The 57,671-nt window shown below is 37.7% G+C and carries 39 protein-coding genes, 2 pseudogenes and 1 riboswitch (2 of these 42 running past the window's edge); of the genes and pseudogenes, 22 read left to right on the top strand and 19 right to left on the bottom strand.

The window, feature by feature from the left end:
* The 4 genes from QWU_RS00265 to QWU_RS00250 form a co-directional block, all read right to left on the bottom strand.
* Positions 1-478 carry the 5' portion of an iron ABC transporter ATP-binding protein gene (locus tag QWU_RS00265; protein WP_017195919.1) on the bottom strand. The gene continues 281 nt to the left of window position 1, outside the view, so only the first 478 of its 759 coding nucleotides appear in the window; it begins with the start codon at positions 476-478; the stop codon falls past the left edge of the window.
* Positions 475-1,425 (bottom strand): iron chelate uptake ABC transporter family permease subunit, encoded by a 951-nt coding sequence (locus QWU_RS00260; protein WP_006590402.1) that lies wholly within the window; start codon positions 1,423-1,425, stop codon positions 475-477. The genes QWU_RS00265 and QWU_RS00260 overlap by 4 nt, the downstream gene beginning before the upstream one ends.
* Entirely contained in the window at positions 1,418-2,374 is a 957-nt protein-coding gene (locus tag QWU_RS00255) for an ABC transporter permease (RefSeq protein WP_006590401.1), read from the bottom strand. The genes QWU_RS00260 and QWU_RS00255 overlap by 8 nt, the downstream gene beginning before the upstream one ends.
* A 96-nt stretch (positions 2,375-2,470) precedes the next feature.
* On the bottom strand, positions 2,471-3,406 hold the full coding sequence (locus QWU_RS00250; protein WP_026017256.1) for a siderophore ABC transporter substrate-binding protein: 936 nt from the start codon (positions 3,404-3,406) through the stop codon (positions 2,471-2,473).
* A 202-nt stretch (positions 3,407-3,608) separates the two neighbouring features.
* On the opposite strand from QWU_RS00250, the gene QWU_RS09870 reads away from it, so the two are divergent.
* The 11 genes from QWU_RS09870 to QWU_RS09860 all read left to right on the top strand — a co-directional run bounded on the left by QWU_RS09870 (position 3,609) and on the right by QWU_RS09860 (position 26,742).
* Positions 3,609-5,912 carry a hypothetical protein gene (locus QWU_RS09870; protein ID WP_035461962.1) on the top strand — a complete coding sequence of 768 codons (2,304 nt, stop codon included), beginning with the start codon at positions 3,609-3,611 and terminating at the stop codon, positions 5,910-5,912.
* A gap of 182 nt (positions 5,913-6,094) precedes the next feature.
* Positions 6,095-9,508, top strand: a complete 3,414-nt coding sequence (locus QWU_RS08780; RefSeq protein ID WP_245256355.1) for an autotransporter family protein — start codon at positions 6,095-6,097, stop codon at positions 9,506-9,508.
* Between the two features lie 652 nt (positions 9,509-10,160).
* Positions 10,161-13,232, top strand: a complete 3,072-nt coding sequence (locus QWU_RS00240) for an autotransporter outer membrane beta-barrel domain-containing protein (RefSeq protein WP_006590398.1) — start codon at positions 10,161-10,163, stop codon at positions 13,230-13,232.
* 1,020 nt (positions 13,233-14,252) lie between these two features.
* A complete protein-coding gene (locus tag QWU_RS00230) occupies positions 14,253-16,907 on the top strand; it encodes an autotransporter outer membrane beta-barrel domain-containing protein (RefSeq protein ID WP_050980791.1) in 2,655 nt (884 codons plus the stop codon).
* A gap of 797 nt (positions 16,908-17,704) precedes the next feature.
* Positions 17,705-17,836, top strand: a complete 132-nt coding sequence (locus QWU_RS10450) for a hypothetical protein (RefSeq protein ID WP_274532056.1) — start codon at positions 17,705-17,707, stop codon at positions 17,834-17,836.
* 372 nt (positions 17,837-18,208) lie between these two features.
* Positions 18,209-20,830, top strand: coding sequence for an autotransporter outer membrane beta-barrel domain-containing protein (locus tag QWU_RS00205; RefSeq protein WP_006590395.1), 2,622 nt, complete (start codon positions 18,209-18,211; stop codon positions 20,828-20,830).
* A gap of 173 nt (positions 20,831-21,003) precedes the next feature.
* Complete coding sequence (locus tag QWU_RS08775) at positions 21,004-24,315, top strand: autotransporter (RefSeq protein ID WP_050980778.1); 3,312 nt, start codon at positions 21,004-21,006, stop codon at positions 24,313-24,315.
* Positions 24,264-25,034 (top strand): autotransporter domain-containing protein, encoded by a 771-nt coding sequence (locus tag QWU_RS10205; protein ID WP_050980777.1) that lies wholly within the window; start codon positions 24,264-24,266, stop codon positions 25,032-25,034. Before QWU_RS08775 ends, QWU_RS10205 begins: the two co-directional genes overlap by 52 nt.
* 350 nt (positions 25,035-25,384) lie before the next feature.
* Positions 25,385-25,936, top strand: a complete 552-nt coding sequence (locus QWU_RS09535) for a hypothetical protein (protein WP_006590392.1) — start codon at positions 25,385-25,387, stop codon at positions 25,934-25,936.
* A 26-nt stretch (positions 25,937-25,962) separates the two neighbouring features.
* Positions 25,963-26,436: a hypothetical protein gene (locus tag QWU_RS09530; RefSeq protein WP_144062912.1), complete on the top strand. Its 474-nt coding sequence runs from the start codon at positions 25,963-25,965 to the stop codon at positions 26,434-26,436.
* Positions 26,437-26,565: 129 nt separating this feature from the next.
* Positions 26,566-26,742, top strand: coding sequence for a hypothetical protein (locus QWU_RS09860; protein WP_155816200.1), 177 nt, complete (start codon positions 26,566-26,568; stop codon positions 26,740-26,742).
* A gap of 696 nt (positions 26,743-27,438) precedes the next feature.
* Here QWU_RS09860 and QWU_RS00175 read toward each other — a convergent pair.
* Genes QWU_RS00175 through QWU_RS00165 form a run of 3 tightly spaced genes read right to left on the bottom strand, consistent with a single transcriptional unit; the run spans position 27,439 to position 30,205 of the window.
* Positions 27,439-28,410 (bottom strand): WD40 repeat domain-containing protein, encoded by a 972-nt coding sequence (locus QWU_RS00175; RefSeq protein WP_006590389.1) that lies wholly within the window; start codon positions 28,408-28,410, stop codon positions 27,439-27,441.
* A 10-nt stretch (positions 28,411-28,420) separates the two neighbouring features.
* Entirely contained in the window at positions 28,421-29,449 is a 1,029-nt protein-coding gene (locus QWU_RS00170) for a CobW family GTP-binding protein (protein WP_006590388.1), read from the bottom strand.
* Positions 29,450-29,461: 12 nt separating this feature from the next.
* Positions 29,462-30,205, bottom strand: a complete 744-nt coding sequence (locus tag QWU_RS00165; protein WP_006590387.1) for a creatininase family protein — start codon at positions 30,203-30,205, stop codon at positions 29,462-29,464.
* 386 nt (positions 30,206-30,591) lie between these two features.
* Between QWU_RS00165 and QWU_RS00160 the strand changes: the two genes are divergently transcribed.
* Entirely contained in the window at positions 30,592-30,942 is a 351-nt protein-coding gene (locus QWU_RS00160; protein ID WP_006590386.1) for a hypothetical protein, read from the top strand.
* Between the two features lie 413 nt (positions 30,943-31,355).
* On the opposite strand, the pseudogene QWU_RS08765 reads toward QWU_RS00160, so the two are convergent.
* Positions 31,356-32,707 (bottom strand): annotated as a pseudogene (locus QWU_RS08765) (NAD(P)H-dependent oxidoreductase).
* A gap of 165 nt (positions 32,708-32,872) precedes the next feature.
* On the opposite strand from QWU_RS08765, the gene QWU_RS00150 reads away from it, so the two are divergent.
* On the top strand, positions 32,873-33,352 hold the full coding sequence (locus QWU_RS00150) for a MaoC family dehydratase (RefSeq protein ID WP_006590384.1): 480 nt from the start codon (positions 32,873-32,875) through the stop codon (positions 33,350-33,352).
* Between the two features lie 205 nt (positions 33,353-33,557).
* On the opposite strand, the gene QWU_RS00145 is transcribed toward QWU_RS00150, so the two are convergent.
* From QWU_RS00145 to QWU_RS00135, 3 genes are read right to left on the bottom strand one after another with little or no spacing between them, the layout of a single operon-like run.
* Complete coding sequence (locus QWU_RS00145; RefSeq protein ID WP_006590383.1) at positions 33,558-34,217, bottom strand: methionine ABC transporter permease; 660 nt, start codon at positions 34,215-34,217, stop codon at positions 33,558-33,560.
* Positions 34,210-35,244 (bottom strand): methionine ABC transporter ATP-binding protein, encoded by a 1,035-nt coding sequence (locus QWU_RS00140; protein WP_006590382.1) that lies wholly within the window; start codon positions 35,242-35,244, stop codon positions 34,210-34,212. Before QWU_RS00140 ends, QWU_RS00145 begins: the two co-directional genes overlap by 8 nt.
* Positions 35,245-35,267: 23 nt before the next feature.
* Positions 35,268-36,086 carry a MetQ/NlpA family ABC transporter substrate-binding protein gene (locus QWU_RS00135; protein WP_006590381.1) on the bottom strand — a complete coding sequence of 273 codons (819 nt, stop codon included), beginning with the start codon at positions 36,084-36,086 and terminating at the stop codon, positions 35,268-35,270.
* Between the two features lie 510 nt (positions 36,087-36,596).
* On the opposite strand from QWU_RS00135, the gene QWU_RS00130 reads away from it, so the two are divergent.
* A complete protein-coding gene (locus QWU_RS00130) occupies positions 36,597-37,223 on the top strand; it encodes an SH3 domain-containing protein (protein ID WP_006590380.1) in 627 nt (208 codons plus the stop codon).
* Between the two features lie 86 nt (positions 37,224-37,309).
* Here QWU_RS00130 and QWU_RS00125 read toward each other — a convergent pair whose 3' ends face one another.
* Complete coding sequence (locus QWU_RS00125; protein WP_006590379.1) at positions 37,310-38,341, bottom strand: aspartate-semialdehyde dehydrogenase; 1,032 nt, start codon at positions 38,339-38,341, stop codon at positions 37,310-37,312.
* A gap of 358 nt (positions 38,342-38,699) precedes the next feature.
* Entirely contained in the window at positions 38,700-38,858 is a 159-nt protein-coding gene (locus QWU_RS09850; RefSeq protein ID WP_155816215.1) for a hypothetical protein, read from the bottom strand.
* A gap of 882 nt (positions 38,859-39,740) precedes the next feature.
* Here QWU_RS09850 and QWU_RS00115 point away from each other — a divergent pair.
* A complete protein-coding gene (locus tag QWU_RS00115) occupies positions 39,741-40,982 on the top strand; it encodes an MFS transporter (protein ID WP_006590377.1) in 1,242 nt (413 codons plus the stop codon).
* Positions 40,983-41,606: 624 nt separating this feature from the next.
* Here the strand turns inward: QWU_RS00115 and QWU_RS00110 are convergent.
* Both QWU_RS00110 and QWU_RS00105 read right to left on the bottom strand, forming a co-directional pair.
* Positions 41,607-41,807 (bottom strand): Trm112 family protein, encoded by a 201-nt coding sequence (locus QWU_RS00110; protein ID WP_006590376.1) that lies wholly within the window; start codon positions 41,805-41,807, stop codon positions 41,607-41,609.
* Between the two features lie 18 nt (positions 41,808-41,825).
* Positions 41,826-42,482: an LON peptidase substrate-binding domain-containing protein gene (locus tag QWU_RS00105; RefSeq protein WP_006590375.1), complete on the bottom strand. Its 657-nt coding sequence runs from the start codon at positions 42,480-42,482 to the stop codon at positions 41,826-41,828.
* 483 nt (positions 42,483-42,965) lie between these two features.
* Positions 42,966-43,065: riboswitch (glycine riboswitch) on the top strand.
* Positions 43,066-43,202: 137 nt separating this feature from the next.
* Between QWU_RS00105 and gcvT the strand changes: the two genes are divergently transcribed.
* From gcvT to gcvP, 3 genes are read left to right on the top strand one after another with little or no spacing between them, the layout of a single operon-like run.
* Positions 43,203-44,321: a glycine cleavage system aminomethyltransferase GcvT gene (gene gcvT / locus QWU_RS00100; protein WP_006590374.1), complete on the top strand. Its 1,119-nt coding sequence runs from the start codon at positions 43,203-43,205 to the stop codon at positions 44,319-44,321.
* Positions 44,322-44,326: 5 nt separating this feature from the next.
* Complete coding sequence (gcvH, locus tag QWU_RS00095) at positions 44,327-44,695, top strand: glycine cleavage system protein GcvH (protein ID WP_006590373.1); 369 nt, start codon at positions 44,327-44,329, stop codon at positions 44,693-44,695.
* A 5-nt stretch (positions 44,696-44,700) separates the two neighbouring features.
* Positions 44,701-47,496 (top strand): aminomethyl-transferring glycine dehydrogenase, encoded by a 2,796-nt coding sequence (gcvP, locus tag QWU_RS00090; protein ID WP_006590372.1) that lies wholly within the window; start codon positions 44,701-44,703, stop codon positions 47,494-47,496.
* A gap of 262 nt (positions 47,497-47,758) precedes the next feature.
* Here the strand turns inward: gcvP and alr are convergent, their stop codons facing one another.
* Positions 47,759-48,877 carry an alanine racemase gene (gene alr, locus QWU_RS00085; protein WP_017195908.1) on the bottom strand — a complete coding sequence of 373 codons (1,119 nt, stop codon included), beginning with the start codon at positions 48,875-48,877 and terminating at the stop codon, positions 47,759-47,761.
* 727 nt (positions 48,878-49,604) lie between these two features.
* On the opposite strand from alr, the gene QWU_RS00080 reads away from it, so the two are divergent.
* The gene (locus tag QWU_RS00080) at positions 49,605-50,435 is read left to right on the top strand and encodes a ferredoxin--NADP reductase (RefSeq protein ID WP_006590370.1); all 831 of its coding nucleotides are present in this window, start codon (positions 49,605-49,607) and stop codon (positions 50,433-50,435) included.
* Here the strand turns inward: QWU_RS00080 and eda are convergent.
* A complete protein-coding gene (gene eda, locus QWU_RS00075; protein WP_006590369.1) occupies positions 50,405-51,070 on the bottom strand; it encodes a bifunctional 4-hydroxy-2-oxoglutarate aldolase/2-dehydro-3-deoxy-phosphogluconate aldolase in 666 nt (221 codons plus the stop codon). The two genes, QWU_RS00080 and eda, sit on opposite strands and share 31 nt — an antisense overlap.
* A 110-nt stretch (positions 51,071-51,180) precedes the next feature.
* On the opposite strand from eda, the gene trhO reads away from it, so the two are divergent.
* The 3 genes from trhO to QWU_RS00060 all read left to right on the top strand — a co-directional run bounded on the left by trhO (position 51,181) and on the right by QWU_RS00060 (position 54,962).
* The gene (gene trhO, locus QWU_RS00070; protein ID WP_035451596.1) at positions 51,181-52,098 is read left to right on the top strand and encodes an oxygen-dependent tRNA uridine(34) hydroxylase TrhO; all 918 of its coding nucleotides are present in this window, start codon (positions 51,181-51,183) and stop codon (positions 52,096-52,098) included.
* Between the two features lie 1,103 nt (positions 52,099-53,201).
* The gene (locus tag QWU_RS00065; protein ID WP_017195907.1) at positions 53,202-54,335 is read left to right on the top strand and encodes a type III PLP-dependent enzyme; all 1,134 of its coding nucleotides are present in this window, start codon (positions 53,202-53,204) and stop codon (positions 54,333-54,335) included.
* A 42-nt stretch (positions 54,336-54,377) separates the two neighbouring features.
* Positions 54,378-54,962, top strand: coding sequence for a GNAT family N-acetyltransferase (locus tag QWU_RS00060; RefSeq protein ID WP_017195906.1), 585 nt, complete (start codon positions 54,378-54,380; stop codon positions 54,960-54,962).
* Between the two features lie 374 nt (positions 54,963-55,336).
* Here QWU_RS00060 and QWU_RS00055 read toward each other — a convergent pair whose 3' ends face one another.
* Together QWU_RS00055 and QWU_RS08755 are read right to left on the bottom strand one after the other, a co-directional pair.
* Complete coding sequence (locus tag QWU_RS00055; RefSeq protein WP_006590365.1) at positions 55,337-56,908, bottom strand: DHA2 family efflux MFS transporter permease subunit; 1,572 nt, start codon at positions 56,906-56,908, stop codon at positions 55,337-55,339.
* A gap of 21 nt (positions 56,909-56,929) precedes the next feature.
* A pseudogene (locus QWU_RS08755) lies at positions 56,930-57,671 on the bottom strand (HlyD family secretion protein) (it continues 355 nt past the right edge of the window).

Below are 57,671 nucleotides of genomic sequence, written 5' to 3'. Positions count from 1 at the left end.
CTAACAAGAGATAGTCGGTATCTTGACAAATAACCATGGCAATAAAAGCACGTTGGCGCTGTCCACCAGAAAGTTCATCCAAAAAGCAGTCTTTTAAGTCTTGTAAACCGAGATAGTGCAGGGCACTGTCAATAAATTGTTTGTCTTCATGTGTATTCCAGCCTTTTGAGTAGGGGTAGCGCCCGAAACTTACTAAATCGTACACGGTAAGACGAAAAGATAAAGGATTATCTTGACGCAAAATTGAGAGTTTTTGCGCTAAAATAGTGTGAGGAACTTTATCGACATCAAGGTTGTCGATATGGATTGTTCCTTTATGATGCGGCAAAAGACGTCTAATCAACATCAAAAGCGTTGATTTACCAGAACCATTGGGACCAATGAGAGAAATAATTCCTCCTTTTGGGAGCTTAAGGCATAAATTATCGATAATCAATCTAGCTCCATAAGCTTTGGAAAGGTGATTGATCTCAATCATTTTAGTTTTCCCTTCATCAGCAAAGTTAAAAAGACAATACCGCCACAAAATTCAATAATAAAACTTAAACGCCCTACCATATGGAAAATTTGTTCTAAAATGAATTGTCCACCAACCAGACATATAATCGCTAGTAATATCGCAATAGGTACGACAACTGCGTGTTTTGCTTGTGGGGAAAGTTCATAAGCAAGATTGGCAACGAGTAACCCAAAAAAAGTAACAGGTCCTACTAGTGCAGTAGAAATTGAAACAAAAATAGAAACAAAAATCAGAATAGCTGTAGCGCTTTTGCGATAATCTACCCCTAGATTAAGCGCGTTTTCGCGTCCCAGGGCAAGAATATCAAGTAGATAACGTAAGCGCCAAGCAATTAGACTCACGACGAAAACAGTAATTGTAGCAAAGCTTACGAGTGACGTGTTGAATTTATTAAAATTTGCGAACATGATATCCGTTAAATTCATCATTTGATCTGGGTTGAGTTGCAATTGCATAAACATGCGTAAGCTGAAAAAAAATCCCCCCAAAATAATACCAATCAAGAGTGTTACATGAAGTCCTTTTAGGGTTCCTGAAAAGAGCCAGCGAAAAAGGCTTATGGAAAAGAAAATGAGAATAAGAGCTTCAAGAACTAACTGCCCTTCTTCATTTAACAGGGGCAATGAAAGGGAACCAAAAAAATACATTATGGTAGTTTTTATGAAAATATAAAGCTGATCAAATCCCATAAGTGAAGGGGTGAGGAGGCGATTATTGACAATTGTTTGAAAAAAAATAGTAGCAACCGTAATCGTATAGGCAATGAGAAGAAGAGAAATAAGTTTTGTGAGTCGAAATGTCCACGTATAGATGTTGATATTCCATGTCATGTAAAGACTGATGAAGCTACATGCCATTACGATAAGTGTTGTCAGTACAAGTGTTGTTGCTTTTTTTCTATCCAAGACGCTTTCTCCAGCGCAACAGTAGTATCATAAAAATAAAACTGCCGATAATACCCATTGTTGTGCTGATGGGAATTTCAAGGGACGGGTGCATGATTCGTCCTAAAAGATCACAGATCAAGACAAGTCCTGCACCGCTGATTGCTACCCAAGGAGCCGTGTAGCGCATATTATCTCCCATGAAATTTGAAACAAGGTTTGGAATAATCAGTCCTACAAAAGGAATTCGGCCGACTGTACAAACAACAACGGCAGTGATTGATGCGATAATAAAAAGACCAAAGAGCATCATAGTACGATAATTTAGTCCAAGGTTATTGGTTAAATCTTCTCCAAGACCTGCTACGGTAAAACGGTCAGCAGTCAAATAGGCAAGAATACAGAGAGGAAGAGAAAGCCATAAAAGTTCATATTTTCCCTCAAGAATCATCGCAAAACTGCCAAATAAATAGCTTTGTAGAGAGGGAAGCAACATTTCATAATCAGCAATGGCATTGGTTAAGGAACCGATAACATAGCCTAGCATAATTCCTATAAGGGGTACAATGAGGCCAGATTTTAAAGGAATTTTACGCAGTAAAAACATAAAGAGTAGTGTGCCAGACATGGCAAAAATCGCTGCAACTACCATTTTTCCTAAAACAGGAATATTGGGCAGGAAAATCATGACAAAAACAATACCAAGGGAGGCTGATTCAACGGTTCCTGTGGTGGATGGCTCGACAAAATGGTTGCGCGCAAGCAATTGCATAATCATACCTGAGAGTGCAAGGGCCGCACCTACCAAAAGCACCGCAATCGTACGAGGAAGGCGCGTTTGCCAAAAAATAAGCCATGCATAGGGATTGTTTGATAAGAGGTCAGAAGGTTTTATATCAGAATAACCAACAAAAATGCTGAGAATAGAGAGCAAAACAAGAATTGTTATGGTTATCCAATAATTTTTCACGTTAAGTTATTTTCCAACAGAAAAAAGCGAAGGTTATTGATAAACAACCCTCGCTTTTAAATTTTATTTTTACAACAAGCAAGCTGTTTCGTGTGCTTATTTGCTTTTTGTAAAGGCTTCATTGATTTGTTGTGCTGCTTCGTTAAGCCCTGTTAAACCACCAGCTGCACGATACCAACTCCAAGAATCTAAATAAATAATCTGCTTTTTTTGGCCGGCCGTTGTGCGGTGAACAAGCTCATTGTTAAGTAGTTGTGCAGCAGATTGTCCTTCCCGTCCGATTGCTGCATCCCGATCAATAACCAATAACCAATCAGGATTGGTTTCGAGAATGAATTCAGGAGAAATGAGCTGCCCATGTTTTTGTACTGTGAGTTTATCGGTTGCGGGAGCAATACCAAAGGCGGAATGGAGAATATCAAACCGCGATTTTGAACCCAAAGCACTGATTTTGCCACCAGAAGTCATCAGTACAAGCCCTGTGCCTTTCCCTTGGGTGTTTTCACGGACTTTTGCTAAATTTTCCTTAAGTACTGTAATCTCTGCTTCAGCTTCTTTTTCTTTGCCAAAAATTTTCCCAAGGATAGACACATTTCGTTCGATATCCGCAAGAGAATTTTCATTTCCTACAGTTAGATCAATAGTTGGAGCAATTTTGGATAAATCTTTATATTTAGCTTGAGTTCTTGAGGAAATAATAATTAGATCAGGCTGAAGAGTGGCAATTTTTTCATAATCAGGTTCAAAAAGGGTACCAATTTTTTCATATTGTGCATCATTAAACTGCTGCAAATATGAAGGCTTTTTCCCTTCAGGAATACCGATAACGGCTTTGATCCCAAGTCGATTCATATTATCAAGTGAGGCAATATCAAACACAATAACTTTTTGTGGAGCAGTGGGAACAGAAGTTGTGCCTGAAACATGATCAATAGTTATATTTTCTTTAACATCTATACCTGCCCATGAATAAGTTGTAAAACTTATTGCGATTAGCAGAACAGAAGTTACCCATTTTAGATATTTTATCATCATCATTTTATCCTTTTATTTTATAAAATATTAAGGGTTTACGTACTTAAAAACTTATATTTAGACATTTTTGTGTACAAAGCGATATTATAATAAATTACACTATGTTGTAAAATAGACTAATGTATGTTACAGAACGTGTACTTATCTCATTTTCACTTAATTCTAGTGTTTTTGCAACATTATTTAGAAAGTTTGACATATGACCAATGTATTTAAAAAGCGTACACGTTTGTGCGCACTGACGACAAGTGCTCTCTTCTTTTTACAAGCTGTTAATGTTTCTGTGGGGGCACAGGTACGTAATGATATTCAGGGTAATGATATTCAGGGTAATGATATTCAGGGTAATGATATTCAGGGTAGTGGTATTCGGGGTAATGATATTCGGGGTAGTGGTATTCGGGGTAATGGTATCCAAGATAATAGTATTCAAGATAATAGTATTCAAGATAATGGTATTCGAGATAATGGTATTCGAGATAATGGTATTAATAGCATTCCTTCCGGTGGTGCTCCTAGGGCGGAGTCCGTCAGTAAGTGTAAGATAGGTACTGCTCAAGATAATCATCATAGTAATTATAATCTTGAGCATAAACCTATTGTCTGCAGTGGTGGAGTGTACACTGCAAAAAACAGTAAAATTGAAGTAACAAAATATAGTGAAAATCCCATATCTACAAAAGGAAAAGCAGGGGAAGACTATAGGAGGACGGATATTAAACTACAGAAAATGTATTTGTGGGGAGTCCGTCCTTCTAATGATAGCGGTTTTGAGTCTCCTATCCAACGTCTTTTGGGAAGTGGTGATGAAAACAAGGGGTCCGGTGAAGCAGCAGGAAAGGGGAGTGCTGTATTTGTGACAAAAGCAGGTTCAAGGGTTAGATTAGACGAATCAAATATTAAGACTTTTGCTGTCGGACTTCATGCTGAACAAGGTGGATGGATTACCATGAAGGGGGGAAAAATCAGAAATGTTGATATTGGTGCTTTTGCTGATAGTTTTTCGTCTATTTTTTTGGGTCATGTTGAAGTTGATGTAAGTTACTATAATAATACTAGTGAGGATGATACCACTAAAATTGGTTTATTTGCTGATAACCATTCCGGTATTATGATGAAGTCTGGGTCAATTATTTTTCCCAAAATGGGTGGAATAGGAGTTGTGTCGAGAGATGGATCTGCTATTAATTTAGACAAAGTTAAAATTAAATCTAAACCTGGTGGTAATGGGACAAGTAATACAGGGAGTTTTGTCTTCTTGTCAGATACAAAAGGTTTTATTTCCTTTGATAATGGGAAATTAGATATTTCTAATGTTCCTCTTTTCTGGATTCGTGATGAAGTTTCTAGTGTTTCCAAGAATAATATTAACTCGTTAGCTGGTGTTCCGATACCAGAACCTAGTAATGAAATACCTCCTATCCCTAATTCAAATACTGATTTCCACGTTTCAGGTGGTATTCCCTTTGTTGATAATGTTTCTCTTTTTCATGAGGAGAATGGAGCGCATTCCCTTGATAAAGTTATTGAAGCTCATGAAACTTATGGAGCTTATGGAGCTTATCAAGCTAAAAATGAAGCTTTTGATGATGTTGTCTCCACTATAAAAGCTATTACAGAGGGGGATAGTTTCTTTAGTAAAGATTCTTTAGGGGTTAGTGCTAGTATTAGATCTTCAAGGATTCGTTTGACGGGAGATACTTATGGTATCCACTTTAGTAAGAAGCAAGAAGAGGAAGAAGAAAGTAGAGGAAATGTAGGAAAAAAAGCCAATTTGCGTGCGGTTCTTTTAAAGAAATCCTCTTTTAAAGTTCCAGATGGTGTGGCAGTTTTGGGTCTTGATTTAAATGGTTCTGTTATCTTAAAAGACGAATCTGTTCTTTCTGGAAGAGTACTATTGGAAGCTGAATCTTCTTCTAATATGTCGATTTTTGCTTATAACTCTTTAATTGGTGGTCCTGCTCGTGTTGATGAAAGTTCTAATGCAAAGATTTTTTTACAGGGATCGGAATGGCATTTAATAAAAGATAAAAATCAGAGGCTTGATGGCTCTAAATGTTTAGATTCATGTATTTCGTCTATAACACTTAGAAATAGTAATATTCGGTTTATGTCTTTGGGATCTGGAAACAATGCAGCCTCTCAAGGTGGAGATCAAGCAGACCAAGCAAAGCAAGTAAACGGTGGAGATCAAGCAAAGCAAGTAAAGCAAGTAAAGCAAGTAAACCAAGGTTATCAAATACTTCGTATAGGGAAAGGGGATGGTGTAGTTTTTAGCACTAAGGGTGATGCTAAAGTTCATTTCAATGCGAATTTGATGCCTAGCGAAGCGGAGAATTCTCAAATATCCGATAGGTTATTAATTCATGGTGATGTTGATGGGAAAACAAAAGTGTCTGTACATGACACTTCAAATAGTAATGAAAAAAAGAACAGGATACACTTTATAGCACATCACTTATTCAAGTTTTTGGAGAGGCAAAAAGCGACAGTTTTACTTTAGAAGGTGGTTATATTACACGAGAAGGGACGCCTTATAAGTATGTTCTTCGTGGTTATGGTCCGTCTATCCCTGCAAAAATGAATTATTTTGATAAGACATTGGTGAGGAATAGTGGAGATGTTTGGGATTTTCGTTTAGAAAGCCAAAATATACCCTATGAGGATAACGGACATTTTTTATATGTGTCTAAAGCTCGTGCGCTTACCATTCCAGTGTCTGAAGAAACTGAAGAAACCGAAGAAACCGAAGAAAGTGAGCCTTCTGTAACATTAGTTCCTTCTTTTGAATCCCCTGAAGAGGATAGTGAAAATTCTGAAACTACAGAATCTCTTACCGTAACAGGTACTGGAGCAGTATTGGATAGGCAAGGATATGATGTAGTAGATGAAGAGGGTAATACAATAATATCTGATAGTGATTCTAATGAAATTGATATTGTAACAATTCCATCTACTGGAATTCCATCTGGTCCGTCTATCGTAACTGTTACACCTACTTCATCTAATGAAGGTTCTAAATCTAATGAAGGTTCTAAATCTAATGAAGGTTCTAAAAATGTAGAATCCACGGTGTCTAAACAGAAAGAATCTTCAGCAGTAGGACGTCTTTTGCCTGGTTCTGGAAATTCTCAATTACCTCAGAATGTTACTTTTACAGTACCGAATGAACCTGTAGCTATAGTTTCATTGAAGTCTACTGCCTCTACAAAGCCTACAAAGCCTTTGACTTCTGAGGGGCTTAGTACAGGTAAAAAAGATGGTTCTAATTGTAGTATTTCGAATGGAAATGGTGATAAGAAATCGCTAGTTTCTTATTCATGCGATAATGGTAAATCATATACGGTTAAAGGAGTTACACTGACAGCGAGTAATCAAGCTCAGCATTCTATGTATGCAAAAAGTCAGGATACGGTCATTAACCTAGAAGGTGCTACAATTAGCGGAGCAGGTTCTTCTGGTAATGAAAATGATGTTGATTTTACTGGATCTCAGTTTGCGAGTGCTGTGCTTGCAGAAGAAGGTGCGAAAGTTATTCTAGATAAGAAATCAAACATTACATCTTCTGTGATTGGGTTGGAAGCGCAAAAAGGTGGGGAGGTGAAAATGATTGAAGGAATGGTCAATGCTCGTTATGTGGGAGCTTTGGCTGGCACTGGAGCATCTGTTAATTTAAGTAATACGAAAATTAATATGGTAGGGGGAGGGGTTGCCGCTGGCTTAGCGAGTAAAGGCGGTGAGATAACTATGGATTCTGGGACAATTTCTCTGAAAAATGGGATAGCAGTTCGGGCAGAAACAGGGGCGCATATTAAATTAGATAAGGTTGTCATTACGGCTAAAAAAGGTACAGGAGAGTCGAATTCTATAGATAGGTTTGGACGTGCTGCTATTTTGGTGAGTGATAATGCTTCTGTTGAGTTTGCAAATGGTAATGTTGTCACTGATGCCAATGCTTTGTGGGTTAAAGGAACGAGTAATGTTGTTGAAACCGGTTCTTCTAGGAAAAAGAGATCTTCTGATATTCTTCCTGCTATGAATTATGCTAAACCTTCTATGAATTATGCTAAAATTGAATCTTCAACTGTTAGGGTGGAAGGTGATAAATCCTATGGTATATATTTTGATGGGAGAGAGCAACAAGAGGTTGGTCAACAGAATAAAAATAAGGTTCCAGTGAAGGTTGTTGCCAAGTCGACTGAAAGAGGACATTCTGCTGAGAAAGCCGATGTTGTTAAGCGAAGTGCTAAATCTTTACAAGAAAGAACACCTATAGATATAACAACGGGTATGGTTTCATTGAAAAAAACTGATTTCGAAGTTATAAAGAGTGTTGCTATTTATGGAAATCATTCTAGTGGAGGTGTTTCCTTAGAAAATAAAACAAAACTTTCTGGTGACTTATTGTTGAGAGCTGAGAATAATTCTAATATATCGCTTTCGGTTAATGACTCGGTTATTGTAGGAGGTTCAAGTATTGAAAAAAATTCTTATGTCAATTTAGATCTGACTAATGGATCAGAGTGGTTTATAAAAAGAGGTGAACATAAGAATTGGGGTACTACAGATTCAGAGTGTGTAGATTCTTGTGCTTCCTCTGTACGTCTTGTAGATAGTGCTATTGAGTTTGTTGCTCCAGAATCTGGAAATCTGTATCAGACTCTCCGTATTGGAAATGGGAGCGGCAAGGTTTATGAGGTTCACGGTAACGTTTCAATACGTCTCAATGCGCGTTTAAACCCTAGTGATCGGAGTGAAGAGCAAGTAACTGATAGGGTTGTAATTCATGGTGATGTTTCTGGAAAAACAAAAATACATGTACAAGGAGTTTCCGGTGATGTAGGAGAAAAAGGTAGGAGTGATAAAAGGATTCCTCATAGTGTTCCAGTTATTCAGGTTTATGGAAAGGCAGAAAAAGATTCTTTCTTGCTGAATGGTGGTTATGTTGCACTGTTGAATTCACCTTACAAATATGCTCTTCGTTCTTATAGCCCAAAAGAAACTTCGAAACAGGAGCATGTTCAGCAAAAATTTGTTAAGGATGGAGGAGAATTCTGGAACTTTCGTTTAGAAAATCAGTATGTTAAACCTACCACTCCTATGGTTGGATTTGTTCTTTCTGAAAGATTTGTCAGATCTGTTGTTCCACAAGTTCCAACTTATCTACTCTTGCCTAATAGCATATTCCATGCTGGTTTGATGGATATCAGCAATCAAAACAAGCAGTTGGAAACACTGCGAGTTAGGTTTAATGGAATGTTAGAAGGTCGCCAAAGTCCTGCGTTATATTTGCGTGGCTATGGTGGAAATTACCGTTACACTTCAGATTTGTCTGCACTTGAATATGGTTACAAAGGTGACCTTGATTATAATGGTGTAGAGGCAGGGCTTTTATTACAAACAATTGAAAATGTTGATAATACTGTGTCCTTTGGAGTTATGGGATCTTATGGAAAACTTTCGTTACAGCCTTTGAATGTTGAACAAAGTCAAGAAAGTGCGTTTGATAAATGGACTGCTACGGCATATGGTAGTATGCAGCATGATGCTGGATTCTATATAGATGGTCTTGTGTCTTATGGTTTGTTTAAAGGTGATGTTCTTACCCTTGCACGAGGTAAGACAGCCACATTAAAAGGCAATCCTTTAAGTGTTTCTTTGACTGGTGGCCAGACAATTGCAACAGGATATGAAGGTTTTGTATTTGATCCGCAAGTTCAGGTTATTTATCAACATCTGCAGTTTGATAAAGCCCATGATATTGATGGTTTTGATATTGAAATGGGAAAACTTGATCAGTGGGTAGCACGTGTTGGTGGACGTTTGAGTAAGACTCCTAAGAACTCTGAAGCAGTGAATGTTGTTACATTTTATAGTAAGCTTTATCTTGCCCATGGTTTTGGAGGCAAAAAAGCTGTGTATTTCAAAGATGCTTTCCAGTTAGGTGCTTTTGGTTCTTCTTTAGAGGCTGGTTTAGGCTTTAATGCCAAATTGTCTGCACAGTTTTCTCTTCATGGGGATCTTGTCTATCAGCATAAACTCAATAAGGCTGGTTTTTCTGGAACAAGTTTTTCTGGAGGAGTCCGTTATCAGTTTTAAGATAATTTATAGTACGGACATTTTAGACAAAGGCAGCACTGTGTGCTGCCTTTTTTCTTTTTGTGTTGTTTTCTTTTGAGAGGAACGAAAAAGCCATAATTGGTTTCACATATGAGAGCATCTTTATGGTGAAGCGAACTTTCTTAAAATTTTGCGTATCATGATATGATACGGTCACTCATTCTAAGACTCTTTGATAGTTTTCGTGCTTAGTATTAGTGTACAGTATGCTTTTCTATATACATCTGATTTATCTGCTGTGCCCCTTTGTATTTTCTAAATTTTTCGCTTTTAGAATTTTTATTGGTTTTCATAGCCCTTTTTATGCATATTTTTGTCAAATTTCTAAAATTCACAATGATAGATTGATTATCCTGTTAATTACACTCTATAGTTTTATTTTTTCTTTACACGAAATACAGAATGCATTATACACGTATAGATTGCGTATAATGATTGTTCTCTTATAGGTAGTTGTTGTCTTCCGTGTAGACCTTCAGCCAAACTTATTGGAGCAATTCATTACACAGTTCAAATAAGCGGTAGATCCGTTCTTTTGGTTACACCTTTTTGTGTTTTGAGGTGCTCGTCGGCATGTTTTTATCAGTGCTTTTGTTTTCAATGAGAGGGGAAAGAAAGTTTCGAGGGAACTATGATTAAAATATTTAGAAATCGTATGTGTTTATATACTGTCACAACAGCTGTCTTTTCTTTATTACAAAATGGAGTAGCAGTTGGTGCAAATTCAGAGAAATATACTATCAAAGTTATTCCTATAGTGCCTTCTTATCTAGATGGCTCTCCTGTTATATCTCCTGGGTCGAGTGGAACTATAAATCTCGCTTCTGCTATTTCCCCTCTTAGTGGGAATAATAACTCTAAGCCTCTTAGTGGGAATAACTCTAAGCCTCTTAGTGGGATAGGTGGGGATAAGGATGGTAGCTATACTTATAAGTATGATACCGCTAAGAATCAGGTGACGCTATATGATGGTACATATTATATATGCAATGATTGCGGAAACGGTCAAATTGATAATAAATCTTATAATTCTACCAATAATTCTACCAACGAATGGGAACCTACTAGCTTTACTGCTATAACGGTGAAGGGAATAGGTACAGAAGTTAAGGGTAAGGATGTAACGGTTAGTGGTAATGTTTCTGATGAAAATTTTCTAATTGGTATGCATGCATCAGAGAATGGCAAGATCGTTTTGGAAGCTCCGACTGTCAAAGGTACAACTATAGCTCTTCGTGCGACTAATGGAGTGATTGAGGTAAAGAATGGGAAGATTGAAGAAAATCATGAGGGTGTTGATGCAGCAGAGAGTTCGTTTGTTCTTTTAGAAGATACAGATATTAAAACTGCTAATGGGAATGCAAGTCTTTTAAGTTATGATCGTTCAGAGATTTGGATGTCTGGTGGATCCATTGATTTTATGAACAGCCATGGGATTTCTTCGAGGCTAGGTGGAAAGATAAATCTCGAGAATGTTAAAATTACTGGGAAGGGTAAAGAAAAAAATTCGGGTAATCATGCAGTTGTACATACGGACTTAGAGGGGGATGTGAATTTAAAGGGTACTACTATTAGTGCTACGGATATCCATGGCATATTATTAGAAAATGCAGTCAATATCTCCAATTCTATTCCTTTTCAGAAAGTTAAAGATTTATCGGATGAGGATTCCGAGTCGAAAGTTTCTGTAACTGAAGTTAATATTAAATCTTCTTCTGTTAATGTAAATGGTCATGGATCTTACGGTATCTATTTTAAAGGAAATAAGCCGTTGACAGAATCTAATCTTCACGAAGAAGATTCATCAGAAGAAGACAAAAAACGCTCTAGAATGGAATTTGTTGATTTGAATAAGACAAAATTTTCTGTTGAAGATAATGCTATTCAAAGCACTAACATCATTAAAGGTATTGTTAGTTTAACAGAAAGTACGTTGAGTTCAAAGAATTTATTCTTAAAAGCTGAGAAGGGGGCTTCTTTAACAGTTTTGGCTACGCATTCTACCCTTGAGGGGGGAGCTCATATTGATGACATTTCTACTGCTAAACTTTATTTGGGCGATAATTCTGAATGGATTTTAAGAAAATCAGGAGAGAGAGAACAGAGTGGATTGAGTTTGATAAATGATTCATCTGTTTCACACGTTACTCTTATGAATGAGAGTTCTATTAAGTTTACAAAATTAAAGCCTGCAGCTGATCAGAGCTACAGTTATCAAAAACTTAGCATTGGAAATGGCATTGGTGTTGCTTATAAGGCGCAAGATGGTGCGCATATTTATTTTAATACATATCTGAATGAGGGAGGGCCCCTTGATAAACAACAGACAGATCGTGTTTTAATTCATGGTGATGTTGAGGGAAAAACTATGGTTCATGTGCGTGCTGTTTCAGGAAGTCCAGGAGGAGTTACGGGTAGTGGTGGAAATAACCAAGGAATTTCAATTATTCAGGTCTCTGGTAAGGCAGAGAAGGATTCTTTTCAGTTAGACGGTGGTTATGTCGCGTTAGATAATGCACCTTATCAGTATCGACTTTATGCTTATGGTCCAAGTTCTGAATTAGGGCAGGGGGAAGCTTCTCAAAGACAAGTTAAAGGTGAAGGGGATTTTTGGGATTTTCGTCTTGAAAATGGATATGTTAAGCCTGAGCCTGAGCCTGAGCCAAAGCCGGCTCCTGATCCATTACCGGGGCCCACACCTTCTCCAGAACCAGAGCCTCTTCCTAAGCCGGGTGTTAAGGCTGTTGTTCCACAAGTTCCAACTTATTTGCTTTTGCCAAATGCTTTGTTCCATACAGATTTGATTAATATTGATAATAAAAACAAGTGGTTGGAGTCATTACGCGTTGTTTCCGGTGGGATGTTAGAAATGCGTGAAACCCCCGCTTTCTTTATGCGTGGTTATGGTGGTAATCACCGTTATACGTCAAATCTTTCTATGCTTGAATATGGGTATGGAGGTGAACTTGACTATAATGCCATTGATGCAGGTGTTTTGCTACAAAAGATTGAAAATATATATGGTTCTAGTTCTTTTGGAGTGATAGGATCTTATGAAAGGCTTTCTTTACAGCCTCTAAACGTTGAACAGAGTCGAAAAAGTACTTTTGATAAATGGGTCGTTACGGCGTATGGTGGTATGCAGTGGGATGCGGGTTTTTATGTTGATGGCCTTTTATCTTATGGTTTGTTTAAAGGTGATGTTCTCACTCTTGCGCGGGATAAGACAGCAACGTTAAAAGGGAATTCTCTAAGCGCTTCATTGACTTCTGGTAAGCCGTTTATGATAGGCGATGAAGGTCTTATTTTGGATCCCCAAATTCAGGTCGTTTACCAGCGTCTCCAATTTAATAAGGCCCATGATATAGATGATTTTGATATTGAGATAGGAAATATTGATCAGTGGGTAACACGTGTTGGTGGACGTTTAACAAAGATGCTTACTGTAGGAGAAGAAGCGCGTGTCATTTCTTTTTACGGAAAGGTGCATGTCGCACATGGTTTTGGAGGGAAACAATTTGCGCATTTTAAAGATGCTTTTCAATTGGGCGCTTTTGGTTCTGCACTAGAGACGGGATTAGGTTTTAATGCTCAATTGTCTCCGAAATTTGTACTTCATGGTGATCTGGTTTATCAGCACAAGCTAACGAAAGCTGGTTTTTCTGGTACTAGTTTTTCTGGTGGACTGCGTTATAATTTCTAGTTTTATTAGTTTTTAGCTAATCCTTTAAAAAGTCACAAGCATAGCTTGTGACTTTATCATTTTGAACTCTTACCTTTTTAAGGAATAGGTATTTTTCGTGTTTTAAATGCGTTTTTGTGTTCAATAATTAATCGTTGAAATTGTCACATTTCTCTTTTTAATCTTTTTTGAATAAATACAACAAAATCAAATGCTTGTATATTATAAATGGAATGGACATATGGATAAAAATCATTTTATAAAAGGCTAAAGATATCTCTTAAAACCGTTGCAAAGCAAGGTATTTGTAAACATTTTGAGTTAGAAAATTAAATGGTAATGCTGTTTGTATTTTTTAGTATGAAAATGGTATTGTTTAATTCATTTTATATTATAGATCGGTGATGTTGCGAGATGAAATTGAGAAAAATGATAGATCCTTTAAAAAAGTGCGCAAATGCACGGCACAATGCTTTGCTGTTTTTGTGAGGGATATAATTCTATTTCAGAAAAAGCAGTAAGGAAAATAAGAGAAAATGCGTTGTTACTCTTTGAATAGAGCGAATAGGGCGTTTAAATGTTTTTGAAGATTGTAAAGTAGGCATTAAAAAGGAAGCAGTAAAGATGGAAATTGGTTTTTTACCTTTATGACTTTTACTTTTCCTAAATGAAGCTGTAATCCTATTATCAGAGATAATTTAGATAAGTATACATAATATTTTTGCTTCTTTGATGATAAATACCGTAATTATTTATTAATTCTCTTATTTATTTCAATTACGTATTTTTTAGGGTTGATTATTTTTCTTTGGTAAGAATGGAAGCACGCATTAGTTGTTTTTGTGCAACAGCTTTTTATAGTGCACTTTTTTATTGTCTTTTATTTTTAGAAAATTTTTAATTCTGTGTTTACATAAAATACAAAACATATTAATAACCTACGCAATATTCTGATGAAGCGTATTAAACATTGTTTTTGATTAAGGCAATGTGGTTGGGTGTGTCTTTTATTTGATGGGGGAAAGAAATTATGGTGGAATTATGGTTACAATATTTACAAAACATCTTTCTTTATGTGCTTTGACTACGGCTATTCTTTTTTTTGTACAAAGTGTTAATGCTAAAGATCAAGTTGATGCTGTTGTTAGTTCTGAGGCACAAGCTCATTCTTCTGTTGATGGTGAGATACAAAATAGTCCGAAGAAAACTTCATGTGTTATGACCGCATTTTATCGGTGTAATGATGGTAAAAGACATCGTATTTCTAGTAAAACTTATCAGTTCACTGATGAGCACAATGCTGAAGAGGCGGCTATAAACATATCTGAAAACGGAACAAAAATTTTTGGCGAGAATATAACTATTAATAGTGCTTCAAATATAAACAATGGTTCAAAAAAAAGCTTTTGGAAATATGGCATAATGGCAGATAAATTTGGACGGGTTGATATAAAGGAAGGAGTGATTAATTTTATAAATGGTGATGCAGTTTATACAGGAGAAGAGGGACACGTTGTGTTAAACAATGTCTCGATTGCTGAAAAAGGCATCCAAGAAAAAAGTATAGCCAATGATGCTAAAAATTCAGCTTTTCAGATGTCACAATATGGTGGCTTTATTCTTTTTGTGAAAGGTAACGTTGAGGTTATCGATACTCATGCTGTATCATTTCAGGGAGAACTTCATTATATTGATTTTTTTGGTTCCACTGTTGTGGTGAAGGGACATGAATCTTATGGTTTCCATTTTTCGGGGGAGGGAGAGTTTGAAGGTAAGAAAGAATCTTTTACAAAAGAAAGAATTTATCGTTTTTGGGGGGAAAGCGAATTATTCGGAGGTGTGCCGGAGGGGAACTTGCCTGTGCGAGGGAATGTTTATTTATACGATACTAAGTTTATGGTTCCAAATAGTACCGCTATTTATAGTAACAAATCCGGTGGTCTTATCAAACTTTTCGGAAATTCCCAACTTTCTGGAGATTTGTTACTGAAGGCTGAGAATGGCTCTTTTGTAAAAATTTCGGCTGATGCTTCTACACTTGTGGGGGGGGCACGTATTGATGCAGATTCTTCTGCTGAATTTCGGTTAAGAGATGATTCAAAATGGATTTTGTCACGACCAAAAAATAAAAGTTTGCAAGATTCTGATGCTATAGGTGTTTCATCGATTTCATTGATACATCTTAGTAATAGTTCTATTGTTTTTGAACAATCAGAAACTAACATAGTTGATGGTTATCAGACGCTTCGTGTTGGGAGAGGAACAGGTGAGGTTTATAAGGCGCAAGGCAATGCGCGCCTTTATTTAAACACTTATTTAAATAAGGGTGGTGCTCTTCAAGATCAAAAAACGGATCGGCTTTTAATCTATGGTGATGTTGAAGGGAAAACAGTAGTACATGTGCAAAGCGTTGCTGGAAGTCCAGGAGGTGGTACGGGGCGTTATGAAAATGCCAAAGGTATCTCAGTTATTCAGGTTTCTGGAAAGGCAGAGAAGGATTCTTTTGAATTGGATGGTGATTATATTGCACTGGGTGGTTTGCCTTATCAGTATAGGCTTCGCGCTTATGGTCCAGGCTCTGAATTAGGAGAAGCAAATATTTCTCAAAGATTGGTTGAGGGTGAAGGAGATTTTTGGGATTTCCGCCTCGAAAATGGAATTGTTGATTCTGATACGACATCTAGAAAAACTCAGGATTCTAGGCCTTCTTCCCATTCCAAGCAAGGTGTTAAGGCTGTTGTTCCGCAAGTTTCAAATTATTTGCTTTTGCCAAATAGTATATTGCATACTGGTTTAATGGATATCAGCAACCAAAATAAGCAGTTGGAGATACAACGGGGTATATCAAATGGGATATTAAGTACTGGCGCAAATCCTGCTTCCTTTTTGCGTGGATATGGTGGAAGTTACCGTTACACTTCAGATTTGTCTGTGTTTGAGTATGGTTACGAAGGCGATTTAGGTTATCAGGCTGTAGAGGCAGGACTTTTATTGCAAAAAATTGAAAATGCTGATAGTGTCGTATCCTTCGGGGTTATGGGATCTTATGGAAAACTTTCTCTAAAACCTTTAGGTGTTACACAAAGCCAAGAAAGCACATTTGATAAATGGACGGCGACAGCATATGGTAGTATACAGTGTGATGCCGGCTTCTACGTGGATGGTCTTTTATCCTATGGTTTGTTTAAAGGTGATGTGTCTACCCTTGCACGAGGTAAAACTGCTACATTAAAAGGCAATCCTTTAAGTGTTTCTTTGACTGGTGGTCAGACAATTGCAACGAGATATGAAGGTTTTGTATTTGATCCGCAAGTTCAGGTTATTTATCAACATCTCCAGTTTGATAAGTCCCATGATATTGATGGTTTTGATATTGAGATGGGCAGGCTTAATCAATGGGTGGCACGTGTTGGTGGACGTTTGAGTAAGAGCCTTTCTATGCCTGAAAAGAGGGGTAATATTTCTTTATATGGGAAACTTCATCTTGCTCATAGTTTTGGAGAAAAAAAATCTGTGCGCTTTAAAGATGTTTTCCATTTAGGTGCTTTTGGCTCTTCTCTAGAAGCTGGTTTTGGTTTTAATGCTCAGTTTACTCAAAAATTTGCCCTTAATGCAGATCTGGCTTATCAGCATAAGCTTGCTAAGGGTGGATTTTCTGGAATAAGTTTTTCTGGAGGGGTGCGCTATCGTTTTTAATTTGGTTTTGTAATGAATATTTTGAAAAGCCACAAATTATATTTGTGGCTTTTTTGATAACAGTCGTTTAGTTATTTTTAGAGTTTTTTCTTTTTAAAATTTCCTTGCTTTTGTTGGGTTGCTTTCCATTCCTACAAATTTACTGTTTTTAGAGAATGTTTTTTGAGGGGGTATGTGCTTTTCTTTTTGATTGTATTTTTGCTGATATTGCAGCTTTGGGGCGTGATTTTTTACCTTTACATAAAACACATAACGGATCAACAAAATATAAAATGTATTATATCTCTTGTGCACAATTAATAAAAGAAATTACGTGAAAGTTGGTTTGTTGTTTTTCATAGGAACAGGAAGGAAATCTATAGAAATTATGATCAAAATATTTAAAAATCACCCCTCTTTATGTCATTTTACAATAATTATTCTTATTTTTGTACATAATGCTGATGCTCATGATTAATCTGCTGGCAAGAGACAATTTTCATGTAGTAAAAATGCTTCATTTTATCACTGTAATGATGGAAAAGAACATAAAATCTCTGAAAAAACTTATATAGTTAGGAGTGAAAATCCTGATGCAGTGATAGAGGCCTGAGGGGAAAATACAGTCATTGGAGCAGATGCTATCATTATTAATGGTATTTCGTATGTAAATGGTTATGTAGGCAAAAGTACTTAGATAACAGGTAAAGCGTTTATAGTGGGGTGCGAAAATTTTGTTTTTAATCCACAGATACAATTTGTTTATCAACATCTTCAGTTATTGTAAGACATATGATGTTAAGGGTGTTGATATTGAAATGAGAAGACCAGATTATTGGATGGCGCGTGTTGACCGGTATTTAACCAAGGTTCTTACAGCATTTGAAGAAGCACATGTGGTTTCTTTCTATGGTAAATTTCATTTTGTTGGTGATTTTAGTGATAAATAATTCGTGTATTGGGGGGATACTTTTCTATTGGGTGCTTTGGGTTCTTTTCTGGAAGCAAGGTTGGGTGTTTATGCACAATTGTTTACAAAGATTACATTTCATAGCGATCTGACCTATCTAAATTTACCAAAGCTGGTTTTTTTGGAACACATTTTCCTAGTGGATTCTGTTATCATTTTTAATTGCATTTTTTCTTGATATATTTTTAGCAAAATTTTTAAAATACAAATAGTGACTTTATTGTGTTATTTTTTTGATTTTAACTTTACATACAACACAAAACGAATTACAGAAAACTTCTTAATGGAGCTATCGGTAGATATGTCTCCTCAGTTTTTTATGTGAATGAGATAAGAAAGTTTGTAGTAAATTATGATTAAAGTCTTAAAACACCATGTATGTTTATGTGCCCTTACAACATCGGTTTTTTTCTTTATAACCAATATAAATGCTGGAGCACAAGATTCTAAACCTTCATGCAGTTCCCTTTTAAATTCACATAAATGTGATGATCTTGGGAAAATTGAGAACACTGATGTTGCCCGTCCTGATATTGCTGGTGTTACAGTTATAAAGGGGTTTTCGCCGGCTTCTATTAAGGTAGGAGAGAAAGCATTAAATATTGATGGGATTTTAAAATTAAAAAAAGCTGGCACAATTACATCAGATGTGTTTTCACCCAAAAAGACAAAGGTTGTTTTGGAAAGCGGTTCAATTACCAGTAGTGGAAAAAATACACATAATAGTAAAAAAGTAAGTGGTCGTAATAATGGTGTAAATCAGGCGATTTTCGGCGTAGAACAAGGTGGGGCTCTCCTTGTTAGGGATAACACGGTTAATGTTAGCAATGTTTATGGTTTAGTAGCTGAAAGTGCCCCAGCTTTTTCTTTGCTTGAGCAAAAAGAAAAAGGTTCGCAAGGAATGAGCGGTAAGTCTGATATTGTGTTTGAAAGTTCAGATATTACTCTTAAGGGACACGGGGTTCGTGGGTTGTATTTTCTGGGAGGTCTTTCAGAAGATAAATATACGGAAGGAGAGGCGTTGTTTCCATTAGGGGAGGTTCTTTTTAAGAAGAGCTCTTTAAAAGTTCCTAATGGCACGGCTATTTATGCTGATGATATCAGAAGATCCTCTTATATCACTGCAATAGAGGGGTCACGTATCTTTGCTAATCGGTTATTAGAGATTAAAAATAATTCATATGCGTCAGTTTTAGCTGATGCTTCTTTTCTTACAGGGAGCACGCATATTGATAAAAGCTCTTATGCAGAGCTTAATTTGTTTAATAAATCGCAATGGACTGTGACACCAAGAAAAAGTAATAACCGAAAAAATGTACAATCTACGGTTTCATCTGTTTCATTTGTAAGGAATGTTAACAGTTCTATTTTTTTCCAAAAACCGAAAGATGGTCATTATCAAACTCTTCAGATTGGGGCAGATGATCTTGTCTCAGATTATGCATATGTTGCAAGCAATGCGCGACTTATTGTAAATGCATCTTTTGCTACGGATGGTCAAAAAAAGGAAATAAAGGCTGATAAACTTGTTGTCTATGGTGATGTTTATGGAAAAACAAAAGTGCAGGTTGTGGAAATTTCAGCTGCTACAGCGCAAGGAAAGGGGCGTAGCCAAGGTGAGCAAAAGGAGAGCCCAAGTGTTTCAATTATTCAGGTTTATGGAAAGGCCGAGGCAGATTCCTTTAAACTGGCGACTGATTATGTAGCTTTAAGAGGGGCACCTTACCGATATAATCTGCGTGCTTATGGTCCTAATTCTTCTCATCGGCAAGAAAAAGATAAAAACAAATTAGCTAAAGAAAAAAATATTTATAATGGAGATTTTTGGGATTTCCGCCTTGAAGCCGAATATGTTCAGCGCTCTCCTCGTTCTGCTCAATTGAAGGCCTCTCGGTTAAAAGGGCAGGTATCTCATTCTCGCATATCTCGCTCTATTAGATCTCATGCTCATCATAATGATGTTTTTGCTGGTCATGATGGTTCTGTTTTTTATTTTGACGAGGGCGTTAAAGCTGTTGTCCCACAAGTTCCAACATATCTATTGTTGCCAAATGCTTTGTTTCATGCTGGTTTAGTCGATATTAGTAATCAGAATAAACAGCTAGAGACACTCCGTGCTGCTGTTGGAAGTCTTTTGGAAAATAGTGAAAATCCTGCTTTTTTTGTGCGGGGTTATGGTGGACATAACCATTATGTTTCGGATCTTCCTGAGCTTCAATATGGCTATGGAGGAAATCTTGGTTATCATGCTGTAGAGGCAGGTTTTTTGCTGAAAGAAATAGAAAGTGCAGATCGTAACACAAGTTTTGGAATTATAGGAACTTATGGGAAAATTTCTCTACAGCCTCAGGATGTCATAGAGAGCAAGAAGAGTGCATTTGATAAATGGTCGGTTACAGCCTATGGCAGCATGCAGAGTGATAGTGGCTTTTATCTAGATGGTTTGTTTTCTTATGGATTGTTTAAGGGCGACGTTCTTACTCTTAAAAGAGGGAAAACAGCAACGTTGAAGGGAAATTCTCTGAATGCTTCCTTGGTTAGCGGTAAGAGATTTATGACAGGATATGAAGGTCTTGTTTTTGATCCACAGATTCAGATTGTTTATCAGAATCTGCTCTTTGATAAAGCATCTGATGTCGATGGTTTTGATATTGAAATAGGAAAACTGAATCAGTGGGTAATGCGTGCTGGTGGACGTTTAAGCAAGACACTTCCTGCATCTCAAACAGGTAACATTGTTTCTTTCAGTGGAAAGCTTCATCTTGCTCATAGTTTTGCAGGAAAACAGTTCGTGCATTTTGGAGATAAATTCCAGTTGGGTGCTTTTGGCTCTTTGTTAGAAGCAGGAATTGGTTTTAATGCGCAATTGTCTTCGAACTTTGCTTTGCATGGAGATGTGACTTATCAGCATAAGATAAGCAAAGCTGGTTTTTCAGGAACGCGTTTTGCAGGCGGTCTTCGCTACCGTTTTTAGTACTTATGAAATATAAAGTAAGTTTTACGTAAGTTATAGAGTGTTATGAGAAGTATAAAATGAATATTTAAATTTTATACTTCTCATTATTTGTGTATTTAATTTAGTATTATTTTAGATTTTATTTTCTTTTAGATACAAATTAAGGGGGAGGGAGATTATGAGAGGGGTATATGGTTAATATACTGAGAAAATATAGGTTTTTATTCTCTTTTACAGCTGCACCTGTTTCTTTTTTGCTCGTCATGAGTGTTTATGCAGCTCCCAATAGTTTTAAGAAAAACTGTGATGACAGCGAGAGTGTGTATATATGCGGTGATGGTAAAAAACACACAATAAGAAATAAAACTTATCATTTAAAAAATTCTTGGAGAGTTTCTTCTGATTCCGCTCCTATTGCAGCTTTGTATATAGAAGGACAAGGTACAGTTGTTAATGCATCTGAGATAACTGTTACGGGCGATAATTCAGGTCAAGGAAATGTGTATGGTGCATATCTAAAAGGTGGTGCACATCTTGATTTAAAAAATGCAAATTTTAAGGATGTTCTTGCACTTCATGCTCAAAATTCAGTTGTTCGCATGACAGATGGGTCGATTACGGGGACTTCTCTTGTTATGGATGCATTTGGGATAGAAACCGATGTTGCTTTGGTGCGTATAAATATTGAGACTAAACCAAGTCAATTAAATAGTACACAAGAGATAGGTCTTGTTAGCAGTTTTGGTTCAAAGATTAGGATGTCAGGCAGTACCGTTACTTTTAATGAGATTGGTGCGTTTTCAGCACAATTTGGAGGGCAATATACTTTTGATAATACTGTTATTAAGGGAATAGGGAAACGAGAAACTGTTATAGAAGACGAAAAAAATATTGATAAATTACTAGGCGCTTTTGAGGTATTTCAAGGTAGTAACGTTCAATTAAGGAATAGTCCGGTAGAACTTATTGGCATGCATGGTTTTTTGATTAAAAATTTTACAGGTTATGCAGATGATAATGGCAAATTAATTAATAAATTTAATTCATCGTATGAGTTTAAAAAGACAAATATTAAAATTGAAAATACAGATATTTCTATTAAGGGGAAGGGAGCACGTGGTCTGTATTTTTATGGGTTAGATCCAAATGCATGGGTTGATTTGTTAGAGGATTATATAACACCTTCAACGTTTTCCGAAGCGCAACAAGTTGTTATGGGAGAAGCGTTTGTTTATTTATCAGAGACAAATTTCACGGTTCCAGATGGTATAGCTATTTATAGTGCCGGAGATGATGTTTATGGAGCTCAAGCTATAGTTAACTTAGAAAACACAAAAATCTCCGGTGATTTGTTATTAAAAGCTGAGAATGATTCTTATCTTCTCGTTGAAGCAAATTCCTCTACACTTACAGGAGATTCTCGTGTTGAAGATACTTCTGATATTTATTTGAATTTAAAGCGTGGTTCTAAATGGCTTCTTACCAAAAGTAAATATAAAGGCTCACAGGAGGCAGATGCTACGGTTTCATCGCTTTCAGGTATTTCTCTTGAAGATAGTACAATTGCTTTTGATCATTATCAATCTAGTGGTTATCAAACGCTGCATATTGGAAAAGAAAGTGATATAAACCAAGTAATGTTAGATGACGAGGAGTATGTATATGGTGCAGATGGTAATACTCAGATTAAGCTCGGCACGTTTCTCAATAAGAATGGTTTATTTGATCCTGAGAAAACTGATCGCATTCTGATCTACGGGAATGTCTGGGGAACTACATTGCTCGTGATGGAAAACTTTTCCAAAACTTCAGGAGAAGAAGTAGGCAATAAAGAAAGTCAAAGTATTTCACTTGTTCAAGTTGCTGGGACGGCGGAGGAAAATTCTTTTAAATTAATTAATAATTATATTACAATTAATGGTTTTCCTTATCAATATCATCTTCGCGCTTATGGTCCAACTTCTTCTTGGGGACAATCACAATTAGAGAATCGATTGGTTGCAGGAAGTGGAGATTTTTGGGATTTTCGTCTCGAAGGTGTTTATATTGATCCTAAATCAAATTCTTCTGAATCTAAATCTACTTCTGTTTCGTCTTTAGATTCTCCATTTTTACCATCCCTCCCTGAATCAGGAATTGTTCCTTCTGAGCCACCAGTAGAGCCCATTTCGCCTCCATCGTCTTTAGCTGAACAATCTCCTTCTGTTGATTCAGTGCCTGTAGCATCAACACCGTCTTTACTTGAAGTATCTGAATCATTTGAAACATCTGCTCCTACGAATTCTATTTCTACCGTTTCTACAGCTGTAGAAACAGGGACTTCCGGGGCTGAGGCATCTACTCCTATAGTTTCTCCATCTATGGATTCTGCTCCAGTTGTACCTGTTCCAGCTGATCCAAGGGATTCTTCTTCTGTACAACCTGTGCCTGCACCACTTGTTCCAACTGAAACTTCTGCTGAAGTTCCACCATTTGAACCAATCGATTCGGTCATTCCTCCGTCTAAGGATTCTGTTTCTGCATCTTCTTCTATTGAACCGCTGCCTGTACCATCATCTACACCGTCTTTGTCTGAAGTACTTGAACCGTCAGATCTTATAGCTTCTCTTTCACCTATATCTATTGAACCAAAGTCTTCTTCTGTTATTCCATCTGCTTCGGTGGATTCTCCTCCTACGGATTCCACTCTATCCGAATCTATTCCACCTGATCCAAAGAATCCTTCTTCTGCGCAATCTGTGCCGTTTGTACCAACTAAAATGCCTACAGAGGTACTACCATCTGAGCCATCTGTTCTTGTAAATACTTTGTCTAAGGATTCTCTTCCTGCACCTTCTTTGCCTGTACCATCATCTGATTCACCTGATCCTACGGCTTCTCTTTCTCTTACATCTATTGAAAAAAAGCCTTCTTCTGTTGTACCATCTGCTTTGGTAGATTCTCTTCCTACGGATTCCACTCTATCTGCGTCCATTCCACCTGATCCAAAGAATCCTTCTTCTGCGCAATCTGTGCCGTTTGTACCAACTAAAACACCTACAGAGGTACTACCATCTGAGCCATCTGTTCTTGTAAATACTTTGTCTAAGGATTCTCTTCCTGCATCTTCTTTGCCTGTACCATCATCTGAGCCATCTGACCCCACGGCTTCTTTCTCTCTTACATCTATTGAGCCAAAGTCTTCTGAGCCATTTAAACCCGTAGATTCTTTGCCAGAGGTTTCTGTTCAGCCTGATATTCAGCCTAAGTCTCAAGTTAGAGCTATTGTTCCGCAATTGCCAACATATCTTTTGTTGCCCAATGCCCTGTTCCAAGCTGGCTTGATGGATTTGACCATTCAAAATAAAAAATTAAAAATTATGCGAAGGGTTGCTGGTAGTCTTTTGAAAAATGATGAAATTTCCCCCTTTTTGTTCGTGGTTATGGCGGAAATTATCATTATGCTTCAAATTTGTCTGCTCTTGAATATGGGTATGGGGCTGATCTCGATTATACGGCACTAGAAGCAGGTATTTTTTTAAAAGAAATTGAAAGTTTATACAGTCACACATTATTTGGGGTTATGGGCACTTATGGAAGCCTCTCCCTGTATCCTCAAGATGTTGAATATAGCAAAAAGAGTCCATTTGATAAATGGTCTGTTGCTGCTTATGGAAATATGCAGCATGATACAGATTTTTACGTAAATGGCGTATTTTCTTATGGTTTGTTTAAGGGAGATGTGTTTACCCTTATTCGGGATAAGACAGCAACGTTAAAGGGAAGACAGCTTAATACTTCTTTGACTAGTGGTAAAACATTTATCGCAGGGCATAAGAGTATCATTTTTAATCCACAGATTCAGCTTCTCTATCAGCGTCTTCAATTTAATCGTGTGCATGATGTTGATAATATTGATGTTGATTTGGGAAAATTTGATCAATGGACAGCGCGTTTTGGTGGGTGTTTAAGTAAGTTTTTTTCTTCTTCTGAGGAAGGGCGTGTTATTTCTTTCTATAGTAAGCTCTATATTTCCTATAATTTTAGAGAGAGAGAGATTGTGTCTTTTAAAAAAGATTTTCAATTAGGTGCTTTTGGCACTCCTTTAGAGGTAGGGCTTGGTTTTAATGCTCTATTATCTCCAAGGCTTGCATTTCATGGAAATATAACCTATCAGCGTCGGCTTACTAAAGCTGGGTTTTCTGAAGTAAGTTTTTCTAGTGGTTTACGTCATCGTTTTTAGCTATAAATAAAATATAGAATGATTTATATATAATTATAAATTGTTATATTAAGTATTAAATTAGTTTATCGTTTTTATATTTTAAGAACTTTACTATAATTAAATACATTCAAAATATTCTTCGTTATTAAGTAGGGGTGAAGAAGAGTTATGGTCAATGTATTTCGTAATCATATATTTTTATGCACTTTTACAACAGCTATTTTTTATTTTTTACCAATTAGTTATGTTCATGCCGCAGGAACTTCAGGTGATTTAGGAAAGGCGTTTTATAGTGCTAATGATAGTAGGGTACGCACATTTGCAGATAGAGTTTATTACTTAAAAATTTTCAGCATACGTCTCTTCGTATGGCGCTTGTTGCAGCTCTGTATATAGAAAATGTAGACACTATTGTTAATGCATCACAGATAACAGTTTATGGTGATAATCCAGATAAAATATCTGCATATAGTGCTTATGTAAAAAATGGTGGAAGGCTTAATCTCATAGCTTCAAATTTTAAGGATATAGCTGGGATTCGTGCTCAGAATGCAGTTATTGGTATGACGGTAGGGGCAATTAAGGGAATATCACATGCTGTTTACGCATGGGGGAGAGAAACGGATATTACTTTATCGAGTGTGAATATCGAAATTGAGACGGATAATTTAAATATGACAGGGATTGGACTTGTTCGTGGTTTGGGTGCAATGTTTAGAATGTCAAGCGGTACCGTTACTTTTAATCAGACTGGCTCATTTTCAACACGGTTTGGCGGGCACTATCTTCTCGATATTATGGTTATTACGGGACAAGGGCAGAGAGAAGAAGCTATAATAAATAGTGGTGAAGCTATGGGAATATTACCAGAAGCTTTTGAGATTTCTCAAGATGGTGATGTTTATTTGAAAAATAATTGATTCAGCTTAAGCATATGCATGGTTTCTTGATTAAAAATTTTTCAGGTTATGCAGATGAAAATGGCAAATCATTACAAAAATATAATTTACAAAATGGCTTTCAGAATACAAGTATTAAGATAGAAAAAAATGATATTTTTATACAGAGGGAGGGAGCATATGGTCTGTATTTTAATGTTTTAGCTCTAGAAGAACTTGCGAAAATATTGAGGCAATGGGAGGATGAAAAGCTTTTAGAATCTAAAACAGTTGTAACGGGGAAAGCATTCGTTTATTTATCACAGACAAATATGACAGTTCCAGACGGTATTGCTATTTATGTGAAGGGGGCTAAGAATTATGGGATTAGAGGCACTCTTGAATTCTCAGAAAAGACGAAGATCTTTGGTGATTTATTGTTAAAAGCTGAAAGTCAGGCTTCTCTATTGGTTAAAGCGAGCACTTCTTCTCTTATGGATGGGATGCTCTCTTACTTATTCGGGATAAAACAGCGACGTTAAAAAGTAAGCAGGTCAATATTGCCATAAAGGGCGGTAAAACATTTGCTGTGAGACATAAGGGTATTTTCTTTGATCCACAGGTGCAGTTAATTTATCAGAATCTTCAGTCTGATCGTGTGCGTGATATTGATGAGCTTGATGTTGATTTTGGGAAATGTTGAACAATGGATAGCGCGTGTTGGTGGACGTTTTACCAAGGTTCTTTCTACTTCTAAAGAAGGTCGTGTTGTTTCCTTTTATAATAAGTTTTATCTTTCACGTAGTTGTGAAGATAAACAGATTGTCTCTTTTGAAAAAGATTTCTAGTTGGGTGCTTTTTGTTTATTTCTTGAAGCAGGGCTTGGTTTTAATGCACAATTATCTCCGAATTCACACTTCATAGAGATGTAATCTATCAGCATCGGCTTACTGAAGCAGGTTTTTCTGCTGGTTTGCGCCATCGTTTTTGATAAGATAGGATGTGTATTTTTGCGAGGCAGCATATTCTGCTACCTTTTAATTTATTAAAATTTCTCTTATTGTCTTTTAAGGGCTCTTTATTTCTTTATAAAAAGAGTCACAATATGTGATTGCTTTGCTGATGAGTGAAAATGTCACATGATAAATGCTTTATATTCATGGCATAGTGTTGCAAAGGATTATTTGTATTTGGTATTGATGTTTTTTTCTTATATAAAAACATAAAATCTATGCACTCTTGGTAGAGATTAATCTCTCTCTTCTTTTTAAGTGGTTTCTGAAATATTTTTTAGTATTTTTCCTATTTTAAACAAGGAAGAAGGGGAGGAATAAGATATCATAAAGAATATTCAAAATACATTTTATTGTGTTTTTACAGTGATGATTTTTTTGAAGCTTACAGCGTTTTTAAAAATAGTTTTGAATTATATATCTTTTTAGTATTTTGTAATGGGGAAACCTGCTGTAAAAGGAGGGAAGGTTTCGTCATTACTGAAAGGTGAGGGATTGTTTTTATCTGTCCTATTATTATTGATGTTTTTCTTAGGCAGTGATGTTGATAATCCCACATTCACCCCCTTCACTTCCAAAGATTAGGTTATGTCCCATTTTATCCCAGTTTAGGGTGGAGATAGCACTTTTCCCACAATCTTTGAGAAGAACTTTTTTGCCATCATGAAAATGTGCACATAAAATCATTCCATCATTGAAACCTACTGCGACAATCTCTTTGCTTGGATGGCATGAAACAGTGGTGACAAATGCATTTGCCCGTGTGCCGAGTTCTAATGGTGTTTTTCCCATGGGACCATCTTTCGCATGAAAAGGCCAAACAATTGCTGCGGATGCGCCTGATGTTGCTAGCCATTTTCCTTTTGCACTCCATGACCAGCTTTTAACTTTGCTCGGATAGCCACTCATGCGTAAATGTTGATTATCAGAAAGACGCCAGCCATGGAGAGCGTTTTCTTGCATAGTGGAAATGACGTAGCGGTTGTCTGGTGAGAAAGTAACACCACAATGGGCTCCTTTCCATGCTAATGTGGTTGGGGGTATTTGCGTTGATAACCAATGAAGAGTCACACCATTGTAATGGGCAACAGCAAGCCGTAAACCTTTTGGAGCGAAAGCAAGCCCTTCTATACTGCGTTCATGGAGGAGTTCTTGTAGTCCGTTACCAACATTTGCCCATGTTCGACGTGAGGAGGAAAAGGCAAAAATTTTCTGTGGTCCAAAAGCAACGTTGTTTATCCATTTGCTTTCTTGTTTGCTTAGCAATTCTGTACGACCATCTGCTGTTGTTTGACAGACCTTTCCATCTTCTCCACCTGTGATGATAGCTGTGTTATCATGTGCAAAATGGCTTGAAATTATTCCTTGGTGAACTTTAATGGTTTTGGGGGGAGATTCTAAAAAAACAATTAAACCTTCTACGGAAACGAAGGTTGGTTTATTCTCAATAAAGCCACAGGAAAGACAATAACTTTGGAGATCATAATGGGTAATGCTTGGCATTGTCACTCACTTATGCACAATTTTCAAAACCAATTTTAAGCTTTTCGGGATCAAGATTGCGACCAATGAAAACAAGTCGGCTTTCACGTTTTTCATCTTCACGCCATGGACGTTGATGTTGTCCTTCAAGGATCATATGTATGCCTTGAACGACATAACGGTCATCGTCTCCTTGAAAGGCAATAATACCCTTTAAACGCAAAATATCAGGGCCTTGTTTCTGAGTTACTTGTTGGATCCAAGAGAAAAATTTTTCTGGATGAAGAGCACTTGTTTTTAAACTTATGGAACTTATCGTAATATCATGAATGGTGGAAGTATGGTGATGTACGTGATGATGACTGCAATCGGGACCACACACATGATCTGAATGCTGGTGATTGAGGAAATGGGGATCGTTTTCTAGTGTGCGTTGTAGGTCAAATGAACCACGGTCTAGGAGTTTATTAAGTGGGATATTGGCGCGTTCCGTTGCATAAAGTATGGCTCGGGGATTAATTGCGAAAATAAGCGATTGCACATGTGCACGTTCTTCTGCACTAACAAGATCAATTTTATTTAACAAAATAATGTCAGAGAAGGCAATTTGATCTTCAGCTTCACGGCTTTTTTTAAGCTGGAGTGGAAAATGTTTTGCATCAACGACTGCGATAACACTGTCGAGAGCAGTTTTTTCATGGACAGTATCATCCATAAAGAAAGTTTGCGCAACAGGAATGGGATCAGCAAGTCCTGTTGTTTCTAAAATAATGGCATCAAATCGATGAGAGCGTTGCATCAGACTTTCCAAAATACGAATAAGATCGCCACGCACGGTACAGCAAACACAGCCATTATTCATTTCGTAAATTTCTTCGTCTGATTCAACAATAAGGTCATTATCAATACCAATTTCACCAAATTCATTGACAATGACGGCATAACGTTTGCCATGGTTTTCGCTGAGAATGCGATTGAGAAGAGTAGTTTTTCCTGAACCAAGATAGCCTGTGAGAACCGTAACGGGGATTTTGCTGAGCGTATTGTGTATCTTTTCCATGGTTTACGTCTTTTATTGTAATACATTTATTTCAAATCGGTTGATATCCTCAAGTAAATCACGAAGTCCGCAAAGAATATGCGCAAAAATCGCTTCACCTGCTTGTGGCGTTGCTTCACTTGCATTGCCTGCTGCTCCTTGTGTGTTCAGATCCTGCATTTTCCACCCAAAGGCATGAGGACCATAAGCGCGTAAATAGCGATAATTGGCAATCATATCAGCTTGCTTATTATGAAAATTTTTAGCCTTTTCCATATGTACTTTTTCTGGTGCTAAATAGAGCATGAGGGAGGTTTCTATAAATCCTCCATGGATATCAAGATGCTGTTGAGAGGGCTCCATAAAACCTTGCGGGAGACCAAAACGACTCCAACTTGTTGCTACTGCAAGCATTGAAAAACGTCTTCGTAGTTCAGTGATAACAATGCTCATTAAAGGTGAATTTCCTCCATGAGCATTGAGAAGAAGAAAACGTTTTATGCCTTTGTGGTAGCAGTTCTCACCAATACTTATCCATCGCTCAATAGCATCAGAAAAGCTGAGGGTTTTTGTGCCCTTAATATCCATATGTTCTACAGAATAGCCAATTTTTTCAACCGGTAAAAGTGCGATAGGAAATTGTTCTTTTGTTTGTAAAGTGAGTGCTTTTGCAAAAGATTCAGCAATAATCCAGTCTGTTTCAAAAGGAAGGTGATCCCCGTGATATTCGTGTGCGCCCAGGGGTAAGAGAGAAAGAAAAGGCATATCAGATAGCATGAATTATTGCCCAAAAGAAAAGTTAATAGAAACAAAGTTATTAAAGGCGCTAAGGTTGCAGCCTTCAATTTAACCTATCTATGAGACAAACGCAAATAAAAGTCCTTTTACAACAAATAAGGGTGCAACAGAAGTAAAAATTTTTAATGGTAAACCTCATTGAAAAAAGTTATTTCAATTTTTGATATGCTATGAGAGCTCCCAATTTTCAAAGAGTGTGTGAATTTAAATTATGTTAATTTTGTGTCTTTATATGTTGCATAATGTATTATTTAATATATTTTAATATATTATGTGTATATATATAAGTTATAAAATATAATTTTTGGGTTTTTATACATAAAATTATTTATTGTTTTAAAGAAAAAAGATGAGAAAAGAAAGTTATGTTTAAAATATTTAACAATATTGTTTATTCAATTGTTTCTGCAGTCTTTATTCTTTTTTTTGTACAAACTGTGGAAGGGAATGCAAGTTTGGTAAAAAATCAATTTCAAGAGGGTAGAATTATTTCTACACTAGAGAAAAGTATAGTTATTGAAGCGCTAGATAGAGCTGTTATCCATGATCTTGCAGGACAAAATAGATTCGCTTTTGGAAAAGTTGAAAAAGTTTCTGTATTTTCAGGTTCAGCTTTTTGGGGTGGAATAGGTATTGTATCACTTTTTGCTTCTTTATGTGTTGGTGATTTCGTTAGTGCTGTTGTCTCTCTTGTAGGATTATTCTGTACACTATAGTTGTGTATTTTTGGTTCACCCCATTATGTTTAAAAAATCAATATTTGAAATGATTTATACTGTATTGAATAGAAAGGAAGCTTTAGTTAACGCTAAATGTATCTTGTGTTGGCATTATTAAAATTCTAAATTGTGCAATTGACGTTTTTTCTTTTTAAAATGGTAGAATCTAATTTTTTACAGTTTATGATTATTTTTTTAGTTATAAAACGAGCACTCTCGTTCTCTTTATTAGCCTTTTAATATTCTTTACCTGCTGTTAATATGAGAGTTATTTATAAAAAGCATATTTTACCCTTTTTAAAATGTTTTTTATATTTCATAACAGGATAAAATAAAAAATATCCCTATATATTCACGGCTTTCATGCAGGAAGAAAAACGATAAATTAAATATAAATCAATAAGACAAATTTAAAGTAATAGGGGGGAGGGTATGCATGAATGAGAAAGGTCTTGAAGTAAAAGGTTTTGTTTGGTGCGAAGACGTGCAATCCACTGATCTTCACGAATAGCGGTATTATACACTGTTATAAGTTCATTTTTTTAATTTTAGCTGTTACGGTTGCTTTTTCTAGAAGCCCGCAGGGGATGGCTTGGTGTGTACGGGCTTCTGTATAGCTCATTATCCACGCACGATAAGTATAAAGACCGATAAAGTCTAGCTGATCACCAGGATATAAATCTTTTTTAGCAACAGCGCAAACTTCTGCTGTGGGGTGATCAAGAGGTGCCATATCTTTTTTACCATAGAGCATAATTCGTGCACAGGTAAGGGGAACTTCCATTGCTGTGAGATGATAAGGGCGATGAAAGGTAAAGTAAGGTCCCTGACCAATTTTTAAATCTTCCATACGTTCGCGCAAACGTGGATGTGCTATTTCTGCAATGACAAAAACACCTGGAGAAACACCTTGGCCTGTTGAGTAATCTACAACGCCATATTTCTCCAAAATACCACCATCCTGTTTTGGAATAAGTACTTTGCTTAAATCTTGAAGTGCTGCTTGTGGACCATGCATTCCTGGGCAATCGGGGAGAAGACCAGTGGCATTGGCAATCGCTGCCATTTCAACCATCGTTTTGGAACCATCAATAAATTCGACCAACATGCGTACATTCATATTACGCCGTAATGCTTCTTCTTCGTAAGCATCAGGTGTGGCATCAAAGAGTAGAGGATTATTTTTTCCCTTACCAGCTGCTACAATCTTATGCCCAAGGGCTGAAACAAATTCGATAAGTTCCATGCAAGAAGTAGGTTCATCTCCAGCACCAAGTGTATAAATGAGTCCTCGTTTTTCTGCTTCATGTTTGAGATAAGTGCCAATTGTAACATCTGCTTCAACATTCATCATGACAAGATGTTTGTTGTTTTCAAGTGCTTTGATACCAATTTTCGCTCCAGCTTCAGGATAACCTGTTGCATCAACAATAATATCAATTTGTTCATGGTGTAAAACAAGATCAAGATCATCGGTTGCTGCAATTAGACCTTGTTCAATAGTTTGCGTAAGGGCATGGGCATTTTCGATTTCTCGTACATGCCCATCTTCGCCATAGGCTAATGCTGCGGCATCAAAAACACGTGTGGGTGTTCTTGTTGCAACGGCTGCAACTACTATGCCATCCATATGTGCAACCGTGGACAATAGGTCTGTTCCCATTTCACCACAACCAATGAGTCCAACACGGATGGGTGGGTTGGTTTCTGCACGCTGTTTCAAATCACGCGCTAAACCTGTTAGGCTCACATTGCTTGCCATTCTTTCTTCCCATTTGAAAATTACCTTATCAAAAAGGTATTTTCTACTCTATCAGGTGCGTTTGTTTTTACAATAATTCATCTTTTATTCTTGATGCTCTAATCAATGGGTTTTATAAAAGCAAGAGGCGTGGGCGACTTTTATCAAATAAATAGGAAGAGCGTTATGCAGCAAAAAATAGCAGTACAAGATGTCGTCAATTTTATTGGGAAAGAAGTCGGGGTATCGGAGTGGCGTCTTGTTACGCAGGATATGATTAATCAATTTGCACAAGCGACAGATGATCATCAATGGATCCACGTGGATGAAAAAAAGGCTAGAAATACACCTTTTGGTGGTACTATTGCACATGGTTTTTTAACCTTATCACTTTTGTCTACGTTAGCTTATGAGGCTCTTCCAGAGTTGGAGGGGGCAACAATGGGGATTAATTATGGTTTTGATAAAGTGCGTTTTATGAGCCCTGTGAAAACAGGTACACAGGTACGTGCTCGTTTTGTTTTAAATGATGCCGAGATTCGACCTTCTGGTCGGGTTGTTTTTCATTATGGCGTCACGGTGGAAATTGAACAGTTAAAAAAACCAGCTCTCATTGCTCAGTGGCTTATTGTGGCAGTGGTTGGAGAGAATCCCGCGAACTCTTAAATTGTTTACGTGCTTTGTTCTCTCGCGTTTGTGCACAATTTTATCAGATAATTATTGAGTAATGACACGGACAATGATCAAAAGGATGATGGTGCTTATCATAATAGAGCTATTATAATGCTGATAACCATAGTGACCTTTCATACCACCTAAATCATTTTCATTGTTCATTATGATGGTTTTGAAAAATTGAAATTGTTAAATTTTAATGTCTTTTCTTATCCAATCTCTGCACAATTTTATCAGAAGACCACTGGGTAATAACATTAAGAATAATCAAAAGGATGATGACACTTGTCATGATTGAGGTATTATAGCGTTGATAGCCATAGCGAATTGCCATGTCGCCTAAACCGCCTCCGCCGAGATATCCGGCAAGCGAAGTGGCTCCTATAAGAGAAATAATCATGACTGTAAAACCTGTGATCAGGCTAGGGAGCGCTTCAGGAATAAGAACATGCCTAATAATTTGAAGACGGCTTGCTCCCATAGAACGAACAGCTTCAATTAGACCGTTTTCAACGGTTTTAAAAGAGAGTTCTGCCATTCGTGCATAAAAAGGAATAGCTGAGATTGTGAGCACAAAGATCACAGAAGGCATTCCCACACCTCTTCCTACAACCATACGGGTGACAGGAAGAAGATAAAATGCAAGAATAATAAAGGGAATGGCGCGAATACTATCAATGAGGATACTCAAAGGGCGATTGATAAGACAGGAGGCAAAAATCCTTCCACGTGCGGTTATGTAAAGGAGAAGGCCAAGGGGAAGTCCTATAATAAGCGCCATCAAAGAAGCGCTTATCGTCATCAAGATTGTATCAAAAACAGCGTTGGGGAGTTCACGAGAGAGAACATTAAACATAACCTAAAACCTCGCAATATTGTCCTTTTTCTGTCAACCACTGAACAGCTTTTTCTAAAGCTTCTTTATCTTTTGTTGGGAGACCTAAGAATAGTCGCCCGATGGTTTCTCCTTGGACTGTATCAATACCACCATGCAGAATACGTGCTCTTAAACCGATTTCATCTTCCAAAAGATTGAGAAAAGGTTGTTGGGCAATTTCACCTGCAATATTGATTTCAATAACAGCTTCTTGGCCTATTGGTTTAAGATTTTTTGCAAATTTTTCAGGAAGTTGTGGAGTAACAAGTTTGAGCATGGCAATGGTTGTTTCCTCTTGCGGAGAGGTGAAAATGTCTTTCACACGTCCTTGTTCCATAATGCGTCCTTGATTGAGGACAACAACGCGATGCGCAATAGTGCGTACAACTTCCATTTCGTGGGTAATGAGTACAATAGTGAGATTTAGACGATTGTTAATATCAGCAAGAAGTTCCAGAATAGATTGTGTTGTTTCAGGGTCCAGAGCAGAGGTTGCTTCATCTGATAACAATATTTTAGGATTAGCAGCTAAAGAGCGTGCAATGCCAACGCGTTGTTTTTGCCCTCCTGACAATTCTGCCGGATAACAGTGCTCTTTACCACATAAGCCGACCAATTCGATGAGTTCAAGGGCACGTTTGTAGCGCTGTTTTTTGTTTATACCACTTAATTTAAGTGGTAATGCGATGTTATTAAGAATATTTTGTGATGATAAAAGATTGAAATGTTGAAAAATCATTCCAATACGTTGGCGGTAAGGCGCCCATTGTGTTTCTGACAGATTTGAAACATCTACGCCTTCAAAAAAAATAGACCCTGCGTCAATTCTCTCTAGTCCATTTAAGCAGCGAATAAGTGTTGATTTTCCTGCTCCACTACGACCAATAATACCAAGAATTTCACCTGCGTGGATATTGAGAGATAAATTGTCAACAGCCGGAATGCCAGCCGTCTTGTTAAAATAACGGCTGACGTTTTTTAAGGAGATCAGAGCGGGTTTTTCCATTCATAACTACCAATTTGGCGTAATTACCAAGATGTTTGCGCGGCTGGCCCGAAAATTTCTTTGATTTTCGCACGGACAGTCTCGTTATTGTAAGCAGCAACTAATTTTTTGACCCATGGCTCATCTTTATCGCTGGTGCGCACAACAATGATATTATTATAAGGATTATTTTCTGCTTTTTCCCATGCTATCGCGTCTTTTTGTAGGTCTAATCCAGAAACCAAAGCCCAATTTGTGTTTACAATTGCAATATCAAAATCATCAACCGCTCGTCCTAACATACCGGCATCTAATTCACGAATTTGCAAGTTTTTAGGGTTTTCAATAATATCAAGCGGAGAAGCCAGAATATCGTGAGGATCTTTTAACTTAATGAGATTTAAAGAATTGAGAAGAAGTAAGGCTCTTCCACCATTTGATGGGTCGTTAGGAATACCAACATGTGCGCCATCACGCAGTTCTTTTAAATCTTTGATTTTGTGTGAATAAATACCAATGGGAGCAATAAATGTGTACCCCACAGTTGAAAGTTTGTAGCCACGCTGTTCAATTTGATTTTTAAGATAAGGGGAGTGTTGAAAAGCATTCGCATCAATCTCTCCTGCATTAACCGCATCGTTAGGCAAAGTGTAATCAGAAAAATAAACAAGTTCAATCTCTAAACCCGCTTTTTTAGCTTGTTCGCCAGCAACTTTCCAAATAGTTGCTTCATGCCCTTCCATAACACCGAGTTTGATTTTTGATTTGTCTGTTGCCATGGAAAAGGGAACAGACAAGAAAAGTGCAAAGAGAGGAAGGAGGAATCCGATGGTGGCATTCCGAGATAATTTCTTTAATGTCATGGATGTTTATCCTTTTTTCTTTTCCAAGAGACTTGTTGAGGGAAGAAAATGTAATTCTGTATTATAGGGATTTTAAGCTTATAAAAGCTTTATAGAATATTCAATCATTTTTATTCAAAAAAGAATGTTATTTTTTCCTATACTGTAAGCATTCTTTAAAAAACAACATTGTGCGCTCGCGGTACCTTTTTTCAATCTAGATAATAATTTTTGTATCGCAGTTATTTGTTTGGGGAACCAATAGCACTTTCAAAACTTCTTTAAGTGATGATTGGCTGAATAGCCAAGCAATCAGATGATATTTTAGCAGTAAATCTACGCGTCAAATATTGTGCAATCAAAACAATAGCCCGGTGTATAGGGTGGCAGGGGACAAAGTAAGAGAGCTGTTCTCTAAATGTGATGGGTTTTTGAAGGCGAGACAAGAATTTATTACTATTTGACTGAAACGTGGCAAATTTTTGCAATGACAAATATTTTGTCTTTCATACTCTGGAGAGGAAAAAAATAATGTTAAAAAAGAATTTCTTATCAACCACAATGATTTTGTTAGCTGTGGGTGGATTGGGGCTTGGAATGACTGTTTCTCATGCGGTAGCTGGAACAGTTGCGCGCGTCGCATCGGGTAAGGCGGTTTTACGTACAGGACCAGCGAAAGCTTACAAGGTTATTGCTACCATTCCAATGGGAGGAAAAGTGCAAATTCATGGTTGTCTCTCCAATAAAGCTTGGTGTTCTCTACGTTATAATGGCAAGGATGGTTGGGTTTTGGCACATTATGTAAATGTTAACAATGTTCCTACGATTTCTTTTGCACATATGCGTGTAAAGCCGCACTCTATGATAAAAACACAAAAAGGAAAAGTGAAACAGGCTACTCCTCGTTTCAAATCTATGAAAGTACCTCAAAAAACACGAAAAAACGTGCAAAAATTATACAGAACAGATATGATTATTGATTCAACGGGGGTCAAAAAAAGAGATGAACGAACAATTTTTAATCCATCACCAAAAGCACAAGGCGTCTCTGTAAAGCATGTAAATGCTTATAATCCATTTTTCCCTGAAGATGTCAATTTCAAAAACTTTGAGCGCAATGAAACGCGTTACCGTATTGTAACTTATCCTGCTCCATAAGGGTGAAAAAATTTATTGTTGTTAGGATAACAGAAAAAAATTATGGCAGCATGAAACGGAAGAATATCTCATGCTGCTCTTTTTATTTAATTTGCTGCCTTAGGTTTTATCAAATTACGTGCAATAAGGAGTTCAGCAATTTGCACGGCATTCAATGCCGCTCCTTTTCTTAAATTGTCAGCAACAACCCAGAAAGCTAAGCCATTTTCAACGGTGATATCTTCACGAATACGGCTAATAAAGGTATCATCTTCACCAGTACATTCATAGGGAGTGGTATAACCACCGTCTTCATGTTTATCGATAACTTGGCAGCCAGGTGCATCACGCAGAATGGCTTGTGCTTCATAGGCGCTTAGTGGTTTTTCAAATTCAACATTTACAGCTTCAGCATGACCGATAAAGACAGGTACTCGAACAGCAGTGGCTGTTAGTTTGATCTTAGGATCAAGAATTTTCTTTGTTTCAGCCGTCATTTTCCATTCTTCTTTGGTATAGCCATCTTCCATGAACACATCGATATGGGGAATGACGTTAAAGGCAATACGTTTGGTAAATTTTTTTGTTGTGATTGGATCTGCAACAAAAACTGCTCGCGATTGTTCAAAGAGTTCATCCATTCCTTCTTTACCAGCTCCAGAAACCGATTGATAAGTGGATACAACAACGCGTTTAATGATTGCTGCATCATGAAGAGGTTTTAAAGCTAAGACAAGTTGAATTGTTGAACAATTAGGATTTGCTATAATATTACGCTTGGAAAAACCATCAATAGCGTGTGCATTGACTTCGGGAACAATCAACGGGACATTTGCATTGTAGCGCCAAGTGGATGAATTGTCTATTACCACACAGCCAGCAGCAGCGATTTTGGGAGCATATTCTTTGGAAATATTTCCTCCCGCAGACATAAGACATAGATCGGTATCGGAAAAATCGTATGTATCAAGCGCTTTTACTTTTAAAGTTTTGTCACCATAAGAAACTTCTTGCCCTAATGAACGCCGTGATGCGAGAGGAATAATTTCATGGGCAGGGAAACCACGCTCTTCTAAAATTGTGAGCATTTCACGACCAACATTTCCCGTTGCGCCAACAACTGCAACTTTAAAACTCATTTTTTTATACTCCTGTTCCTCTCCACATTTCTCCCTTCGGGCTATACTCAGGAGAAGGTGCGTTGGTCAAGGAATATTTAGGTATCTTCTCAATTTTCAGAAAGTTAATCTTTATGTACAAGTTTCATTAAGCTGATAGATTTAGCTTATTTTGCACATTAGCGTTTTTGTATATTTGAGAGTGGAGGAAATTTGAATATTTTATACTAGGCTTATGTGAAGATTACTTCATGTTTTAATTTTCTGAATTCTTTCGCTTTTATCTATTGTGTTCTTTAAGTTTTTTGTAAGAGCCTCCATGCTTTTATCTTTTGTAATAAGTTTTTAAAGTTTTTTGTTGCAGCAAGCTTGAGGAAAATTATGAAAATAAGCTGCTGTTTTCTTCATGAGCAATTTTGCTCGATATTTTGTCATCATAGGGGGCTGAGGTCTTTCCTTTTGTTAAGATATCTGCATAAAAAAAGGAGACTGGAACATCCAGTATATCGGCAATTTTCTGCAAGCGTCCTGTGCTCACATGATTTATGCCTTTTACATATTTTGAATTTGTTGAAAAGTAACACCTAAGCGACTGCCTCATCGTTGTTGTGAAAGCTCTATGATGTTTCTTCTGAGACGAATTTTTTCCTACAGTGATATCGTTAAAATGTGGATTTTTCGCACGCACTTTATCCCCTCTGGGTGCGAGCGTCTTCGCATTAATATTCCGGAGTCTGGAAGCACTGGCATTGAATCAGCTTTTTGCTTTTAGTACTTCGAGTACTTGTATATAACAAGAGCCCCCGGAAATTCCGGGATACCCGCAAAGCGGACTTGTTCTGTGTTCGATGTTAGAGCCTCCAGGCCCTATTGATTGTTGCATATATGACAAATATCACGAGTTCATTCATAGGAGACTTTCTTTAAATCGTTAATTAGAATTAAAGCGGTTGTGCTTGTTGTTTTTTTGCAAAATTTACATGCAACTGTTACAATGTGTCTTTGCTGTTTTCATAAGAATTTAGTTCATTTTTTCTCTATTTTTTTGAAAGCCATGAATGCTTAAATGCTCTGTGTTTTAAAAGGGGTGAGTTCAGATTTTTAATTGATTATTTTATTGAGAATTTGTTTCTTATTACTTGGTGTATTTTTAATGCCTTGGGGGCAATAAAATCATTTGCTTACACGTCAAAAGCGGGGCGGGCGTATGGGTAGAAATAAGGACAGGGAGGAATAGAAATACTTCTTATGGATTGGTTCAGATGCCAAGAAGTTTGAGTATTTTTTAAAGGTTTTCTATGAACTTATAATTTATTAAGCAATTTATAAGAATATACGATTTCTTTGAAGTTTATATCACCAATTTTATTAAAGGGAGTATAACTTTAAGTGTAAGAAAGTTTAATATCGGATAGTTGAGATGAATTTATTTTTGAAAAAGAGTCCCTTCTCTCTTTTTTGTTCTCTCTTTATTTCTAAAGTTGGTGATTATGCTTATGAAGTTGTTTTTATTTTACTTGTCTTAGAATTAACAGATAACTACTTTTTTACAGGTCTTGTGTATTTTTTTCGATTTATTCCTTTTCTCTTTTTTGGTCCTATAGGAGGTTGGTTAGCTGATAATTTTTCTTTGAAGAAAAATATGATTTTAAGTGAATTTGTTAGATTATCAACCTCATTATTCATTTTTATAACATATATAACAGGTAGCACACATATTATTTTTCTTATTTTTGCAGCAATATGTACAACGATAGGAAGAAGTATTTTTCAACCAAGTTTTCAAGCTGCTATTCCGAGAATGTTTTCAATAAATGATCTTACAAAGGCAAATAGCATTGCACAAATTATAAATGAGACTGCATCGGTAATTGGCCCTTTAGTTTGTTCGGTACTGCTTTCTTTGGCAAATAAATCGACAGTACTCATTTTTGATTTTTTTACCTATTTTATATCTATTATATTGTTATTTAACCTCATGAATTTAAATTCAAATGAGAATAAATTGTTTAATTTTATAAAAATTTATCGAGAAACAGCCTTCTATCTTAAATATATTTCTACAGAAAATAATAATTTATTTATTATGCTCGTTGGCTCATCATTTGCTATTCTCTTTACTGGGGCAATTTTAAGATTTTTAATTCCAGCTTTTGTTCTTTCTATAGGGGGAGAGGAAAGCTTTGTTAGTTATATTTTTTCTCTCATTGCTGTTGGAACTATTGTAGGTGGTTTGTTATATAGTAAAATTATATTAAATGTTACATCGTTGAAGCTCATGATATTTTGGCTTTTGTATGGGGTTATTATGTTTGTTATGCCTTTAGCCGCAATATTTTATTTAAAACTCCTTCTAGTGTTAGCATTTGTTTTAGGATTTATTGGTGCATTTGTGGATATTAGTTTAGTCTCAGCTCTTCAATTATATTCTCGTCGTGAAGATTTTGGTAAAAGTTTTGGAACTTTTTCAACTTTAGCGAACTCTGCTGAAGCAGTATCTGGCTTTATTGCTGGATTTTTTGCACTTGTGGGATTAATGAGCTCTTTTTTAACTATGTCTGCATTAATTATTTCTACTGGAATTATTGGAGTTATAAAAATTAAGAAAAATAAAGCTATAACACCGCTTAACACTACAGTAGATGACGATCGCCGTAGATAATTTGTCATTCAGATGTAAAATTAAGTTGGAGTTATAATGTAAAGTTAGACTCATAACATGGCTTACGCAAAGCTTGTATCATCCTTTTGTATGACAATGGCTTTATTATAACCGTATCTTCAATTATGGAATCTGGTATGGAGTTTGGAAGTATTGAAACCGAGTCAATCTCTTGCTTTTGGTGCTGCAAAGCACTTGGACATCATAAGAGCTTCCGAAATCTCTGAAATATCCACCAAGCGAATTTATTTAGTATTTAATTTTTGAGCTTCCAGATTCTATAGAATTTTAGGGATGATACCCAAAATTACAAGTTTATTGATAGGATAATTCCTTAGTTTTTAGTGTATTTTAAAATGCCATTTGAGGGCAATAGATGTGTTGTCTTTAAGATCATAATTTTTTGTAAGAGCGCAAAAGAACTTGCGGAAAATTTCTTCATGAACTTTTTAAAGCTACACAACATTAGAAGTGTTTCAAGAAAATTGTGGCGGATAGCTTGTTAGAAAATTTCTTTTTCGAGCGAGAAAATATAAAAAAATAGGAATAAAAGAGATCTTTTGGTGAAAAAGGACTCGAGAACAGTACGCTATCATCAACAAAAATGTATAAGGGTTGTTATTCTTATGTGCTATTTTTTTCATTATTTTTCAAAGAACGTGCTTCAGAAGCAAGCATAATAGGAACACCGTCACGAATAGGATAAGCAAGTTTTGCTTTGAGTGAAATTAATTCTTGTGTTTTTCGGTTTAAAGAAAGTGTGCCCCCTGTGATTGGACAAATGAGCAATTCAAGCATTTTGGGGTCGGTGGTCATTTTTTTCATATTTTATCCTTTATTCTTTCAATGGTACTCCGCTCCTGTTTGTTTCATAAGTGAGTATTCCGTTAAAGCAAGAAGAGTTTGGGCGCGACTACCGATATCTGGAGCTTCCAGTAAAGCTTGTTTTTCTGCTGGTGTAAAGGGAATAAGGGCTGAAAAAGCATTCACCAATAGCGGGGTGGGTGCTTGTATGATACTGTTCCAATTATATTCCATTTCATTTATCGTGAGATATTGCTCAACAATATTGAGGAGGTTTTCTCGATTAATGTCTGCTGCAATATCGTGCTCTTGTAAGTCTTTTATATTTGATCGGATGAGAGCAGTTCGATAAGGTTTTGTGTGCACCAACTCCTGTTCTAGAGTAAAGCGACAAACGCCTTGTAGGATAATGAAAAGCTGCCCATTGCCTGTTTCACTATAATTGGTAATGCGTCCTATACAGCCTGTTTTGTAAAGCTGTGTGGAGCAGCAATCTGGTGCCGATGAAAGCGGTTGAATGATTCCCAGTAAACGATTAGATACCATAACATTTTCAACCATTTCAAGCGCTTCTGGTTCGAAAATATTGAGTGATAGAAAACCACCAGGCAGTAAGAGTGCTCCCTCTAGTGGAAAAAGAGCAATTTGTTTTGGGAGATCATTTTCACAATTGTAATGGATATTGCCGGCTTTCATGAGTATTTTGTAACCTTTGTTCGATGAAGTTTGGTATGTAAATAACCGCAATTTATGACACTATTTAGAGACAAAAATCGAAAGAGAAGAAAAATCAATTTCTTGTGTGTTAAGTTTATAAAATACGTGGAATCTTTCCTCTTAAAAGATATAAAACTCTGTGGTTTAAAATTAGTCTGTGCAAGAGGGATATTGTGTTATAATTTTCTTGAAGACCTAAGATCTTCGGCCTTTTTCAACGTGAAATTTTCGCTTTTTTCAAATTATATCTTTGTGTATGGCCTTTAAAAAATTTTTCTCCTTGATTTTCTGAAACGCGGCCGCTTAACAATTTTCAGGATTCTCAAAAGATCTACATTATAAGTCTTTTAAAGTAGCTTATGCAAGTTTAAAATTAGAATGCTTTCATCACTTTCCTAATGACAGTGTGACAAAGATAGGATATAGACTGAAATATGTCGGAAAGGGCGTTATCGTTTCTTTCATTCTTTTGCGGGAGAGTGCAGACTGCAAACTTTCGCACCTGCCGCCGAAGGGGAAAATAGCCCATAATCTCTCAGGCTCTAAGGACCGTAAAAGGAGCAAGGCAGATCTGGAAAGTCGGAAAGGTCCGCGCCGAAGGTGTAAGCGAAAAGTCTTTTCGCGAGTCTCTCAGGTTTGTAACAGAAGGGTGCAGAGACGTCCATATCGTGTGGGCGTTAGCGCAGCTTTGGAGATATTATGGGTACATCACAAGAATTTGAAACATCTTCTTTAAAAATGCTTCCTTTACACGAATTGCATGAAAAGGCTGGAGCGAAGTTTGGTGCTTTTGCTGGTTGGCAAATGCCGTTGACCTATCCTCTTGGAGTCTTGAAGGAGCATCTTCATACGCGTGCACATGCAGGACTTTTTGATATTTCTCATATGAAATTGATTGCCATTGAGGGTGCACAAGCAGCAGAATATTTATCGTACGCTCTCCCTGTTGATGCAGCATTGTTAAAGATTGGTCAATCACGGTATAATTATTTGCTTAATGAGCAGGCTGGTATCCTTGATGACCTTATCATTACTCGATTGGCAGAAAACCGTTTTATGCTGGTCGCCAATGCTGGAAATGCACAAGCGGATCTTGCGGAGCTTGAGAGGCGTGTTGTTGGTTTTGATTGCCAAGTCATTGCTCTTGAGAGGGTATTGCTTGCTCTCCAAGGTCCACAAGCGGCAGCTGTTATGGCTGATGCTGGGGTGCCTGGTAATGAACTGTTGTTTATGCAAGGATTTGAGCCACAACAAGATTGGTTTATAACGCGTTCTGGTTATACGGGAGAAGATGGTTTTGAAATTGCTCTTCCCATAGGGCAAGCTCATGCATTGGCTGAAAAATTATTGAGAGATTCTCGTGTTGAATGGGTTGGTCTTGCGGCGCGTGATAGTCTTCGGCTAGAAGCAGGATTGTGTTTACATGGGAATGATATTACGCCCGATACGACACCTATTGATGCTGCATTGACATGGGCTGTTCCCAAAAATGTACGAGAAAAAGCGCAATTTTATGGAGCAAAGGCTTTTCTTGAAGCTCTTCAGAAAGGGCCTTCTCGTTGTCGTGTTGGATTAAAACCGCAAACGCGTCAGCCTATTCGTGCGGGTGCGATACTTTTCGATGATGAGGGAAAGCAAATTGGCGTGGTGACGTCAGGTGGTTTTGGTCCTTCTTTTGATGGTCCTGTTGCGATGGGATATGTTCCTGTTGATTGGAAAGTAGAAGGAACGGAAGTCTTTACGGAGTTGCGTGGCAAAAAGATGGCACTGTCTGTCCATTCACTTCCTTTTGTCGAACAACGTTATTTTAAAGGATAATTTTTATGTCTAAAACTTATTTTACACAAGATCATGAATGGCTCAGTGTTGAAGGACAAGTGGTTACTGTTGGGATTACACATTATGCTCAAGAACAGTTAGGGGATTTGGTTTTTGTTGATTTGCCAAGGAAGGGGACACAGCTTTCTAAGGGGGATTCTGCTGCCGTTGTGGAATCAGTGAAAGCGGCTTCAGATGTCTATGCTCCTCTTGATGGTGAAGTGGTCGAAATGAATGAGGCATTGGCAAATAATCCTGAACTGGTCAACCAAAAGGCTGAAAAAGAAGGTTGGCTCTGGAAAATGACATTGCAGGATGCAACGCAACTTGAAGGGTTGCTGGATGAGGCTGCTTATAAAGCACTGATTGGATGATTGCTATGTTGGAGCGTCATTTTTTTTCTCGCCATATTGGACTTCGTTCTGATGAAACACAAAAAATGCTTGATATTTTAGAGCTAGATTGTGTTGACACACTGGTTTCTCAAGCTGTTCCGCATTCTATCCATTTGGGGCGTTCGCTTAATCTCCCAAAGGCTGCAAGTGAAGGGCAAGCCTTGGAAGAATTATCCAAGATGATGGAACGTAACCATGTGCACAAAAGTTTTATTGGGCAGGGATATCATGGAACCTATGTGCCTCCCGTTATTTTGCGGAATCTTTTTGAAAATCCAGCTTGGTACACCGCTTATACACCCTATCAGGCAGAAATTAGCCAAGGTCGTTTGGAGCTTTTATTTTATTTTCAGACATTGGTGAGTGAACTCACTGGTTTGCCTGTTGCAGCTGCTTCACTTCTTGATGAAGCAACAGCTTTAGCTGAAGCCAACGCGCTGGCTGTGCGTTTTGCGCGTGAGAAAAAGACAAAAATTTCAGTTCAAAGTCTTTTGCATCCCCAGACATTAAGTGTTGCACAAACGCGTGCTGAAACACAAGGGATTCATATAAACGAAAAGAGCGAAATTTGTTCTGATACAGCTGCGATTGTTTTGTCTTGGCCAGATACAAAAGGCTCTTTTAACGATTACACTGACGTCATTAAAGAGGCAAAAGCAAAAGGGGCTCTGGTGATCGTTGTTGCTGATCCTTTGGCACTTACCTTGATGGAACCACCAGCGCAATGGGGGGCTGATATTGTTGTAGGTTCCATGCAACGTTATGGCGTTCCTATGGGATTTGGTGGTCCCCATGCTGGTTATCTCGCGGTAAGCGAAGCTTTAACCCGCCTCATTCCAGGACGTATTGTAGGTCAATCCGTTGACACAAAAGGACGCGTTGGTTTTCGTTTGGCATTGCAGACACGTGAGCAACATATCCGGCGTGATAAAGCGACGTCGAATATTTGTACAGCACAGGCTTTGTTGGCAAATATGGCAACGGCTTATGCCGTTTGGCATGGACCGCAAGGTTTGCAGGAAATTGCTCAGCGAATTCATCATTTAACGTGTCGCTTTGTTGCTGGTTTAGAGGCAGCAGGTATTCTTTGTGAAGGAGAAGCTTTTTTTGATTGTGTAAGCATTGTTGTTAAGGGAAAATCTCGAGAGATTGCGCGTCAAGCGAAAGCAGGTGGGCGTCTTGTTCGTGTTCTCGATGATGATCGAGTTGTGATCAATTTTGATGAATTATCAACACAAGAAGATGCTTATGCTTTAGCGCAGCTTTTTGGTGCACAATTAGTTGATCAAGTTTCTCCAAGGCTTATGGGGAAAAGACGTGATACTGCTTTTCTTTCACAGCCGTTTTTTCATGCCGTTCATTCAGAGACGGATATGATGCGCTTTTTGCGTCGTTTGGCCGACAAAGATTTAGCATTAGATCGGGCAATGATTCCGCTTGGTTCTTGTACGATGAAACTTAATGCAGCAGCTGAGTTGATGCCTGTGAGTTGGCCTACGGTAGCCAATATACACCCCTTCACACCTAAAGAGGATGTGGTAGGGTATTTGGAAATGATTAACCAATTAAATGCGTGGTTGTGTGAAATCACAGGGTTTTCGCAAGTTTCTTTCCAGCCAAATTCTGGTGCACAAGGTGAATATGCGGGGCTTTTAGCGATCCACCGATATCACCAATCACGGGGAGACCATCAACGCACACTTTGTCTCATTCCTGCTTCTGCGCACGGTACCAATCCAGCTTCAGCTCATATGGCGGGTATGGAAGTTATTGTGGTGAAATGCCTAAGTGATGGTGATGTTGATGTTGATGATCTCAAAATGAAGGCACAATTGCATAAGGATAAATTGGCAGCTCTCATGATTACCTATCCTTCAACTCATGGTGTTTATGAAGAAAACATTAAGGAGATTTGCTCTATTATCCACGCAAATGGTGGGCAAGTTTATTTTGATGGTGCTAATCTCAATGCGCTTGTTGGGCTTGCTCGTCCAGCAGATATTGGGGCGGATGTTTGTCATATGAATCTTCACAAAACATTCGCCATTCCCCATGGTGGTGGTGGTCCTGGTATGGGGCCAATTGGTGTGGCAACACATTTGAAGCCCTTTTTACCAGGTCATGAAGAAGATGGATCAACACATGCGGTTTCAGCAGCTCCTTATGGAAGTGCATCTATTCTTGTTATTACTTGGATGTATATTCGGATGATGGGCGCCGATGGCTTGAAATACGCAACACAAACAGCAATTTTGAATGCTAATTATATCGCTGCGCGTCTTTCAAAGGCTTATTCCATTCTTTATCGGGGAAAGCATGGGCGTGTTGCACATGAATGTATTGTGGATACTCGTGTGCTGAAAGAGCAGTATGGGGTGAGTGTTGATGATATTGCAAAACGTTTGATTGATTACGGGTTTCATGCGCCGACGATGTCGTTTCCTGTTGCTGGGACTTTGATGATTGAACCAACGGAATCAGAACCAAAAGCAGAAATTGATCGTTTTTGTGATGCTTTGCTCTCTATTGCTGAAGAAGCTCAGAAAGTCGGTAGCGGTGTTTGGCCTAAAGAAGATAATCCTTTGGTAAATGCACCACATACATTGGTGGATGCTTTAGATGATGCTTGGACGCGACCTTATTCACGACAAGAGGCGGCTTTTCCCGACAGTTCTCTTGATCCAGCAAATAAATATTGGCCTCCTGTTTCACGTATTGATAATGTTGCGGGAGATAGAGTGCTTATTTGTTCTTGTCCACCATTGGGGAATACGTATTAAATTTATTTATATGAAGGAAAAAGCCCACACGAAATGTGTGGGCTTTTTTTCACCTGTTATGATAAATTGGACAATTTTCCCTTGGTTTTTGTTTTTTCGTAAGAGTTTTTAAATAAATTAGTGCTTTTCATTATTCTGTTTAAGCATGTTGATGAAAAATATTGATACACAAAGTTTGAAGAAAGCATTAATGGATAGCTTTATATTTGGCTGTTTAAAATCATGTAATGAACAGGATGATTTTGTCTTTCTTGAAAGTGTTTTAAATATAAATACGTTTATAGCGGTTTCCTAAAGAAGTAAGAATTTCATTTGGAATGGTGTTGGCGTCGGTTGCTATTTTTTCGAGGGTTTGATGGGGGCCAATGAGTTCTATCCAATCACCTCTTTGAGGTTTTTTATCAAGATCGGTAGCATCAACTATGATAGAGTCCATAGAAACGCGTCCAACAATAGGAAGTTTGTGCCCGTTGAAATAAACGCTACCTTTATTCGAAAGAATGCGTGGCCAACCATCTGCATAGCCGATAGAAATGGTTGCAAGAGTACTCGGTCTTTTGGTAATAAAGCTTTCTCCATAACCCACAGGTATTCCTGCGTCAACAAAGCGGCTTTGAAGGACTTGTGCTTCAAGTTTTAAAACGGGTTTGAGAGTGGTTTGGTGTTTGCCATTGGGATCAACACCGTAAAGTGCAATGCCGGGGCGAACAAGATCGAAATGAAAATCTGAACCAAGAAAAATGCCTCCAGAATTGGCAAATGAGACCTTACAGATAGGCAATTTTGCAAGGAGATTTCTAAAAACAGCTAATTGTATATCGTTGGATGAATGTGTGTCATCCTCTCCATTTGCAAGGTGACTGAGAAGATATTTTATTTCTGCGTTTTCAAAAATTGAGGGTTGTTTGATAAGTTTTTCTAACTCTTTTTTATCAAGTCCTAATCGGTTCATATTGGTATTAATTTGAATAATCGCTGGAAACTTTTTATGTTTTTTTTGGCAAAGTATTTGCCAGTTTTCAATTTCTTTCCAAGAATTAAGAACAGGAATAATACCCGATTGTGCAACAAATTCTTCTGCTGTATGTGGAAGACCATTCAAAAGAGCAAGTGTGATATTGGAAGGTAAAATATTTTTTAATTGGAGTGCTTCTTCAATTTTGGCGACAAAAAAAATGCGGCAACCCGCTTGATAAAGTGCAGGGGCAATTTTGTGTGCACCAAGTCCGTAAGCATTGGCTTTAACAACTGCAGAACATTCTGCTGGAGCAACATATTGGGTTAAAGTTTTGTAATTTGCAACAATAGCACGCACATCGATGGTTGCTATAGCTGTAGCAGGAAATAATGCATGTTCTTCATCATTAATGGATTTATTCATTTTAAAATTCTTTCTCGAGTCTGTGAGACACGAAGTTCCCTTTGCTTCGCTCATATCGTTTTTTATGATATATAAAAAGGAGGCCTATAAAGTTTGTTATTGTTAAAGTCATGAGCACTTCATCTTGATCATATGTTATTAAAGTACTCTTTTAAGGTAAAATGTTTGCTTCTGGATCATAAAGAGATTCCGTAGTTTTATTGATGTGATTATAAACATCTTATCCTCTGATAATTGGAAGAAGAATAGGCTTTTTTTCCTGTTTGCAGTTGTCATATGCTTTAAAAATAAAAACACAGCTATGTTGTATTATTTTTCATAATGAAGTCAAAAGATTTTAGTATAAATAGCGTGAGCGGAGTGTGTTTTTAATAAAATTGACTTTATCTGTAATGAGTTAAAGGTGGGCTTTATGATCCATGACAGAGTCAAAAAAACTTTTTATTATTTTTAGTTTGTTTGCCAAGTTATGCTATTTTATTGGGAGGATTGTCTTTGTTCAAGCATGTACGGTCTATTCATTTGCGTTTGATCGAATTTCTTTTTTCACCAAAATAATAATGTAATTTGGTGTTTTGTGTGTTTTTTCTTTGCAACTAATTTTGATATAAAAGTGTTAATCGTAAGGCTTGTATTTTAAGAAAAATATTGGCAGATGATGATGCAAGTATTATATCACTTGGCAAATTCAAGATTTAATATTTAGTGAGATATAGGGAAGAGTTTTATGAATATGTTCGCTACCAATGTTCAATCAAACATCAGCGGCGTTACGTCAAACTTTCCGATTTCTGAAAATGTATTCGCGCTTATTGTTCAAGAGGTTTATCATTATACAGATCGTTTGTTTAAATTTCGATTGAATCGTCCGGAAAGTTTTCGTTTTCGTTCGGGTGAATTTGTTATGATTGGTTTACCGAATGCCAAAAAGCCAATTTATCGTGCTTATTCGATTGCCAGTCCATTTTGGGATGAACAGCTTGAGTTTTTTTCAATCAAAGTTCCAGGTGGACCTTTAACCGAGCATCTACAAAAAATTCAAATTGGTGACACGGTTTTGATGCGGAAAAAATCCACTGGGTCATTGGTTTTGGATGCTCTTATTCCTGGCAAGCGCCTTTATCTACTTTCAACGGGAACAGGGGTTGCTCCCTTTGCAAGCCTTATTCGTGATCCTGAAACTTATGAAAAGTTTTTAGAAGTGGTTCTTATTCAAACAACCAGAAAAAAAGATGAACTTATTTATGCAAAAGAACTTGTTGCTTCTTTACAAGAAGATCCACTAATTGGTGAGTGTGCAAAACAGTTGAAATTTTATCCTATGACAACTCGCGAACCTTCTGAGCATATGGGTCGCATTACGACGGTTATGGAACGCGGTACTTTTTTTGAAACGACAGGTTTGCCAAGAATTCATCCTGATGAAGATCGTGTGATGATTTGTGGTTCGATGGCAATGCTGAAGGATTGTGCAAGAATGTGTGAATCCTTTGGTCTTGTTGAAGGTGCAAATAATGCACCAGCGACTTATGTTGTGGAACGTGCTTTTGTCGGATGAGAGGGGAGTTGTGCTGCTATATGTGCTAGTGCGCTGATGGTATCCCAATCATTTGCTGTAATAAGCTGTTTGGGAGCTATCCAAGAACCGCCAACGCAGAAGACGTTAGAAAGTTGGAGCCATTGAGCTGCATTTTTTTGTGTAATGCCGCCTGTTGGGCAAAATCTGATTTCAGAGAAAGGGGCTGCTAAGGCTTGGATAAAATCCATACCTCCCGCCGCTTTGGCAGGGAAAAATTTAAAATATGAATAGCCTTTATTCGATGCTTGCATGAGTTCACTTGGTGTTATTGCACCAGGGAGAAGGGGGATTTCACTGTTTTTTGCACAATCGATCAATTCGTCTGATAATCCAGGGCTTACGATAAATTTTGCTCCTGCGCGTTCGGCTTGTTCATAATGTATGGTATTGAGAATTGTTCCTGCTCCAACAATTGCTTGCGGCACTTCTTGTGTAATTGCTTTTATTGCATCGTATGCATTGGATGTTCGCAATGTGATCTCCATTGTTTTCAATCCACCTTTAACAAGAGCGCGTGCTAAGGGTACAGCAATTTGGAGATCGTCAATGTGCAAAACAGGGATGACAGTTTGTGCTTGGAGGAGTGTTAAAAGGTGATTTATTTTTTGGCACATGGTTTTTTCTCTAGGAGTGTGTTGTTCGTATAGTGTGATTAAGCACAATATGTTAAAGAGTAGATGAATAGATCTTGAAATTGAATGAAACGCGCGTTATGGCAAGACTTATGGAAAAGAATTTTAAAGTTGCTGCACTTTATTGCTTCGCAGATTTGAAGCATTATTGTCAATTACAGAAACCTTTGCTAGATTTATGTCAAACAAAGGGTATCAAAGGGACACTGCTTTTAGCACAAGAGGGAATCAATGGAACTGTTGCAGGATCTTGTGCTGCGATTGAAGCGTTGGTCAGTTTTATTATAGCTGAGCCCGCATTCCAAACGCCGGAGATTAAATATTCATGGGCATCAAAAATGCCTTTTCATCGCATGAAAGTGCGGTTGAAAAAAGAGATTGTCACAATGGGGGTTGAAGGTGTTAATCCGTTAAAGGCTGTTGGTACTTATGTCGATCCTGAAGATTGGAATGCCCTTATTCAAGATGAAGAGACAATCCTCATTGATACGCGTAATGATTATGAATATGCGCTTGGGAGTTTTCAAGGAGCGATTGATCCGCGTATTAAGACATTTCGGGAATTTCCTGAGTGGGTGCTCAAGCACGAGGCTGATTTAAAGAAGAAAAAGAAAATTGCCATGTTCTGTACAGGTGGGATTCGTTGTGAAAAATCAACAGCTTATGTGCGTGATCTTGGTTATGATCAGGTTTACCATTTAAAAGGTGGGATTCTGAAATATTTGGAAAAAATTCCAAAGGAAAAAAGTTTGTGGTGGGGCGAGTGTTTTGTTTTTGATGAGCGTGTTTCTGTTAAACATGGTCTTGAAGAATGTGGGCGCGAATTATGTCATGCATGTCGTTCTCCTCTTAATGCTGAAAGCAAACTATCGGTTCATTATGAGGAGGGTGTTTCGTGTGATGCTTGTTATAATACGAAGAGTGACGCTGATAGGCAGCGTTTTCGCGAACGTCATAAGCAGTTTCAATTAACAAAATTGCGTGCGATTGATTCTCATCAAGAGTCTTAAAGGCATTATATTTTAGGGCTTGAAACTTTGGTTTTTTTCTTGTTAAGAGAAAAAAGTTTTCGGAGTTGGTGGGAAAGTATTTTATAAAGCTGATTTTTGCTCGGTCTTTTGTTTTGTGTAAAAAATTCAGTAATTTATTTATAAATATATTAGCATTATGCATTTTGAGCCGATATTCTTGATGTTATAATACTCAGTTATTTCAAATACTTTTAATTCTGAAACAGTAAAAACAGTACTATGGTAGTCCAATGGGGGAGATAGCCTCAAGGCGAACGTGTGATTTTAAAAGTTGTTTTAAAATAGACTGAAACATACGATTAATGTGCTATGTTAATGTAAGAGAAAATGCGTTAGCGATGTAGATAAATATAATGATGCTACTGATTTCATAACGTAAAGATTGTCATATTTCATAGATCTTACGTTATACTTTCTAGGTGGTGTTGGGGGGAATAAGGGCACTCAAGTAAAGAGATTCTTTTAAAGTAAGATTGTGAATTAGTAACATAATGGTGTGGGGATTTCGTGAAGGTTACACCCCATTAAAGCGGATAAGGTGACTTATTTGCATGAGGGCATTGTTGCTTTTTTACATCATCTTATCGTTAAAAATTAAAAAATGTTTAAAATAAAAAAAATGATTGAAATGAATAAGAATTCGTTTTATATGAAGCCTTGCCCAAAGTCGCACGTGCCTGTGGGTGTCCGCTGGTTCTCAAATGGTGAGATTAACCGGTACGGTACCTGGAACTAACCGCTCCAGTCATTCTTACGGCCAACCGAAAGAGTGAGGACATCTTGAAGCAACGACGGTGCGGGCCTTTCTGGTGTCTTCCAGCTGTCCAAATGCTGGGATAACTATAGAGGCACACCTCATTGCCTTCAGTGCGGAAGTGGTTTCTCAACTCCAATCAAAAAGGCAGATAAAGTAAAACAACGCGGTTTGCGCGCTGTTTTTTCGCTGTATGCAATGCTAATTTCTGGTTATTTCAGTAATCAGAATGGGGATAGTCATTGTGTGTATTTTGTACTTTGGCTGTTGGCGGCTCTATGCTGTCTAGGCGTAGGGTAGGGATTTTTTTCCCTAGGAGAATTGATAGATGGCGACGCAACGTATTCGCGATTTTCTTGCAACACATTGTTTTGATGGTCCATGCTTGGTTGTTGACCTTGATGTTGTCCGTGAAAATTATTTAAATTTTGAAAAAGCTCTTCCACAGTCCCGTATTTTCTATGCGATAAAGGCAAATCCAGCTCCTGAGATTTTAAGTTTGCTTGCTTCTTTAGGTTCGTCTTTTGATGCGGCTTCTGTTGCAGAAATTGAAATGGCTTTAAAAGCGGGGGCAACGTGTGATCGTATTTCTTTTGGGAATACTATTAAAAAAGAGCGTGATATTGCGCATGCATACGCATTGGGTATTTCACTTTATGCGGTTGATTGTGTTGAAGAAGTAGAAAAAATTGCGCGTGCTGCTCCAGGAGCTCGTGTTTTTTGCCGCGTTCTTACCGATGGAAAAGGTGCAGAGTGGCCATTGTCACGCAAATTTGGCTGTGTTCCTGCTATGGCGGTTGATGTTTTACGTCGGGCACATCAATTAGGCTTGCAAGCGTATGGCGTTTCTTTTCATGTAGGGTCTCAGCAGACAGATCTTAGCGCATGGGATCGTGCTTTATCGGACGCGGCTACAGTTTTTAGGTATTTGGAGCAAGAGGGAATTTCATTGAAGTTGGTTAATATGGGGGGTGGTTTTCCAACGCGTTATTTGAAAGATGTTCCTACAGAACAAGCTTATGGTACGGCTGTTTTTGATTCATTAAAGAAATATTTTGGCAATCGTATTCCTGAGACCATTATCGAACCTGGGCGTGGGATGGTTGGTAATGCTGGCGTTATTCGTACAGAAGTTGTTCTGATATCTAAAAAAGCAGACAATGATAATGTTCGATGGGTTTATCTTGATGTTGGAAAATTTAATGGTCTTGCTGAGACTATGGATGAAGCAATTCGCTATCCTATTGAAACACCTCATGGTGATAAGGCAATGGAGCCTTGTATTTTAGCGGGGCCAACATGCGATTCAGCAGATGTTCTTTATGAAAAAACACCTTATATGTTACCTTTGTCTCTTACGATAGGGGATGAGTTGTTGATCCATGGTACTGGTGCTTACACGGCAACTTATGCATCTGTTGCCTTTAATGGTTTTGAGCCTTTGCGCTCCTACGTGATTTGAATTTTTCTTTATGATGAAGATAGAGTGGGGCGTGTGATAAAGATGAATATGATACATTTTCAAACCAAAGATGGCGCATTTTTTACACTTTCAGGTGAACAAGACATTGATAAACCACATCGCGAACGCTTACTTGATTTAGCTCTAGGGAAGGGGCGTAAGCGTAAGTCTTCAGAAACTTTGCGTCGTGGACAGTTGGCTGCGTGTGGACTCTCTTTTGTTGTCAAAAATGCACTTGGAGAGCTTGTGGGCAGTGTACGTCTTTGGCATGTTCGATTTAACAAAGGGAAGAATGGAACACAGCAGGCTTTGCTTTTGGGGCCTCTGGCTGTTTCAGCGAAGTGTTCCGGTATGGGAATAGGATCGTTTCTTATGCAGCATGCAATTGAAACGGCAAAAAAACAGGGTTATGGCGCTATTTTACTTGTCGGTGATACTGAATTTTATCAGCGTTTTGGTTTTTCAAACAGCTTAACAGAAAATTTGGCAATGCCCGGTCCTTATGAAAAACATCGTCTTCAAGCCTTGGAATTGATACCAGAGTATCTTTCCGAATGTCATGGTGTTTTGGTCCCTAGTGGAGAGCGGGAAGGTTTGAGTCGTTTTCAGTGTCATAAAGTGGCTTAAAGCTCTCTTCTCTTCGTTCTTTTTTCAAAAATTGAAGGCTTTACACATCATCTTTGCTGGTGGTCAGGTGTTTTTATACGATATAAGGTTTTAGAATAGATTTATAACGTAGTATGGTTTCTCTTTTATCTTGAATTTATTTTCTGTAATAATTTTTGCTATCCACTGAGAGTACCAATAACTTTCTTCATCTAAAATGATTTTGACAAAATTTATGATGAATTACTATTGGAAATATAGCAAGTTTTGCTTTTTGCAAGATTTCGTTTAGAGACAATGATTCAATATAAAGTTTTGTTCTAACATGTTTAGAAGATACATATATACGGAATGTTTGAAAAGAAAAATACTCCTCGACTTTCATACAGTTAAGCTCAGTGGTTTGCAGGAGCATCGGTGAGAGGTGGTGTTTTTTTGAGAAAAACAGTCAGGGATGTCAAGACGCCAAAGATAATGGTTATTATAAAGAAAATATCGCTAAAAGCCATAACCATTGCTTGGACGCGTACCATATTAAAAAGTTGGAAGAGAGCAAAAGTATGCGGATCAAAGGTTGTGGAGTTAAAGTACATGGTAAGGCTTGAAAGCATTTCGGTTGCTTGGTTATTTCCGTGTTGGACTGTTTCGGCTATTCGTTCATAATGCAGGTCTGTACGTTTTGTCATAAGAGTGCTGATAATAGCAAGTCCCACGGCACCGCCAAGATTACGTGTAAGATTAAAAAGTCCAGAGGCATTTTGCATTCGGTCTGGTGGCAGTGATCCGAGTGCAATGTTATTAACAGGGACCATGCATAACATAACAGAAGCGCCACGGAAAACTTGAGGCCAAAAGAGCTCCCAAAAATCCCAGTTGTCTGTAATAGAGCTAGCCATCCAAGTTCCTAACGCAAAGCCAAAAAGTCCTATCGCCATCATCAAACGTGCATCAATTCGTGCTGAAAGAAATCCGGCAAGGGGTGCAGTTAAGAGCATGACGAACCCTGAAAGAAACAATGTTTCTCCAATCATGAGTGCATCATAATGACGGATTTGACTCAAATAGACAGGATAAAGATATGTAAGGCCATAAAGACCGATTCCAAGCATAAAAGAAAAAACTGCCGCGGTTGAAAAATTGAAATTAGAAAAAGCTGAGAGATTAACGATGGGTTCTTTAGCAGTAAAAGCGCGCCAGAAGAATAAGCTTGCAGAAAAGATCATGATAACGAACAAAGTTAGAATGAGATTGTCATTTAACCAATCATGACGCGCACCTTCTTCTAGAATATACTCCAAAGTCCCCAGAAAAACAGCCATAGAAATGAGGCCTAGCCAGTCAAATTTAGCCATTAAAGAGGGATTAGCTTTATCAAAATCAATCAATTTCCAAGCAAGAATTGAGATAATAATCCCGCAGGGTACATTGATGAGAAAGAGCCAGTGCCATGATAAGATATGACAAAGATAGCCTCCCACTGTTGGACCAATGGTGGGCGCTAACGTTGCTACCAGTCCTACAATAGGAGTAACAATTGGGCGTTTGGAAGGAGGAAAAAGTATATAAGAGGCGACAAAAACGCTGGGGATAATTCCTCCTCCAATAAAACCTTGGAGTGCTCGGTACACAATCATCTCTTCAATAGATGTTGCTGTTGCACAAAGGACAGAGGTAATCGTAAACCCTACAGCTGATATGCTAAAAAAAACGCGTGTTGAGAGCAATCTTCCTAAGAAACCAGAAAGGGGTAACATGATGACTTCAGCGATGAGATAGGAGGTTTGCACCCATGAAATCTCTTCAGAGCTTGCTGAAAGACCAGCCTGAATTTCCGCTAAAGAGGAAGAAACGATTTGGATATCCAAAATAGCCATGAACATGCCAAAGGCCATAGCAATGAAAACTACGATTTTACGGATTTCTGTACGCTCTTGAGAATGTGTAGATTCTGGTATGGGAGATGTCATAGTAAGGTCATTTGCTTTTTGTTATAGGAGATTTTTATCCTGCGGCTTTGTACGAGTGTCAATCTCTACTGAAACACTCATTCCTGCTCGAATACGCCCGGTTTTTAATATTTTTTCTGGAATAGAGATACGTACAGGAATGCGTTGGACAATCTTGGTGAAATTGCCAGTGGCATTTTGTGGGGGCAAGAGAGAAAAAACAGCTCCTGTTGCAGGGGCAATAGAAAGCACTGTACCTGTAAACGCGTCTTTTTTGAAGGCGTCAACAGCAATATAAGCAGTTTGTCCAGCATGAATATTTTGTAACTGTGTTTCTTTATAGTTCGCTTCAATATAAAGTGCATCTATGGGAACTAATGCCGCAAGACGTTGGCCATTCATAACAAAATCTCCCGCTTTTGCGGTTAAATTTCCAATAACGCCATCAAACGGAGCTCGGATAATGGTTGAATCAAGATCACGTTGTGCTTTTTCACGCGTGAGTTCTAAGCTCTTTGTTTGGCTTTCCGTTTCACTGCGTTGCGCTTGTAGAACTTGGATATTTGCACGTGCCGCAGCTATTTGTGCATCTGCACGGTGAACATTCGCAATGGCTTGTTCATAAGCTGATTTGGCATCATCAACACCAGATTGAGGGGCATAACGACTCGCTTTAAGTTCTGTGGTGCGTTTTAAAGTTAGTTGTGCATGGGTTGCTATGGCTGAAGCGGCAGCTTTTTGTGCTTGTGCATCATCTAAAGCACTGTGAGCAGCTGTAATTTGT

Source organism: Bartonella birtlesii IBS 325, assembly GCF_000273375.1.
Taxonomy (GTDB): Bacteria; Pseudomonadota; Alphaproteobacteria; order Rhizobiales; family Rhizobiaceae; genus Bartonella; species Bartonella birtlesii.
This window is presented reverse-complemented; position numbering and strand designations above follow the sequence as displayed.

Coding starts and splice junctions, on each gene's coding strand:
- QWU_RS00250 (WP_026017256.1), bottom strand. CDS start 3,406: ATGATAAAATATCTAAAATGGGTAACTTCTGTTCTGCTAATCGCAATA.
- QWU_RS09870 (WP_035461962.1), top strand. CDS start 3,609: ATGACCAATGTATTTAAAAAGCGTACACGTTTGTGCGCACTGACGACA.
- QWU_RS00240 (WP_006590398.1), top strand. CDS start 10,161: ATGATTAAAATATTTAGAAATCGTATGTGTTTATATACTGTCACAACA.
- QWU_RS00230 (WP_050980791.1), top strand. CDS start 14,253: ATGGTTACAATATTTACAAAACATCTTTCTTTATGTGCTTTGACTACG.
- QWU_RS10450 (WP_274532056.1), top strand. CDS start 17,705: ATGAGAAGACCAGATTATTGGATGGCGCGTGTTGACCGGTATTTAACC.
- QWU_RS00205 (WP_006590395.1), top strand. CDS start 18,209: ATGATTAAAGTCTTAAAACACCATGTATGTTTATGTGCCCTTACAACA.
- QWU_RS08775 (WP_050980778.1), top strand. CDS start 21,004: ATGGTTAATATACTGAGAAAATATAGGTTTTTATTCTCTTTTACAGCT.
- QWU_RS09535 (WP_006590392.1), top strand. CDS start 25,385: ATGGCGCTTGTTGCAGCTCTGTATATAGAAAATGTAGACACTATTGTT.
- QWU_RS09860 (WP_155816200.1), top strand. CDS start 26,566: ATGAGCTTGATGTTGATTTTGGGAAATGTTGAACAATGGATAGCGCGT.
- QWU_RS00175 (WP_006590389.1), bottom strand. CDS start 28,410: ATGCCAAGCATTACCCATTATGATCTCCAAAGTTATTGTCTTTCCTGT.
- QWU_RS00170 (WP_006590388.1), bottom strand. CDS start 29,449: ATGGAAAAGATACACAATACGCTCAGCAAAATCCCCGTTACGGTTCTC.
- QWU_RS00165 (WP_006590387.1), bottom strand. CDS start 30,205: ATGCTATCTGATATGCCTTTTCTTTCTCTCTTACCCCTGGGCGCACAC.
- QWU_RS00160 (WP_006590386.1), top strand. CDS start 30,592: ATGTTTAAAATATTTAACAATATTGTTTATTCAATTGTTTCTGCAGTC.
- QWU_RS00150 (WP_006590384.1), top strand. CDS start 32,873: ATGCAGCAAAAAATAGCAGTACAAGATGTCGTCAATTTTATTGGGAAA.
- QWU_RS00145 (WP_006590383.1), bottom strand. CDS start 34,217: ATGTTTAATGTTCTCTCTCGTGAACTCCCCAACGCTGTTTTTGATACA.
- QWU_RS00140 (WP_006590382.1), bottom strand. CDS start 35,244: ATGGAAAAACCCGCTCTGATCTCCTTAAAAAACGTCAGCCGTTATTTT.
- QWU_RS00135 (WP_006590381.1), bottom strand. CDS start 36,086: ATGACATTAAAGAAATTATCTCGGAATGCCACCATCGGATTCCTCCTT.
- QWU_RS00130 (WP_006590380.1), top strand. CDS start 36,597: ATGTTAAAAAAGAATTTCTTATCAACCACAATGATTTTGTTAGCTGTG.
- QWU_RS00125 (WP_006590379.1), bottom strand. CDS start 38,341: ATGAGTTTTAAAGTTGCAGTTGTTGGCGCAACGGGAAATGTTGGTCGT.
- QWU_RS00115 (WP_006590377.1), top strand. CDS start 39,741: ATGAATTTATTTTTGAAAAAGAGTCCCTTCTCTCTTTTTTGTTCTCTC.
- QWU_RS00110 (WP_006590376.1), bottom strand. CDS start 41,807: ATGAAAAAAATGACCACCGACCCCAAAATGCTTGAATTGCTCATTTGT.
- QWU_RS00105 (WP_006590375.1), bottom strand. CDS start 42,482: ATGAAAGCCGGCAATATCCATTACAATTGTGAAAATGATCTCCCAAAA.
- gcvT (WP_006590374.1), top strand. CDS start 43,203: ATGGGTACATCACAAGAATTTGAAACATCTTCTTTAAAAATGCTTCCT.
- gcvH (WP_006590373.1), top strand. CDS start 44,327: ATGTCTAAAACTTATTTTACACAAGATCATGAATGGCTCAGTGTTGAA.
- gcvP (WP_006590372.1), top strand. CDS start 44,701: ATGTTGGAGCGTCATTTTTTTTCTCGCCATATTGGACTTCGTTCTGAT.
- alr (WP_017195908.1), bottom strand. CDS start 48,877: ATGAATAAATCCATTAATGATGAAGAACATGCATTATTTCCTGCTACA.
- QWU_RS00080 (WP_006590370.1), top strand. CDS start 49,605: ATGAATATGTTCGCTACCAATGTTCAATCAAACATCAGCGGCGTTACG.
- eda (WP_006590369.1), bottom strand. CDS start 51,070: ATGTGCCAAAAAATAAATCACCTTTTAACACTCCTCCAAGCACAAACT.
- trhO (WP_035451596.1), top strand. CDS start 51,181: ATGGAAAAGAATTTTAAAGTTGCTGCACTTTATTGCTTCGCAGATTTG.
- QWU_RS00065 (WP_017195907.1), top strand. CDS start 53,202: ATGGCGACGCAACGTATTCGCGATTTTCTTGCAACACATTGTTTTGAT.
- QWU_RS00060 (WP_017195906.1), top strand. CDS start 54,378: ATGAATATGATACATTTTCAAACCAAAGATGGCGCATTTTTTACACTT.
- QWU_RS00055 (WP_006590365.1), bottom strand. CDS start 56,908: ATGACATCTCCCATACCAGAATCTACACATTCTCAAGAGCGTACAGAA.